The sequence below is a fragment of the Candidatus Palauibacter soopunensis genome, assembly GCF_947581735.1.
Taxonomy (GTDB): domain Bacteria; phylum Gemmatimonadota; class Gemmatimonadetes; order Palauibacterales; family Palauibacteraceae; genus Palauibacter; species Palauibacter soopunensis.
In genome coordinates this window covers 1-57,671 of sequence record NZ_CANPVT010000029.1, presented here as the reverse complement: position 1 = coordinate 57,671, position 57,671 = coordinate 1, and the positions used below count along the sequence as shown (strand labels likewise).

Below are 57,671 nucleotides of genomic sequence, written 5' to 3'. Positions count from 1 at the left end.
AGACGGCGAGCCCGATCCTTCCCTTGTCCCCTTCCGGCAGGCCCTCGGTGACCTCCCGCCAGGAATCCCCGCCGTCCGTCGACTTGTAGATGCCGCTCCCGGGCCCGCCGCCCGCGAACCCCCACGCGCGACGCCGCCGCTGGTAGGCGGCCGCGTAGATGACGGACGGATCCGCGGGGTTGAGGGCGAGGTCCACGAACCCCGTGTCGTCGTCGATGTGGAGGACCTTCGTCCACGTCTCGCCGCGGTCGGTCGTCCGGTACACGCCACGCTCGGCGTTGGGGCCGAACAGATGCCCCAGTGCCGCCACCCACACGATGTCCGGATCGGTGGGATGGACGGCGATGCGCCCGATGTGCCGGGTCTCCTCCAGCCCCGTGAGCCGCCACGTCTTGCCGCCGTCGGAGGAGTGATAGACGCCCTGCCCCCACGGCGTACTGTTACGGTTGTTCGGTTCCCCCGTCCCGACCCACACTTCCAATGGGTCCGACGGTGCGAGCGCGATGTCCCCGATCGAGAGGTTCGCCGCGTCGTCGAAAATCGGCTCCCAGGTCGTTCCGTGGTTGACGCTCTTCCACACGCCGCCGGAAGCCGCCCCGACGTAGATGTGCGACTGCGTGCCGGGCACGACCTCGAGATCGGCGATGCGGCCGCCGGAGATCGCGGGTCCGATCAGGCGCCAGGTGAGTCCTGCCGCGATTCGTTCGGAAGACTGGGCCTCCATGCGAGGGGGCGCCGCCGCGAGGGCCAGGTTCAGCACCGCCGCGAGGGCCGCGTTCAGCGCCGCCGCCGTCAGCAGCGCGCGGGCGGAGACCCGGCACAGGACGGCCGGAGTACGGTCGGGAACCGGAATCATGGTTCAGCTCACTTTCTTCTTCTTGAGGCCGTCCTTCTGCTCCAGCCAGGGGACGCCGGTGGTGATCCATTCCGGGGCCGGCTCCCCCTTCAGATAGTGCGCGAACCACTGGAGGATACGGCTCTGGTAGTCGCGCTGGTTCGGCTCCCGCGCGAGCCCGTGGTTCTCCCCCTCGTAGACGAGCATCACCATGTGTTTCCCCGCGCGCCGGGCCGCGTTGTAGAACTCGACGCCCTGGTTGAACTCCACGGCGCCGTCCTCCGTCCCGAACTCCATGAGGAGGGGCGTATTGAGATTCTGAATGTGATGGAGCGGAGAGTTGTTGAAGTAGGAGTCCCAGTCCTCCCACCACGGCACCTGCATGCGGCCCTGGCTGATCTCGAAGATGCGGGCGTCGGTCCCCCCGGAGTTCCAGTAGAAGGAGAGGTACATGCTCATCAGATTCGTGAGCGGCGCGCCCGCCACTGCGGCCGCGAAGAGATCGTCCTGGGTGACGAAGAACGTCGTCTGATATCCGCCCCACGAATGGCCGATGAGTCCGACGCGGTCGGCGTCGATCATCCCGGTCTCTACCGCCGCCGCCACCGCCGGGCGCAGCGTCTCCACGTTCGACTGCCCCGGCCGCCGGTCGCGATAGACGATGTCCGGCTGGAAGACGAAATATCCTTCCTGGCTCCAGATCTGGATGTTGTAGTAGCGCGTCGGATCCGGAACGACGTACCGGTGGAGACTCTGTGAGAGCAGTTCGTAGTGGTACACGATCATGGGATACGTCCGATCCGGATCATAGTCGGCCGGATAGACGAGCGCGCCCTGGAGAGGGCGTCCCCATTCGTTTTCATAGTCGATGAGTTGCGTGCGGCCCCAGGCATAGTCCTCCTGGAAGGGGTTCGTGCGGGTGACCTGCCGCGCTTCGTCCAGGTCCGGTCCCGCGACGAAGTAGTCGGGCGAGTCGTCGAACCGTTCGCGGCGGAAGGCGTACACGTCGGCATCCTCCGCCTTGAGCAGGCCGCCCGCGAAGCTGGCGTCCGCCCAGATCAGCGGCTCCGGCGTCTCTCCTCGGCGGGCCCGGGAGAACCCGGCCTTCTTGGTCCATTCGGCGTACGTCGAGTAGTAGAGAGGTTCATCCGGCGCGAAGGCGTCGGCGTCCCGGTCGACCCGCACCACCCGGTGCCGGACCGAGCCCTCCGTCCCATTCGTGAGCCGCCTCCCGCCCGACCCATCCGGGTTCACCTCCCACACGTCGAAGCGGTCGTTCACGAGCAGCGCCGCGTCGTCGTCCAGCCAGCCGACGAACCCGAATGGCGGCATCTGCTCGCGGGTCGGCGTCCGGTCGAGGTCCACGAACGTCCCGTCGAGCCCGGACGTCACGTTGCGGGTCTCGCCGGTGGTCAAGTCGTGGGTCCAGTAGTCCTCTCCTTCGAACCAGGCCACGTAGCGTCCGCCGGGGCTGGAACCGCCCCCCACATTGATCCGCTCCCGAACCAGTTCGCGGCGCCCCGTTCGTGCATCGACGGCGTAGAGGTCGTGGAACTGCTGGCGGAACATCGCGTCGACGTCGTACGGCGTCTCGTCGCGGGCCAGCACGTGGCGTCCGCCCTGCGCGATCTCGACCTGGTCCGCGTGGTCGCCTCCCAGGAGGAGGAAACCGCCGTCGGCCAGATTCCAGGCGCCGAGATCGTGTTCCCGTCGCAGTCGGTCCTCGCGCACGCGCTGCTGGGGGATCGGATCGACATCGAGCGAATGCCAGACCTCGACGCCGGGGCTCTCGTCATCGTCGCGTTCGGGTCCGTTTTCGTCTTCGGCCGCCTCGCCGTCTTCCCCTTCGCCCTCCCCTTCCGCGTCTTCGGCCGCGGTCTCGACCGGGATCCGCTCCTGGAGACCGAGGAAGATGGTGGAACCGTCGTCGGACCAGGAGGGGACCCGGTGTTCGACGATCCGGGTGCCCCCGGGGAGTTCCGAGGGCTCCCGCGGGTCGAGCGCGAACGCCCGGGGGCTGCCGGAGTCCAGATCGCGCCACGCCAGCGCCACATGGGCGGTGTCCTCGTGCAGCTCGTCTTCGAACGTCTTGAGGACGGCGAGGTCAGGGGCATCATCGCGCCACGACAGCTCGCGGTACGTCGCCTCGTCCGCGTCGAGCGACCGGATGCGACCCGAATCCGGGTCGTAGAGCCGGACTCCGTTACCGATCCGATCCTCGGCGTCGACGGTCATGGCCAGCAGGCTCCCGTCCTCCTGCCAGGCGAATTCCGCAACGTTGCCGAAGCTCATCGACCCGCCCCCGGTCAGATCCCGAACCAGGACGTCGGCGCCGTCGCTCTCGCTCTCTTCGGGGCCGTAGCGGCGAAGCGCCAGGTATCTTCCGTCATCGGAGAAGGAGAACGACTGCATCGCCTCGGTCTCCTCCCGTTCGCCCGTCCGCAGGTCGAGGAGACCGACGCCGTTGCGGACGGGATCCCCCCTCTCGCCGAGCCGTTCCCGCTCGTCCGGGGAGACGCCGATGGCGTGCGCGAGCCAGTTTCCGTCCGCGCTGAACTCGGGGCGCGAGCCTTCCGCGACGATGACGACGGAGTCGGAGTCCGTCCGGTGGACGCGAAGCTCCGAAGTCTCGTCCACGCGACGGACGACGACGGCGAGCCAGAGTCCATCCGGCGAAAGCGATGCCTGCCCCAGGCTCTCCCACCGGTCGTAGTCGTCCGCGCCGAGCGTCGGTTTGTCCTGCGCGGCCGCCCCGCCCGGCACCAGGCCGGCAGCGGCACCGAGCGCGACGGCAAAGATGATCGTGATGCCTAGGGGAATGTTCCTCATCTCCAGATCTCCTGATTTGCGGGCGCCGCCCCCGCGGAGCGTCCGGCGGGCGGGCGGGGATCCGCGACCCCGCAACATGCACCGGAAACGGCGGTCCCGGGCAAGGGTATGCGGCCAATCGGAACCCGGGAAGCGGCGGCGAAGGTCGGTTGCCGAGCTCACGGACATCAAGGCTGCGTGACGAGTTCGGCCGCGCGTGTCCAGATGGCGTCGAACATGGGCTCGGTGAGCGTGCCCGTGAAGGTGTTCTGCTGGCTCGGGTGATAGGACCCGATCAGCAGGCGGCGCCCGATCTCGACTTCGACCCCGTGGCCGAATCGGGGCGCCGGCCGCGGGACCGCTTCGCCGCGTTCGCGGAAGGTCCTCAGTAGCGCGGAGAACGAGAACCCGCCCAGCGCGACGATGATGGGCGCATCGGCGAAGAAGTCCAGTTCGCGTTCGAGGTAGCCCCGGCACCGTTCGCGCTCCCCGGCGGTCGGCTTGTTTCCGGGCGGGGCGCAGCGCACGGCGGCGGTCACCCAGGCACCCCGGAGCACCAGCCCATCGTGCCGGCCGGTCGAGTCGGGCTGCGAGGCGAACCCGGCGCGGTGCAGGGCGCGGTAGAGCCAGTCGCCCGACCGGTCGCCGGTGAACATGCGCCCGGTCCGGTTGGCACCGTGCGCGGCCGGGGCGAGTCCGACGATGAGGAGGCGCGCGGCCGGATCGCCGAAGCCCGGCACCGGACGACCCCAGTACGTGTCGTCGCGGAAGGCGGCCCGGCGTTCCCGCGCCACCTGCTCGCGCCACGCGACGAGCCGCGGACACTTCCGGCAGGCCGTGACCTCCCGCTCGATCGCGGCGAGGGCCGGATCCGTCAAGCGCCGCCCGGCCGCGGACGGCCGTACTTCAGCCGGTAGAGCGCCGCCTCGAGCCGCTGCGACCAGCGGACCGGGGCCGGGAAGCTGGCCCGGTGCAGCGTGGGCACCTTCACGGAGCGGACGCCGGCCAGGTTCGCCGACGCGATGTCCGTGAAGTACTGATCTCCCACCATCAGCGCCGCCGCCGGGCGGTCCGCGACGCCCAGCTCCTCGAGCGCGGCCCGCACGAGCCGGCGGCTCGGCTTGCGGATCGGTCGCAAGGCTCCGGGGGTCCCGTCGCCAGCGGACGAAGCCGCTGCCGCGCCGGGGCCGCGCCACGACTCGCGCGGTCCGCGGCGGACCCGGAATGCCGCCCCCGCCCCGGTCTCGTATCCGAGCATGACCGGGATCGCGGGGAAGATCTGCCCCAACTCGGCGAAGCGCGCCTCCTGGCAGTTGGAGACGATCGCGTGCCGCAGCCCGGGCGCCTGGAGCAGATCCTCGAACCGGGCCGCGAGCGCGGGGTCCACCCGCCCCGCGTGGTGCGCCATCAGCGTCCCATCCACGTCCCACAGGACGGCCTCGACGCCCAGGTCGCGCAGGCGCCCGACGCTCAGGCTCTTCACCGAATCGAGATGGAGCGTCGGCCGGATCTCTCGCGAGAGTCCCGCGAGCCGCGGGATGAGCCGCCGCGCCGTCTGCATCCAGGTCGCCTTCATCGGAGCGCCCTCAGCGGGCGTCCCGCGCCATCGGCGGCGTCAGTTCGCCCCCAGGATGGGATCCTTCTCTCCGATCATTTCCCAGCGGGTGAGGACGATGGGAATGACCCCGATGTCGTAGAAGGCATCGAAGAACCGCTTCACGCTGAACTCTCCGCCCTCCTCGATGGCGTACTCCGAAAGCAGTTCCTCGATCTGGATCTTCCCGGTCACGTAGCTCGTCCCGTACCCCGGCTGCCGCAGGTAGAGGCTCTGCTCGCCGCGCACGAGGGCGCCGTCCGGCAGCCACCCACGCGGCGTCCATTTCATCGCGTGCGCCACCGCCTCCTCCATGTCGAACACGTCGCCGTGCAGGTAGAGGCCGCTCAGCGCCCGCGCCGCCCGCTGCGCCAGCATGATCCAGGTGAGTTCGCGCGACCGGGGCGAGCCTTCGAGCAGCCCGAGGTGCATGAACATCTCCTCCACGCCCGTGGCGAGTCCCTCCGACCGGGAGTCGAAGATGTTGTAGAGGGACGGCGTGGCCCGGATCGGGCTCGCGTGCGGGTCGACACGCATTTGCGCCAGTTCGATCCAGTGGTGCATGTGCGGCCGGAAGGAGTCCGGATCGCGGTAGTTCACCTCGGAGAAGAAGTTCCGGATCTCGCCGGATTCGGCGGGGGTGAAGCTCCCGTTCACGGCGCGCAGGGCCGGCTCCATCCACTCCGCGGTCGTCTGTACCTCCTCCTCTTCGAGGAAGCGCATGTAGCGGTCGACGGACTCGTTCAGCCTCCGGTCGTATTCCTCGGCCGAGCCGATGCGCTCGAGTTCGGGCAAGTACCGGTTGCGGTTTTCCTCGAGCCGCATCGAGGCGTGGGCGCGCGCGAGTTCCCGCCGCATGATCGTGACCTGTTCCTCCCACGAATACGGGACGAGATGCACGTTCTGCATGTACCACGTGTAGTTCTCCCGTCCCACGCCCGAGGGTCCGGTGCGGGAGGGCGCCTCCTCCTCCAGCCACGCGATGAACGCCTCCGAGGCGGCGCGCGCGTCGGCGATGGACCCGTCGAGCGCGGCGCTCGTCCCGGCCACCTCCGCCGCAAGGTCGTCGAGGTCCCGCACCTGGCCCCGAAAGGCCCGGGGGCCGGCAAGCCAGAGGTCGCGCGCGTTCGAGTTCGCGACGTTATCGCGCGCCTGCTCCAGGAGCGCCGGGATCGCGCCGATGCGACCCGCGAGTTCGGCGGCATCCGCCTCCGAGAGCGGATAGTCGTACGTCCAGAGGTCGATCCAGCCGTGGATGACCGGCCCCTCGTGGGCCGGCACGTCGCTCTCCGCCGCGAAGATCGTCACGTAGAAGGCGGGGTCGCGCGCCCAGGGGCGGCGCACGCGGTGATCGAAGTCGAGCCCGTTCATCTCGGCGCGGACCAAGTGCCAGTCGATCTGTTCCGGCACGGACCAGCCCTCCGGGGCGCCGCTGCCCAGCCGCGCCTGCCACTGCGGGAGTTCCTGCTGCTGGCGCGCCATCGCCGCCGCCGAGTAGTCGGGCACGCCGTCCATGAACTCGGGGCGCTCGAAGGCCCGCCACTCGTCGAACAACGCGACGAGTTCGGTGTGCGAGCCGGGACCCGCCATTGCGACCGAATCCTCCGGATCCGGCGCGACTTGCACGAGAAGGAAGACGAGGGCGAGAACCGCGATTCCCGTGAGGATGAAGGATGGACGGAGTCGGCTGCGAGCCATGGTGCCTCCTGGAGGGTGTAACCCGCGGATCGTTTGACGCATAATGATACCTAGTGTGGCGTTTGGGACATCCGCGAGCTACAGGGGGTGTCCAGGCGCCGCGTGCTGCAGGGTGCTCCGACGATGGAGACGATGGAATGATGATCACGAGAACTTCGACTTCGTGCCTCGCGCCGGCGGTCCTCGCCATCCTTGCCTCGGCCGGCTCGGCCTCGGCCCAGGAACCGCCGGACACGGTCGTCGTGATCCCGGAACTCGATGTCGTGGTGGGGTCGCGGGCCGGTGTCGCGGACCCGGCCACGCTTCCCGTTCCCGTGGACATCTACGGCGCCGAGGAAATCGCGCGCATGGGAGAGATCGACCTTGCGGAGGTGCTCGGCCGCATCGCGCCCTCCTTCAATTCCACACGGTTGTCCGCTGGCGATGGCGCAGCGCTCCACGTCGCCACGTTGCGCGGCATGAACGGCGACCAGGTGCTCGTCCTGGTCAACGGCAAGCGGCGGCACGGCGTCGCATTCGCGAAGGTGCTCGCGGCGGCTGGGCAGGGGACGACGGGCACGGATTTGCGTGCCATTCCGGTCCACGCCATCAAACGGATCGAAGTCCTGCGCGAAGGTGCCGCGTCGCAATATGGTTCGGATGCCATCGCCGGCGTGATCAACATCGTGCTCAAGGACGACGCGAGCGGGGTCAGCGCAGCCACCTTCCTCGGTCGAACATCGCGCGGTGACGGAATGAGGCTGTTCACTTCGGCCAACGCCGGAGTTCCGCTCGGAGACGGCTTCTTCAACATCACGATGGAGGTCGCGCGGCAGGAGGTCACGAACCGGGCGGGCATGGCCCCCACCTGTTTCGGTCCCGATCCGTCCTACGGCCCCTGTGCGGATGGCGGGAAGGTCATCCAGCTGCAACGAAACGGGGAACCCGACTACAGAGGCGCCGCGTTCATGGCCAATGCCGCGGTCCCCGTCGGCGAATCGGCCGAGTTCTATGCCTTCGGAGGATACTCCGGGCGCGAGGCGGTCTCCGACGGCCTGTACCGCAAGGCGGACTGGGTGCCTCGCTCGGTCAGCTACGTCTATCCGGATGGCTTCTTCCCCGTCGAGGAATCGGACCTCATGGACAAGTCCGCCGTGGCGGGACTGCGCGGCGACATGGGCGAGTGGTCGGGAGATCTAAGCCTCGGGTTCGGACACGGCCGGTTCGCCTTCGGCGCCGAGAATTCGATCAACCCGTCCTACGCGGCCGAGTTCCTCGCCGGGAATCCCGGGGCCGACGGAGCCTCCATCGCGGCCAACGCCGGACCGCGGAACACGTTCAGTGGCGGGCTCAACGTCAGACAGTGGACGCTGAACGCCGACGCGACGCGGGAGATCGAGGTGGGTGCGACCCCGGCGTTTCTGGCGGTCGGCGGAGCGTTCCGGAGGGATTCGTACTGGATGGAAGCCGGCGACCGCGCCTCGTGGGCGTGTGGACCGAGCGATACGCCCGGCAGCTTTCCGGCGGCCCATCACCAGAACGATGGGACGGTCTACGCAAGCTGCGGGATACAGGGCTATCCCGGCTACAGCCCGACTTCCGCCAGGCTGAGCGAACAGGATCGCAACAGCGTCGGAGCGTACGCGGACATGGAGTTGCGCTCGCCGAGCGGGCGCACGCTGGGTGGCGCCCTCCGTTTCGAGCACTACACCGACGCCGGAAGTTCGCTGACCGGCAAGCTGGCCGGCCGCGTGGAGCTCGGCGAATCCGGCGCCGCGCTCCGCGCCGCGGTTTCCACCGGTTTTCGGGCACCGCGACTCCCGCAGCGGGGCTTCAACACCATCGGTTTCGTGGGCGGCAGCGAGGGTCTGGTGAGCGCCGGCTTCCTGCCCGAGGGCGATCCGATCGCGTGCTCCGACTTCGGCGCCTGTTCGCTGGGCCACGAGACATCGCTCAGCTTTACGGGCGGACTCGTGTATTCCAACGACGCCGGGCTGCTGGTGACGGCGGACTACTACCGCGTCGCGGTCAGCGACGCGATCGCCCTGACCCGGAGCCTCGACCCCAGCCAGGGGCTGCGGCCCGGCGCGCAGTTCCAGGGTCGACCGGTGGACGCCGTGGCGTTCTGGACCAACGCGATCGACACACGCACGCAGGGATTCGACGTGGCGGCGACCTGGCGCTTCCGCGGCATGGACTGGGGGGCCGCGGACCTGTCGGCCAGCCTGCACCGGAACAGCACGAAGATCACCGCCAACCGCAACGAAGACTTCATCGGAGACACCCAGCGGACCCTGATCGAGGATGCCCAGCCCGGAAGCCGGATCGGCGTCAGCGCCGATGTCCGTCTCGCGCAGGGTCTCGGGGCGCGATTCGGCTTGAACCACATCGGCTCCGTCACGACCCCGTTCATCTTCGAGGAGAATGTCACGATCGACGCGGCGGCCATCGCCGACCTGGAGGTCAGCTTCCGGGTGGGCGACCGCATCCGGGTGGGCGTCGGGGCCAACAACCTGTTCGACCGCCTGCCGAACCGGCTCCCGGATGACGCCGTGGCGCAACTCTGGACGATGGAGTACCCCTCGGAGTCGCCCTACGGCGTGGCGGGACGCATCTGGTACGTGCGGGTGAACCTGGCCGGGAACTGAGCACGACCGGGCGGGCGCAGGGAGAATGACCCCGGCTGGACTCGAACCAGCGGCCTCGGGATTAGGAATCCCGCGCTCTATCCGCCTGAGCTACGGGGCCGTGCCGGCAAACTAGCGGGGGGGGCGGAGGGCGGCCAAGATTGCCGTCCCATGGAACCTGCAGACACACTCATCCTCGGCCCGCTCGTCGTCACGATGGGCGCCGAGGAACGGATTCTCGATACGGGCGCCGTCGCGGTTCGAGACGGCGAGATCGTCGCCGTCGGGACCCGGGAGGAGCTCGAGGGCTGCGAGGCCGCCGAAACCATCGACGCGACCGGGCGCCTCCTCATGCCCGGGCTCGTGAACGCACATACGCACCTGGGCGATTCCCTCTTCCGCGGCCTGGTGGAGGAGTTGCCGCTCGAAGCGTGGCTGGAGCGTCTCTGGATTTCCGAGCGCGAGTTCGTCAGCCGCGAGAGCGTCGAACTGGGGGCGCGGCTGTCGATCGTGGAGATGATCCGGAGCGGGACGACGTGCGCGCTCGACATGTTCTGGTTCCCGGAAGCGGCCGCCGACGCGGCGGTCGGGGCGGGCTTTCGGCTCGTGACCGGCCCGATCTTCTTCGATTTCGATGGGCCGGACGGAGTCTCCGTCGAGGAACGGGTCGCCACGGGCGAACGCTGGCTGGAGCGCTACGCGCAGGAGCCGCTCGTCACGCCGTGCGTGCAGCCGCACAACCAGCTCACGGTGTCGCCGGAGGGGCTCCGGGCGGCGCGCGATCTCGCCGACCGGGCCGGGGCTCTCTTCCACACGCACTGCTCGGAGACGGCGACGGAGGTGCGGCAAACCGTCGAACGCTTCGGGCGGACGCCGGCCGCGCACTTCCACGAACTTGGCATCCTCGACGAGCGTACGGTGCTTGCGCACTGCGTTCACCTGTCGGACGACGACTTCGCCCGCATCCGTCGCGCGGGGGCGGCGGTCCTGCACAACCCGCTCTCCAACCTCAAACTCGGCTCCGGCATCGCGCCGGTCGCGCGCATGCTGGAGGAGGACATTCCCGTGGCCCTCGGCACGGACGGCCCGGTGAGTTCGAACGACCTCGACATGTGGACGGCGATGCGTTTCGCCGGGTTGCTGCAGCGGGGGGCGCACATGGATCCGGTGCTCACGCCCGCGCGCGACATCGTCCGCATGGCGACGACCATCGGGGCGGAGGCGCTGGGATTGGGAGACCGCGTGGGACGGCTCGCGGAAGGCTACCGGGCCGACCTCATCCTCATCGACCTCGACCGCCCGCACCTGACGCCGATGTACGACGTGTACGGGCATCTCGTCTACACGGTGGGCCGCGACGACATCCGCTCGGTGATGGTCGACGGCCGCTGGGTGATGCGCGACCGCGGGCTGGAGACGATCGACGAGGCGGCCGTCCTCGCCGACATGACCGACCTGGCCTCAGTGATCGATCGGCACGCGGCGGCGCTAGACCGGGCCTGAGGCGAGACTCAGACGGAGAACACCAGGTTCAAGGGTCGTTATTCGGGCGCACGGCGGGGAGGATGCGATCCTGCAGCGCGGTCCAGCTGAAGAGTTCGGGCTGCTCGTGGAGCGTCCAGCCGTTGAAGACGGAGATGAGGTCATGTTCGGGTACGACGTGGAGGAATTGCCCGCCGTATCCGTTCCCCGCGAACACCCGCGTCTCCCCGTTCTCGTGCACCGGCACCCACCACTGGTATCCGTAACCGGTGTCGGGCCGGTCGTTGTCGGGGGCCACGTCGGGCACGACCGGTGAGGTCGAGGTCTCGACCCATTGCCGGGAGACGACCTGCCGGCCGTCCCACTCCCCGCCGCGAAGCATGAGGTATCCGACGCGGGCGAGGTCGTGGGTGGAGAGGTAGAGGCCGCCCTCGCTGTCGACTTCGCCGTCGGGGGTGAGCTTCCAGTAGTACTCATCGATCCCGATGGGACGGAAGAGGCGTTCCTCGGCCCAGGCATCCAGACGCTGTCCCGTGGTTTCGCGCACGATCTTCCCCAGCAGGACGCTCACGCCGTCGTTGTAGTCGAAACGGGTGCCCGGGTCCGTCCCCACGGGACGTCCCACGACGTAGTCGATCCACGCGTCGCTCGCCTCCAGTACGACGGTGGGGTGGGTGCCGTCGTCGTACGTCTGGCCGGGCACCGCCCAGTCGATGCCGCTCCGCATGGTGAGGAAGTCCTCCAGCGAGGCGGCGGCACGCCGCGGATCGCCGAGGTCGACGCCATACGCCTCGAGGTACGGCCAGGCCGGCGCTTCGACAGCCGGGATGTGGCCTTCGTCCAGGGCGATCCCGAACGCGGCCGAGGTCACGCTCTTGGTCACGGACTGGAGCGAGTGCAGGTCGGTGTCCCGGTAGTACGGGTGCCACGACGGGTGATCGTAGTTGTACTGATGGTCCGCCGTGTCCTCCTGCGCGGTGAGGAGTTCGGCGTACCGCGCGCCATGGTCCAAGCGGCGGTCCGCGATCACGCGCCCGTTGCGGATGAGGAGAAACTGGTCGATGAGACCGTACCGTCCGGCATCGATGTCGGCGATCAGCGAATCGATCGCGGCCGGATCGACGCCCTCGGCCTCCGCCGTCGAAACGGGCCACGTCTCGCTTGGCCAGCCGGGCCGCTCCGCCGGTGGCGCACAGGCGGCGAGGACAAAGTACGTCGCAAGCGGGACCACTCGGCCGGTCAGTTTCATTCGCGGGCCCTTGCGTTCGGTGTCAGCGGAGGGCGGCGGCGACGTTGCCGCCATCCACGGTGAGGATCGCGCCGGTCGTCGCGCGCGCGAGTGCCAGCGAGACGAATGCCCGGGCGACATCATCGGCCCGGACCTCGCGGCCGAGAAGGTTGCCGCGCATGTAGGCATCTTCGCTCACTCCACGCGCCTCCGAGCGCGCCGAGATCATCTCTTCGGTGAGCACGCCGCTGCGGATGCGGTCGGCGTTCACCCCGTTCGACCGGATGCCCTCCCACCCGTGTTCGATGGCGTACTGGCGCACGAGTCCGAGAGTCGCCGCCTTCGGCAATCCGTAGGGGCCGAAGTCCGGGCCCGGGTTGACGGCCTGCTTCGAGACGTTGAAGAGGAGGCAGCCGCCCGTCCCCTGGGCACGCATCGTGCGCACGGCCGCGCGCGTGACGCGCTGGTGGGCGAAGAAGTTCAGCTCGAAGCTCTCCCGCAGCACGTCGTCCGTCACGTCCGCCATGGGACCGCGCCAGGCCGCCCCGGCGTTCGAGACGAGGATGTCGACGCCTCCGAAGCGGGCGGCGACGGTGTCGAATGCGCGGTCGACGGACGCGTCGTCCGTCACGTCGCATGGGACGGCGAGCCCCGCTCCGGCCCCGCCGGCGGCGTCGAGCGAGGGGCCCGGGAGGTCGAAGAGGGCGACCTCGGCGCCGGCGGCCCGGAACGCGGCGGCCGTGGCCCGGCCGATCGCGCCCGCGCCGCCCGTGACGACCACGACGTGACGGGCCAGCGTCTTCTCCTTCGCGCCGGCCAGCTTCGCCTGTTCGAGCGACCAGTATTCGATGTCGAAGAGCTCCGCCTCGGTGATGCTCTCGAAGCGGTCCATGCTCTCCGCATCCGCGATGACGTCGACCGTGGTCTCGGCGAGGTCGGCCGCGGCCGCCGCGGCCCGCGCGTCGCGGCCGCTGGCGAACAGCCCCACACCCGGCACGAGGACCACGCGCGGACTCGGGTCGAGCATGCGCTTCGCCCCGCCGTAGCGCGGGTTGTGGCGCCCGAAATACGCCGTGTAGGCCTCCCGGTAGGCATCCACCGCGGCTCGCGCCTTTCCGTTCCAGGCGGTGAGGTCGCCGGCGGGTGGCGCGGGGAGCACGACGGGCAGCGGTTTCGTGCGGATCGCGTGGTCGGGCGTGACCGTGCCCACCTGACTGTAGCGCGACAGTTCGTCGCCGCCGACGTAGGCGAGAATGGCCGGGCTGGCCCGGTGTTCGAGGATGAAGCGCTCGAACTCCGCGCCGTCGCCCTCCCGCCGGTTCGCCAGCATGCCGCGGATGGCGGGCGCGATCTCGCTCGCGGAAGCGACCGCGCGAGACTTCGGGACGGCGAACACGGTCCTGCGCCCGCGTTCGATGCGCGTCTCGGCGAGGCTGACGAACTCGATCATGAGTTCGTACGCCTCGTGCGCCGTGTCCCCGAAGGTGAACAGCCCATGCTTGAGGAGGACGAGTCCCTCCGCCTCCGGGTGGGCGTCCGCCGCCGCTTTCGCGGCCTTCGCCAGGTCGAAGCCGGGCATGATGTAGGGGACGATCGCGGCGCGGTCGCCGTAAACGTCGCGGCAGATCTCCTCCCCATCCGGCTGGTCGGTGAGAACGAGCGCGGCATTGGCGTGCGTGTGGTCGATGAACGTCCGTGGCACCCACGCGTGCAGGAGCGTCTCCACCGAAGGGTTCGGCGCCTTCGAGTCGAGCAGATTGCGGCGCTGCAGGTTCACCATGTCCTCGTCGGACAGGGCGTCGATCTCCGCCAACCCCAACAGCGGATCAAGTTGCACCGCGGGGAGGCCGGGCGGCTCGATCGTCCCCATGTCCCACCCGCTCCCCTTCACGTACAGCACGTCGAGTTCCGCCCCGGTGACGTCGCGTGCCACGGACTTGACCGAGGTGTTCCCGCCCCCGTGCAGCACGAGTCGCGGTTCGGACCCGAGGAGCCGCGTCGTGTAGACCCTCAGCGCGAGATCCTCTCCCACGCCTTCGGCGGCGTACCGCTCGACGAGCTCCCCAGCCTCGCCGTCGTTCCACGCGCTCTTCATCTCATGCTCCCCGTCATCGAAAGACTCCACCGCCGCCGTCACCGCCAGAGACGGTACGGACCTCCCCGGAACTCGTCCAGCAGCGTAGGATGGTGCGGTCCCGGCGCCGAGCCGGGTGGTTCGCCGGAGATCCGATGATCTGGCCCCGAAGCGCCCTCGTCGCAGTCGTGCTCGCCGCGCCGCTCACGGCTCTCCCCGCCGCGGCGCAGGCGCCGCCGGCCGGGTTGGAGGCGGAAGCCGGCGTGGCGTCCCTGCCCCGCCCCACGCTGGTCGCGCGGACCGTCACGACCCCCATTCGGCTGGACGGGATTCTCGACGAGCCCGCGTGGCGGGCGGAGCCGGCCACCGGCTTCATCCAGGCCGAGCCGGACGAGGGTCTCCCCGCGACCCAGCACACGCACGTCTGGGTCGCGTACGGCGATGGCAACCTGTACGTGGCCGCCCGCCTGCACGACGCGCGGCCCGACAGGATCGTCGTCAACGACATCCGCAAGGACTTCGACGAGCGCGCGCAGGACGTGTTCGCCGTCATCCTCGACACCTTTCACGACCGGCGGAACGGCTACGTGTTCATGACGAACGCCGCCGGGGCCCGCGCCGACCGGCAGATCGCGAACGAAGGCCGCGAGGTCAACGCGAGCTGGGACGCCATCTGGCGCGTGGAGACCCGCCGGGACGAGGAAGGCTGGACCGTGGAGATGGAGATCCCCTTCCGGTCGATTCGCTCCGCCTCCGCGGGGGACGTGTGGGGGATCAACTTCAGCCGCCGCATCCGGCGCAACAACGAGATCGCTTTCTGGTCTCCGGTGCCGCGAGCCTACGCACTCACCCGCCTCTCGCTCGCCGGCACCCTCACCGGCCTGCCGGGCACCCGCAGCGCGGGACGCGATCTGCGCTTCACGCCCTACGCGCTCGCCAACACCGTCCGCGGCACGGGACGCGCCGCGTTCGACCGGGAACTGCAGGGCGGTCTCGACCTCAAGTGGGGGATGACGCGCGGGCTGGCGCTCGACCTCACGGTGAACCCGGACTTCGCGCAGGTGGAGGCGGACGAGCAGCGCGTGAACCTCACCCAGTTCAGCCTCTTCTTCCCGGAGAAACGGGAGTTCTTCCTCGAAAATTCGGGACTCTTCTACGTCGGCGACGCGGCGCGGAACACGCGCACCAACCTCCAGCCCCGCTACGACGAGGACCTCCTTCCCTTCTTCAGCCGGCGCATCGGACTCACGGAGGACGGGAGGACGCAGCCCATTCACGGCGGTGCGCGGGTCACGGGCAACGCGGCCGGCTTCCAGGTCGGCGCGATGACGATGCGGACGGGCGACGTCGACGGGACGGCCGGCAGCGACTGGGGCGTCTTCCGGGCACGCCGGAACCTGTTCCGATCATCGGACGTCGGCGGGCTGTTCATGTTCCGCCGCGCGACCGACGGAGGCCGTGACGACTTCAATCGCGTCTACGGCGCGGATACATACATCCGCTTCCCGGGAGAGGTCGACCTCAGCGTCTACTATCTCGCCTCGGATGCCCGGGGCCCGGCGGCGGAGGATGGGACCCTGTTCCCGACGACGAGGGATCGGGGCGGCTACACGGTCCGCACGTCGCTGAACCGCGAGGGCAACTTCCATCACATCAAGTTCGGCTTCATGGAGATGTCGCCGGACTTCCGTAACGACCTCGGCTTCCTCCGCCGGACGGGGTTTCGGAAGTACTTCATCGACTGGGGCATCCGGCCCCGCTTCCGGTTCATGCGCCGCCTCGGAGTGCGGGAGGTCCACCCGCACATCGTCTGGAACTACTACGACGACCTGGATAACCGGATGCTCGCCAAGTGGCTGCACACGGGCATCACGTTCTTCATGAACAACGGGGGGAACGTCCAGATCCAGGTGGACCCCACGTTCGAGCGCATCGACCGGCCGTTCCGGCTCGACCGCCGCATCGATCCCATCCCGCCGGGATCCTACAGCTGGGCCCCGTGGTCGCTGACGGGAGGGACGGACGCGAGCCGCATGTTCTCGTTCCGCTGGCGGGGCACGCTGGGGGAGCTGTGGAGCGGGACGCAGAAGTCGCTCTCGCTGACGATGAACTTCAAGCCGTCGTACCACTTTCGGGCCTCGGTCGGGATGTCGCGGACGGACGCGACGCTGGACCTCCCGGACGCGAGCTTCGTGCGGACGCTGTGGACGGTGCGGACGAACTATTCCTTCAATCCGGACATGTTCGTCGACGCGCTGATCCAGTACGACCCGGCGTACGACGTCTTCAACTCGAACGTGCGCTTCAACCTCATCCACGCACCGCTGAGCGACCTCTACCTGGTCTGGAACGAACAGCGGATCACAACCGGCGACGGCACTCCACCCGGCCGCAGCCTGACGCTCAAGCTGACCCGCATGCTCTCCTTCTGAGCCGCCCCGGGGCTACCCGCCGGCGGTGGTGACGGCCGCTTTCCTGTCCGGGTGGACGGGGGAGGTTTCCCACTCGTACTCCTCGTCCAGGACCCAGCGGTAGTACCAGTCCAGTTCGACGTTCGCCTTGAACAGGCGCTGCTGCAGTTCGACCCAGCCGTGTCCCTGCTCGGGCGCCACGTAGAGATGGGTCGGGACGCCGTTGTGCTTCAGTCCCTGGTACAGTTCGACGGACTGCGGCATCGGCACGCGCTCGTCGTTCTCCCCGACGAGGACTAGGGTCGGCGTCACGACCCTGTGGAGATCGAAGAGCGGCGAGTCCGCCATGTACTGTTCGATCGGGGCGTCCTCGGACCAGGGCGTGCCGCCGAACCACGGTGTGCGGTAGATGCGGACGTCGGATTGCGCGTACATCGACATCCAGTTCACGGCCCCCGCGCCCGAGGACGCGGCTTTGAAGCGGTCCGTGTACGTGATGATCTTGTTCGTCATGTGGCCGCCGGCGCTCCAGCCCATCTTGGCCATGCGGTCGCCGTCCACGAGTCCGCGGTCGACGAGATAGTCCACGCCGGCCATCACGTCCTTGTGGGCCTGGTCGAAGTAGTTGCCGATCATGTTGCGCAGGAAGTCGTCTCCGTACCCGGTGGACCCGCGATAGTTGGGCTTGAAGACGAACCATCCGCGGGCGGCGAGCACGGTCTCATAGTTGCTCGAGCGCGCGAAGCGGAACTTGTCGGAAGACGGCGGGCCGCCATGCGTCTGCACGACGAGCGGGTACCGCTCGCCCTCCCGATAGTCGATGGGATAGAAGATGAGACCTTCCACCTCGACGCCGTCCTCGCCGGCGTACTGCACGGCTTCGATGCGTGGCAGGAGGAACTCTTCGGCGAGGTAGTCGAAGAGGTGCGTGACCTGCAGTGGCCCGGACCCGGCCGACACCCACAGGTCCCCCGCGTTGGTCGCGCTGCTGACGGAATAGAGGTGCGTGCCGGATGAGGGGTGGTAGTCCCAGGCGCCGACCGAGTGATCTCCTTCGCTGACGGCTTCGGCGCGCGCCGCATCCGAGGCGTCGGCGGGCACGGAGTAGATCTGCTGGCGAACGCCCGTATTGGCGCGGAAGTAGATCGAGCGGCCGTCGCGCGACCACACGGCGGCGTTCACGTCGAAGCTTCCGCCGGGCACCACGGAGACCGGGTCGCCGCCATCGGTCGGGACGACGAAGAGGCGCTGGTTGAAGTAGAAGTCGCTCAGTTCGTCGTTCGTGTTCGCGACGAAGAGCGCGTGGCGGTTGTCCGGCGAGAGCGATGCGCCGACCTCTCCCACGTGATTGTCGGTGATCCGGCGGGCGCCCGTTCCGTCCGGGCCCATCACCCACAGTTCCGAGTTGAGCAGGTCGTCGTAGAGGGCGGTCGGCGCCAACTGCACGAGGAGGAGCGTACCGTCGCGCGAGGTCGAGTACCCTCGGACCATCAGGCCGGCCTCCGTCACGCGCTCCGCCGCGCCACCTTCGCTCGAAACGCGCCACAGTCCGGTCGGGCGCTTGTCCTCTTCATAGCGAAACACGTTGTCGTTGACCGCTTCGCGCGCCTTCTCGGCCTCCGACTTCTCGTCGACCGCCATGAAGTAGATCCAGGCGCCATCGCCGGACCACGAGATCGAACCCACGGGCGTCGGGTGTTCGCTCACGGCGCCGGCCTCGCCGCCGCGGGTCGGCATCACGAACACCTGGCTGTGCTCCGTGTCGTGCCGGTTCGCGACGAAGGCGATGCGCGAGCCGTCGGGCGACCAGCGCGGGCTCGATTCGCCGCCCTCGCCGTTCGTCATGCGCGTCGTGCGGGAGCCGTCCATCGCGACGCGCCAGATGTGGGAGACCGTGCCGTTGGCTTCCCAATCGGTGTCCGTCCTCACGTACAGCACCTCCGATCCGTCGGGCGATATCCGGGGATCGGCGAGACCGGGGATGTCGATCAGGTCCACGATCGTCATGGCGCGGCGCTGGCCGGAGAGGGGAGCGGCGGAGACGAGAACGGCGAGGATTCCGAGTCCGAGGATGCGGCGAGACATGGCTGACTCCTGCGGTTGGCGGTGGCCCGTCGCGGTACATCGATGTTGGTAGAGTCGTCCCCGGGTGACAAGAGCCCGACCGCACTCCGAAGGCACCGAACGCAGCGGGGCCTCGGCCGCGGGCTGCTACGTCGTGGCGTCGACGAGGGCGGCGAGGTGTTCGTCCGTTAGACCGTCCATCTCGAACATCGACACGCCGGCCGCGCCCGCCTCCCGCGCGGTCACGACCGCCTCCGCGAGCGCGGCGGGATCGAGCGCGGGCAGGTAGAGTCCGGCGTTCAGCGGCCGTGCGCCTCGCGCACCCGCGGTGGAGGCCGCCGCCTCGAGCGCCGCGATGCCCTCGCGCACCCCGTCGCCGATCCAGGGGATCTCCTCCAGATAGAAGCTCTGGTAGAGCATCGGAAAGAAGCGGTCGAGGGGCCACCGGTCCCAGTCCTGGCGGACCAGCGTGCGGGCGATGGAAGGGGTCGGGAACACGGCGGCGGTGATGGGCTTCCCGTGCTCGTGGGCGGCCTCGACGAGTCCGCGCACGGCGCCCGTCACGGAGTCCCACCGGAAGCGGCGCCAGGCCTCGTCTGCGGGCGGGTCGGGTATCTCCAGCGGATCCCTCCCGTCCAGGGCGAGAAACTGTTCACGGCAGACATCACAGTAGCAGAAGTCGAACTCCGGGTGCTCGACATCCTGTACGAGGTCATACGTCTCCCAGAGCGCGCGGGGGAGGATGACGTCGCAGTGGCGCACGTAGTCGAGGTGGACGCCGTCCACGGCCGGGTGGGCGGCGAGGTCCGCGATGCGTCCGCGCAGGTATTCGCGCACGGGGCTGCGCGAAGGGCAGACCCACTTGTAGTACCCGACGTAGGGGGGGTGATCGAGCGAACTCTCCAGGTTGCGGCTCACCGTGAACCACTCCGGGTGGTTCTCCTGCACCCAGGCGTCGCCGTTGCGGTTCATCGTCCAGAACCAGCGGTGATACTCGAGTCCCTCCGCGCGGGCCGCTCCCGAGACGAGATCGACATCGCCGCCGCCCACGAGGACCGCGTGGAAGCCGGCCTCGCGCAGTCTGCCGAACCGCTCGCGCCAGGCGGCGGCGTCCCGGTCGCGGTTCCCGTGCACCCACGTCCACAGCGTGAACGGCGCTTCCGGCTCCGGCGGGAACGCGCAGGCGGGGAGCGCCGCTCCGAGCGCCGCGGCGCCGCCGGCGGCCCGGACGAACTCTCTGCGCCTCACGGGGAGACCTCCCTGTCGGCGACGAAGCGCACCACGCCCCACTTCTCCGGCATGTGCATGTCGATCTCACCCTGCGGCGACCAGACCCAGTTGTCTTCGGGATGGTCGCTCCAGTCCACGGGTTCGCGCCGCTTCCGGTACTGCCCGTCCACGACCACGAGCGGCCACTCCACGCGCGAGAAGTTCACGCGCCACACGTCGCCGGGCCGCGGGGGCGGGACCGCGGCGTCCGCGGGTGCGCCGGGGGGGCGCAGCGCCGACAAGGGAATCGCGATCTCGACCGACCAGCCAGTGTCTTCGTCGGAGGGATCGTTCAGCGTGCCCTCGAGACGCACCGCGGTGCTCAGGCCTTCGATGTCCCAGGCGATGTCGGCCCTTCCTTTTTGCCGGTAGGGCTTGTCGAGGAAGAGATCGAACTCGGTCCCGAGCGCGTTGATCTCGAGTTCGTAGTAGGCGAGACCGTCGCCGTCCGGGTCGATGAAGACCTCGAAGTTGTGTTCCCGGTAGAGGATCGCGTCGCGGTCGGCCAGCGTCGCCCAGAGGTGAGGTTCCTCGAGTTCGGCGCCCACGTAGAGGAAGCGTTCATCCCACACGATCTTCGCGCGCGTCCCGAGGTGGGGATCGCGCCAGCCTTCGCCTCGAATGTCGACGAAGGGCTCCGTCCACGGCGCGGCGCGCCAGGCGTCGTCGTCCAGCGATCCGTCGATTGCGGGCGGGGAGACGGCGGGCGGGGCGTGGTATTCGCGCACTGCGGCCGGCATTTGGGCCGCCGAAGGCGCGACCGCCGGAGTCCCCGGCGCGGCGAACGCGGTCAGGAGAACGAGCGACAGATGGGCGGGCGGCACCGGCTATCCCCGTAGCGAGGGGAAGACCTGGAAGATCCCGCTCGTCGCCGGAGTGTCGACCGCGAGGTTCCCTTCCGCATCCAGAAGCCAGACGTTCACGCGGTACCATCCCTGGAAGGCAAACGACGTGAGTCTCAGCGTTTCCGTCACCGATTCTCCCGGATCGAGTTCGACCATGCGCTCGACGACGTCCGCCTTCGTGGCCGCGGGACCGCAGTGCAGCCGCGGATTGTAGACGGCTTCGAACGCGACCTCGAGGTTCGTCACGCCCACCGCCTTGGTTCCGCAGGAGTCCTTGAAGATCGGAGCATCGGAGACGTTCCGCGTCGTGACCGCGATCGATCCCGAGGGTCCGTATTCGTGCCGGTCTACGCAAACCTCGAGGCCGTGCTGCGCCGCGCACAACGAGGCGGCCGGTCCGGCCACGTCTTCTCCGCAGGAAAGGGAGAGGACGGCGGCCACCATGGACGCGAGGATGCTGCGCGACATCTTCGATCTCCGGAGGTTCACGGGCTCGGCCTTCAGTTGTTGGCTCCCGGGAAAATGACAAAGACGCCGCTCGTCGCCGGGGTGTCGAACGCGAGGGCCCCCTCCGGCGTCAGAAGCCATACCGTCACGCGAAAGAAATCCTGCGGAGAGTAACCCAGCCGCAGCGTCTCGCGCGTCGATGCTCCGGGTTCGAGCCTCACCATGCGCTCGACGATCACGGTTCGTGTGACCGCCGGGCCGCAGTGCCGCTCCGGATTGTACTGCGGCCTGAAATCCTCCTCGGAATCCGGGTCGGGTGCCGTGCTCGTGCCGCATGCATCCTTGAAGATCGGAAGGTCGGACACGTTGCGCGTGGTGATGACGACGGACTCGTTGGATCGGTATTCGGGTCGGTCCACGCACACCTCGGCGCCGTGCCGTATGTCGCACAGGCTACCCCGGGGCCCGGTCGCCTCCCCGCCGCACGACAGCGCAGGCGCCATCGTCGCTATCAGTACCGCCAAGCCTCGAAACTTCATGGATCTCCCACGCTTCGGATGACGCGAAATTTAGCGTCGCGTCCCCTGAATTCGCGAGCTTTCGGCGGAGGTTTCGAGATGGGTGAAGTGTTGCCCGCCGGGGCATCGCATCGGACTGTACGCGTTGCCGGGAGAGACCCCCCGGGGTCGCTTGGAGCTTCGCACAAGTCACGTGGAGCGGAACGGATGAAGGGAAGCCACAGGTGTTCCAGCCGGTTGGGCAGTCTGGTCCTGCTCGGCGCGGGACTCGGCGCCGGGCCTTTCGCGCTGGCCGCGCAGTCCGGTACGGCGGACGGAGAATGGCGCTACTGGGCCGGAGATGCCGGGTCCACGCGCTACGCGCCGCTCGACCAGATCAACGCCTCGAATGTCGGGGACCTGGAGATCGCGTGGCGCTGGCAGGCGCGCAACTTCGGTCCGAGCCCCGAGGGCTACTACCGCGTGACCCCGCTGTACGCGAACGGGACCCTCTATGCGACGGCGGGATTCCGGCGGGCGGCGGTGGCGATCGATCCGGAGACGGGGGAGACGCTCTGGATGTATCGGCTCGACGAGGGCGAACGCGGCCGGAACGCGCCGCGCGGCAACTCCGGGCGCGGCGTCGGTTACTGGACGGATGGCATCGAAGAACGGGTGCTTCTCATCACTCCCGCCTATCACATGGTCTCGCTGGACGCGAAAACCGGCCTTCCCGACCCGGCGTTCGGCGAGGACGGGATCGTGGATCTCAAGCTGGGACTCGGGCGGGAACTGGATCTGGTAAACGACCGCATCGGCTCGAGTTCTCCCCCCGTCGTCGTCGGGGATGTGATCGTCGTCGGGGCCGCGCTGCCGCAGGGGGGACGTCCTCCGACCAAGGAGATGCCACCGGGGCACGTACGGGGGTTTGACGCGCGGACGGGCGAGCAGCTGTGGACCTTCCACACGATCCCCCAGCCGGGCGATCCCGGCCACGAGACGTGGGAAGACGGATCCTGGGACTACACCGGCAACGCCGCCGTCTGGACGCCGTTCACCGCCGATCTCGACCTGGGCTACGTCTATCTGCCGGTGGAGGCGGGGACGGGCGACTACTACGGGGGCCATCGCCCCGGCGACAACCTCTACTCGCAGAGCCTCGTGTGCGTGGACGCGAGCACGGGCGAGGTCGTGTGGTACTTCCAGACCGTGCATCACGGAATCTGGGACTTCGATCCGCCGGCGGCGCCCGTTCTGATGGACATCACGGTGGACGGGCGGGAGATCGGGGCCGTGGCGCAGGTGACGAAGCAGGCCTTCACCTACGTGTTCGACCGCGTGACCGGCGAGCCCGTGTGGCCCATCGAGGAACGGCCCGTGCCCGCCGGCGACGTGCCGGGGGAATGGTATGCGCCCACGCAGCCCTTTCCGACGCTCCCCGAGCCGTTCGACATGCAGGGTGCGACCGAGGACGACCTGATCGACCTCACGCCGGAACTGAAGGCGGAGGCGCTCGAGATCGCGAAGAACCTCACGCTCGGCGAGTTGTTCACGCCGCCGACCGTACTCGTCGAGGGGGGGAACCAGGGAACGCTCATCACGCCCGGCAGCCTTGGCGGGGCGAACTGGCCCGGAGCGGCGTACGACCCGGAGACGCAGCGGCTCTTCGTGGGGTCCGCGACGCGCGGCTCCGTGATCGGGCTGGTGAACGATCCCGAATCGTCCAACATGCGCTACATCGCGGGACGTCCTCGTGGCGTCGGCGGCCCGCAGGGCCTGCCGATCCTGAAGCCGCCGTGGGGACGGATCACGGCGCTCGACATGAAGACGGGCCGGAAGGTGTGGCAAGTCGCGAACGACCACACACCGTCGTTCGTGGAAGAACACCCGGCGCTCGAAGGCGTCGACGTCCCGCGCACGGGTCGGCCCAGCAGGGCGGGCCTCCTCGCGACGAGCACGCTGCTCTTCGCGGGAACGGGCGGGGGGACGATGTCGGCGGACCTCACCGGTCTGCTGCGCGCACACGACAAGGAGACCGGCGAGATCCTGGCCGAAATCGAACTGCCGTCGCACCAGACCGGCGTCCCGATGACGTACATGCACGACGGACAGCAGTACATCGTCGCCGCCGTCGCGGGGCGCGGCGTGTCCGGGGAACTCGTCGCTCTGCGGCTGCCGGGCTAGCGCGCGGGTCCGGCAGCCGACCACCCGCGGAAAACCACCGTGCCAGTGCCTTCCGTCGTCCGGGGAACGCCCTTTCACGAACGAACCGGTCCGCTCTGCCTGACCGGCAACTGGCGGCGCTGGGCCGGGCATCTCTCGGCGAGTTCGTACGAGCCGACCCACGAGCACGAGTACCAGGCCATCCGCTCGGCGTGTGCGCTCATCGATGTCTCGCCGCTCTACAAGTACCGGCTCTCGGGGCCGGGCGCGGCCACGCTCGCGAACCGCGTCGTCACCCGCGATGTGGACCGGCAGGACGTGGGTCAGGTGTACTACACGCCCTGGTGCGACGCGGCCGGGAAGGTGCGGGACGACGGCACCCTGCACCGGCTCGGCGCGTCCGATTTCCGCCTTACGTCCGCCGAGCCGACGCTGAGGTGGCTGCACGAGAACGCCCGCGGACTCGACGTGGACATCGAGGAGGAGACGGAACAGGTGGCCGCGCTCGCGCTCCAGGGGCCCCGCTCGCGCGACCTTCTCGGACGCGTCACCGACGGGGACGTGGCGGGACTCCGTTATTTCCGCGTGATGTCGGCGCGGATCGCCGGGATCGCCGCGGACATCTCGCGCACCGGCTACACCGGCGACCTCGGCTACGAGATCTGGGTGGGCGCCGCGGACGCGATCCCGCTGTGGGACGCCCTCACGGCGGCCGGTGAGCCGTTCGGCTTGGCGCCGGCGGGCATGCTCGCGCTGGACATGGCGCGCCTCGAGGCCGGCCTGCTCCTGGTCGATGTCGATTTCATCCCGGCCCACCGTGCAATCATCGAGGACCGGAAGTCCTCTCCGTACGAACTCGGCCTCGGCTGGACCGTGGCGCTCGAGGCGTCGAACTTCGTCGGCCGGGCGGCCCTCCGCGCCGAACGGGCCCGCCCTGCCGCCTGGCGCTTTCGCGGGATCGCCCTCGACTGGGGGTCGCTTGAAGCGGCGTACGCGACCGCGGGCCTCCCCCCGCAACTCCCCGGCACGACCCTGCGCGACAGCGTGCCGCTGTACGCGGGCGGGCGACAGGTCGGATACGCCACCAGCCGGGGCTGGTCGCCGACCCTCAAGACCTACCTGGGACTGGCGCACCTCGAAGCGGAGTCCGCGGCCGTCGGAACCGAACTCGAGATCGAGGTGACCGTCGAGCACCGGCGGCGCCGGGCCCGGGCCACCGTGGCGAAGACCCCGTTCTTCGACCCGGAGCGGAAGCGGGCGATCCCGTGACGACCGCCAATACGTACGACGCGATCATCATCGGGGGCGGCCACAACGGCCTCATCAACGCCGCCTACCTCGCCCGGGCGGGACTTCGCGTGGTCGTCCTCGAACGCCGGCACCTAGTGGGCGGAGCCGCGGTGACGGAAGAGATCTTCCCGGGCTTCAAGTATTCTGTCGCTTCCTACGTCGTGAGCCTGCTGAGGCCCGAGATCATCCGCGACCTGCAACTCGCGCGGCACGGGCTGGAGATCCTCCCCCTCGAGAGCACGGTCACGCCGCTCCCGAACGGCGACTACCTCGGACGCTGGGCCGACCACGACCAGACGCGACGCGACCTCTATCGTCATTCCCCGAAGGACGCCGAGGCGTACGACGATTTTGCGACGCTCATGTACCAGCTCGCGTGGGCCGTGAAGCCTCTCCTCGGCGTCGTGCCGCCCGACCCGCTCTCTCCCGGGCTGCGCGATCTGAAGACGCTGCTCATGCTGGGACGGCACGCGCGCGGCCTCGACGAACAACAGTTCCACGCGCTTTTCAAGCTGGGGACGATGAGCGCGGCGGATTATCTGGATGAGTGGTTCGAGTCGGATGTGCTCAAGGCGACGATGTCCGCGAGCGGGATCATCGGGACCTTCCTCGGCCCTCGGTCTCCAGGGACGGCGTACGTCCTCCTCCACCACTACATGGGGGAGATCGACGGAGTGTTCCGGGCGTGGGGATTCGCCAGGGGCGGGAACGGGATGGTCAGCGAGTCCATTGCCTCCTCGGCCAGATCCCATGGGGCGGAGATCCGGACCGGGGCCACGGTCGAGCGTGTGCTCACGAGGAACGGGCGGGCTCTCGGGGTCGTCCTCGACGACGGCGAGGAACTCACGGCGAAGACGGTCGTGTCGGGGGTCGATCCGAAGCGCACCTTCCTCGGCCTGCTCGACCCGGAAGAGCTGCCGGACGATCTCGTGGAGGCGATCCGGCGCTTCCGGATCCGCGGCTCCTCGGGGAAGGTCAACCTCTCGCTCTCGGAGGCGCCGCACTTCTCCTGCCTGCCGGGCGGGGGGCCGCACCTGCGGGGCGCCTTCTCCATCAGTCCGAGCATGGACTACCTGGAGTGCGCCTACGACGACGCGAAGTACGGAGGATTTTCGCGGCGGCCGTACATGGACATCGTGATTCCGTCCATGATCGACCCCGGGATGGCCCCGCCGGGACGGCACGTGATGTCGATCTTCGTCCAGTATGCCGCCTTCGACATCGAGGGCGGCTGGGACGACGCGAAGCGGGAGGCGTTCGGGGACGCGGTCGTCGACACGCTCTCGGAGTACGTCCCGAACCTCCGGGACGCCATCCTCCACCGGCAGGTGCTCACGCCGCTGGACATGCAGGAGCAACTGGGGCTCACCGAGGGCAACATCTTCCACGGCGAGCTGACGCCGCAGCAGCTCTTCTTCTTCCGTCCGTCGCCCGCCTGGGCCGATTACCGAACGCCCGTGCGCGGCTTCTACCAGTGCGGCTCGGGCACGCATCCGGGAGGCGGGGTGTGCGGCGCCTCGGGGCGGCTCGCCGCGATGGAGATCCTCCGGGACCTGCGGCGGCGGCCGCGGGGCGGGTGGGCGGACCGGGGACGCCGGGCGTGAGGTCTCGGGCCTGCGACGTCGTCGTCATCGGGGCGGGGCACAACGGGCTCGTCGCGGCCGCGTATCTGGCGCGGGCCGGGCTCCGGGTGGTCGTCGTCGAACGGGGCGAGACCGCGGGAGGGTGCGCCGCGACGGAGGAGGTGTGGCCCGGGTATCGCGTGGACACCGGCGCGCACAGCCTGACCGGGATCGATCCGCGCGTCATGAGAGAGCTGGACCTGGCAGGAGCGGGCCTCGAGGTCCTGTCCCCGGATCCCTGTGTCGTCTCGCCGCAGCCGGCGGGAGACGCCCTCGTCCTGGAGGCGGACTCGGGGCGGACAGCGGATCTGATTCGGCCCTTTTCGGCGCGGGACGCCGCTCGCTGGCCGGATTTCGTGGACGCGATGTCGCGGGCCGGGCGCGCGCTCGGCGTCCTGTACCGCACTCTTCCTCCGCGACTCGCGGGCGCGGACCGTGGCGATCTTTGGGAGCTGCTCCGACTCGGCGCCAAGATGAACCGCCTGGGACGGCGGGATGCTCTCGAACTGATGCGGCTCATCCCGATGACGGTGGAGGAACTGCTCTACGAGTGGTTCGAGAGCGATGCGCTCAAGGGCGCGCTCGCGGCGGATGGCGTGCGGGGGATCTGCCAGGGGCCGCTGGCCTCGGGTACCGGCTACATGTTCCTCCACCACCTGGTGGGCGCGGGCGGTGTCGTGCGGCGAAGGCGGCAGGTGCGCCGCGGGATGGGCGCGCTGGGCGCCGCTCTTCAGCGCGCCGCCGTCGCGGCGGGCGCGGAGATTCGCCTCGGCCACGAGGCGGCCTCGATCCGCGTCGAAGATGGGCGCGCGACCGGCATCATCCTCGCCGGGGGCGGCGAGATCACGGCATCCCGCGTCATCTCGTCCGCCGATCCCGGCCGCACGCTGCTCGGCCTCGTCGACCCCGGCGAACTGGCCCCCGAGGTCGTGCGCGCGCTGGACAACATCAAGTACAGGGGCGTCGTCGCGAAGGTGCACCTCGCGCTGGGCGAGCCTCCGCGCCTGCGCCCCGGCGGCGACGCGGCCCGGGCCGCCCTGCTTGCCGGCGCCGCCATCACGGTCGCGCCGAGCATCCACTACATCGAGCGCGCATACGACGATGCGAAGTACGGCCATCCCTCGAAACGGCCAGTCCTCGATGCCGTCCTCACGACGGCGCTCGATCCGTCGCTCGCGCCGGAAGGGCGTCACCTCCTGTCCGTAGCGGCCCAGTACGCTCCCTTCCGACTCGCCGACGGCTCATGGAATGACGAGCGCCGTGAGGCGCTGGGGGACACAGTCATCGCGACGCTGGCGGAGCACATCCCCAACCTCGAGGCGGCGATCCTGCACCGGCACGTGCTGACGCCGGCCGATCTCGCCGACCGCTTCGCGCTTCCGGAGGGGAACATCCACCACGGCGAGATGACGCTCGACCAGGTCTTCTTCGGACGCCCGGTCGCGGGCTGGGCCCGATACCGGACCCCGATCGAGGGCCTCTACCTGTGCGGGGCCGGCACCCACCCCGGCGGCGGACTCAACGGCCGCCCCGGCGCCCTCGCCGCCGCCCGCATCCTCCGCGACAGGAAGCGACGGAAAGACTAGTCCAGGTCGATCCCCCGGCTGATGCGGAACACGTGACCGTCGGGATGGCGTACGTGCATCTCGCGCACGCCCCACGGCATGTCCGTGGGCGGCCACGTGACTTCGAGGCCCTGCTCCACGCACCGCCGGTGCACTGCGTCGACGTCGTCCACCCAGACCGACATCCAGACGCCCTTGTCGGCTCCGTCGTCGCCGTCCGGGCCGAACGTCCTCGCGACGGTGCTCCGGCCTCGGCCGCCCTGACCGTTCTGGCACAGGAAGATCTGGCACTCCCCGGCGGTGACGCCGCCGAAGTCCGGCGGATCACCCCAATCCCAGCTCTTCTTCCAGCCCAGCCGCTCGAACCACGCGAAGCTCTCCTGGAGGTCCGAGACGTTCAGGATCGGCGTCAGCCCCTTGGCGATCCAGGCCATCGCCGCTACCCGAGGAGGTCGGCGACCGCCTCGCGTTCGGCGCGAAGCTCGGCCTCGGTGATGTCCATGCGCTCGCGGCTGAAGTCGCTCAGGTCGAGGCCGTCCACCACGGAGTAGTCGCCGTCCTGGCACGTCACCGGCTGCGAGTACACCACGCCCTCGGCCACGCCGTACCGCCCATCCGCGTGCACCGCCATGCTCGTCCAGTCCCCTTCCGGCGTGCCGTGTACCCACGTCCGCACGTGGTCGATCGCGGCCGAGGCCGCGGACGCCGCGGACGAGGCGCCGCGCGCCTGGATGATCTCCGCTCCCCGCTTCTGGACCTTCGGGATGAAGGTGTCCCGGTACCAGGTCTCGTCCACGAGATCGGTCGCCGGGGCGTCCCCCACCGTGCATTGGCTGATGTCGGGGTACTGCGTGGCCGAGTGGTTGCCCCAGATCGTCATGCGCCGAATCTCCGTCGCGTGCCCACCCGTCTTCTCGGCGAGCTGGCTGATCGCGCGGTTGTGGTCGAGGCGCGTCATGGCCGCGAACTGCCGGCGGTCGAGCCTCGGCGCGTTCGCCGCGGCTATCAGGCAGTTCGTGTTCGCCGGGTTTCCGACCACGAGGACGCGCACGTCGGGCGACGCGCGGTCGCTCAGCGCGCGACCCTGCGGGCCGAAGATCCTCCCGTTGTCGGCCAGGAGATCGCCGCGTTCCATCCCCGGCCCTCGCGGCTTGGCGCCCACGAGCAGCGCGTAGTCGACGCCCTCGAACCCTTCGTTCACATCCGCGGTCCCGACGACCCCGTGGAGGAGCGGAAAGGCGCAGTCGTTGAGTTCCATCTCGACGCCGCGCAGCGCGTCGAGCGCGGGCGGAATCTCCAGCAGTTGAAGCGTGACGGGCCGGTCCCGCCCGAGCATGTCCCCGGCCGCGATCCTGAAGGCGAGGGCGTATCCGATATTTCCGGCGGCCCCCGTGATGGCGACCCGCGCTGGTGCAGTCATGTGATCTCCGCGCGTTGTGTGTGAATGTCGTGTGCGAACGTCGGTGAATGAGCGGCGGTGGGTGTCCGTGGAATCCCGTCCCCGGCGCCGATACGCCCGGGAAGCGCCAAACTCACAGGAGCGACTCCTCAAGTCCAGCGCGGATCCGGGCGGGCGCGACGGAAGCGGCGCGGCGCGGTCTCGCGCCGGGGCTCACGGCGTGGCAACTTCGGCGCTTCTCGAAACAGGGGGCGGTTCCGATCCGCGACAACGCTCACATGACTCGCCTGATGGCGGTGCTGCTCGGGTTCTGCGCGATCCTGCTCGGCTTGCTCGTGGTGGCGGTCGCAACCGGGGCGGGCCGCGCCACGCCGCTCCCCCATCCGGAGTACGCCCCGATGCAGGTGGGGATCGATGCGGGCGAACTCGGCGCCCCGACGTGGGCGGCGCATGTCGCCGGCATCGCCATGCTCGGGACCATGTGGGTCACGATGCTGATCGGGTTCCGGGACGGACACTGGATCCGGCGGGCGGTCAACGCCTGGATGGTCGGTTACGTCCTCCTCTTCGTGATTCTCATGTGGACCTTCGACGCGTACGCCGCCGGCGTTACAACGATGGTCCTCGGTTTCGCCGCTCCGACTTCCCTGCTGGTGTACGGGCTCACGCTCGCGCCGTGGATCCCGCTTCTCGCCATCACGTGGGCCTTCGAGAACGCCTACTTCGGCCCCCGGGAGCAGGCCCGCTTCGACGAGATCGTCGCGCAACAAGGCGAGAGGCGGGCGTCATCCCACGACGCCCGCGGCGATTCCCACGACACCGGCGGCGGCGAGGGATAGCGATCCGTGGAGGCGAATCGCGCCCTGATCACGCTGCTCGCCGTGGTCGCATATCTCGCGCTCTGCGTCGGCGTGGGACTCTGGTCGCTCAGGCGCACGAAGTCGGCGAGCGATTTCTTCGTGGCCGGCCGAACTCTGGGAATGTTCGTCACCGCGTTCGCGATCTTCTCGAGCACGATGAGCGGGTTCGGGTTCGTAGGCGGTCCCGGCCTCATGTATTCGATGGGAACGAGTTCGATCTGGATTCTCGGCACGATCGTCATCTCCAACATCATCGTCCTCAACCTGGTGGCGAAACGCCTCCGTCTCGTGGCGGAGCTTCGGGAATGCGTATCGCTGCCGGACGTGGCCGCGGCCCGGTACGGCTCGGAGTCGGTGCGGGCTTCCGTGGCCGTCGTGATCCTGCTCGGCGTGCTGGGCTACCTCGCGACGCAGATCCTCGCGATGTCGATCGTGCTGCAGGGCGTGCTGGCGGAGGCCGGAGTGCTCGAGAACCCGAGCCTGGCGCTCTGCGTCGCCATTTCCTGCTCGGTCCTCATCTTCTACTCGGTGACCGGCGGCATCGTGGCCTCCGTCTACACCGACGTGATCCAGGGCGCCATCATGGTCGTCGCATCCGCCCTCGTTTTCGTCACCGTGCTCGGGACGTTCGACGGCGGGATGAGCGAGATCAGCCGGATCGTGGCGGCCGACGACCGCGCGGCGAGCGGGCCGTGGGGAACGATCGGCCTCATGGGCGGGCTCGCCTGGTTCTTCGTGTTCGGCATCGGCGTGGCGGGGCAGCCGCACATCATCACCAAGTTCATGATGCTGCGGCGCATGAAGGAACTGCGCTACGTGATACCGGTCGGCGTCCTCGCGTACAGCTTCGCGGCGCTGCTCTGGATCGGGATCGGCTTCGCCATGCGGGCCCTGGTCATTACGGGCGGGCACCCCGCGCTCGCGACGCCGGACGCGGCTTCACCCGAGTTTCTGCAGGCGTTCACGCACCCGCTGCTCGCCGGCGTCGTCTTCGCGGCGCTGCTCGCCGCGATCATGTCCACCGCGGACGCATTCCTGAACATCGGGACCGCCGCCATCATGCACGACCTGCCCAACGCGATTCGCGGCCGGTCGCTGGGCAACGAACTCGCGTGGGCGCGCGCCATCACGGTCCTGCTGGCGATCTCCGCCGCGCTGGTGGCGCTCTATTCCGGCGACCTCGTGGCGCTGCTCGGCGTGTTCGGCTGGGGCACGTTCGCGGCGGGTCTCGTCCCCGTCATCGCGATTGGACTCAACTGGAAACGGGCCAACGTCCTCGCCGCCAACGTCGCCATCGCCAGCAGCCTGCTCATCAACTTCGGGCTCCGGTCCGGTTTCGGGTTCGGCGCCGTGCGTCTTCCGTACGGCGTCGATCACGGCGCCGCGGCGCTCCTCGTCTCCCTAGTCCTCTTCCTCTCCATCTCCTTCCTCACGAAACCCGACCCCATCGATCGGGACATCGAACGCGTGATGGAACTCTGATCCCGCAGCCTGATCCGCGAGGAGGGCCGGGGCGCGTTGAGTCGGCGGTTTGCACATGGCGCGAAACGAGACCATAATCTGGACACATCGCTGGACATATTGATGGACAAAAATCGACACATAATCTCTGCTGCATAGGCAGGAAGGCGGGATGACGGACGAGCGTCGGTACGAACGGAGTCACCCGTGGATCAGTTTTCGCGCGGGTCCGGAGCGAGCCACGCCCCAGTTGTGGTCCCTGCTCGGACAGGTGGCGGCTCGCTGCGAGCAGGTCGCCCGGGCGGTGCTGCCTCCCGCCGCGGCAGCCGAGATGCACAAGCTCTACCTCATCAAGGGTGCCCGCGCGACGACGGCCATCGAGGGGAACACGCTTACCGAAGAACAGGTTCGGGACAGACTCGACGGACAACTCGAACTTCCAATCTCGCAGGAGTACCTGGGTCAGGAAGTCGACAACGTCCTTCGTGCCTGCGAAGACATTTTTCGGCGGATCACCGTCGGCGAACCTCCACGCCTCACTCCAGACTGGATCCGGGAGGCGAACCGCCTCGTCCTCGCGGGGTTGGAGGAGCACCTGGAAGAAGGAGTCGTTCCGGGAGAGGTGCCCACGTTCTCCGTTGGGGTCGCAAGATATTCGGGTGCGCCGCGGGAAGACTGCCTGTTTCTCCTCGAACGGCTGTGTGAATGGCTGGAGGGCGACGTAGTCTGGCCGGACCTCGAGGAGCACCTGGGCAGTGCGATCGCAGTGGCGGTTCTGCGAGCGGTTTTCGCACACCTGTACATCGCCTGGATCCATCCCTTCGGCGATGGGAACGGTCGTACGGCGCGGCTCACCGAGTTCCTCATCCTGGCTCGCGCGGGGGTCCCCTCCCCCGCCACACATCTCCTGAGCAACCACTACAATCTCACTCGCGCGGAATACTACCGGCAGCTCGATCGTTCGAGCCGCGCCAACGCGGGCCGCGGGGATGCACTCGGGTTCGTCGTCTATTCGCTTCAGGGGTTTCTGGACGGCCTCGAGGAACAGTGTCGTTACATGGAAGGGGTCCAGTCATGGCTGGCATGGGAACACTACGTGTACTGGACGTTCGGACAGCGACGTCGCTCACCCGCCATGAACCGGCGCCGGGAAGTGGTCCTCGCTCTGGGACGGCACGCAGAGCCGGCGAGGAAGCGCGACATTCCCGACCTCGCTCCAGGCTTGGCGCGTCTCTATTCCACCAAGACCACAAAGACGCTCACGCGGGACCTGAACTGGCTCATGGCCAATGATCTGCTCGAGAGGGACGGGGGCGAATACCGCGCGCCCGTCCGCATGATGCAGCAGTTCCTCCCCGTCCGGGCGTAGCTCCGCGAGGTTTCATGAACAGGAACGACGGATCGTCAGGCCGAAAGATCTGGGTTCTCCTGGCTGCGGTGGCGGCCCTGATCGTTGTATCGGCACCCCTCTCGATACCGCGTGGCGCGGTGGCCTCGGGACAGGAGGCGCCGGAGGAGAGCTTCGCGATCGTGGATGTGACGCTGTTCGACGGCGAAACCTTCAGGCGACAACACGATGTCTGGGTCGAGGATGGCCGAATCCGACGCGTCGGCTCGGGCCTCGAACTGCCGGACGATCTGCCCCGCGTCGATGGCCGCGGACATACGCTGCTCCCCGGCTTCATCGACGGCCACGTCCACACGTTCGGCGGGACGCTGGGTGACGCACTGCGCTTCGGCGTGACCTCAGTGCTCGACCAGTTCACGGACTCCGGCCTCCTGGCGGGAGCGAGAACGGCCCGAGATGACATCGCGCGGACGGCCGAAGCCGATCTCTTCTCCGCCGGCATGCTGGCGACGGCGCCCGGCGGTCACGGCACACAGTTCGGGCTGCGCGTGGAGCCGCTCACGGGACCGGAGGGCGCCGCCGCCTGGGTGCGGGCGCGGAAGGAGGAGGGTTCCGACTGGATCAAGATCGTTTCCGAGGATGGAAGCGCCTACCGCGGCGAGATCCCCTCTCTGGAGCGCGAGACGATTGCGGCGCTCATCGCCGCCGCTCACGACGAGGGGCTGCTGGCCGTCGTCCACGTCAGCGACCTTGAAGCGGCGCTGGAGGCGGTCTCGCTCGGGGCCGATGGCCTGGTCCACACCTGGTTTGACGCCGCGATCTCCGAGGAGGACGCTCGCAGCTTCGCCCGGACGGGCGTTTTCGTCGTCCCCACCCTTTCCGTGATCATGGGACTGTTCGGGGACTCCACCGGTCTGCGCGTCCTCGACGAGACGGACGAATCGCTGGTCTCGCCGATGCAACGGCAGACCCTGAGCAACCGGTTCGAGATGCCCGAGGGACCGGACTCCGAGGTCGCGCTGGAGAACGTGCGGCGGCTCCATGCGGCGGGCGTGCGGATCGTCGCGGGCACGGACGCGCCGAACCCCGGGACGGCGACCGGCCTCTCGATGCACGGAGAGCTTCGCCTCCTCGCGCGGGCCGGCCTGGAGAGCCATGAGGTGCTCGCCGCGGCTACGTCCGTTGCCGCGGATGCATTCGCCGTCCCCGAGCGCGGCCGCGTTGCCGAGGGCACCATCGCCGATCTTCTGCTCGTGCGGGGCGACGTGGGGGAGGACGTGACGCGCACCGCCGACATCGTCACGATCTGGAAGGACGGCTATCCGGTGGTGCGTGAAACCGCCGGGACAGCCTTGTCGCCGGCGATCGCACCGGCTCCGGATGGGCCGGTCGTCGTCGACTTCGAGGACGGACTCGACTCCGGTTTCGGGTTCGGCTGGCAGGTGACGACGGACGCGATGAACGGGGGCGCTTCCACGGCGGATCTCGCCGTGGAGGAGGGGGCGCTCGTCGTGCGCGGCGAGACCCGGACAGGGTTCGCCTTCCCGTGGGCGGGCGCGATCTGGTTCCTCGGCGACCAACCGATGCAGGCGGTCGATTTCTCCGGCCGCAGCGTCCTGCGCTTCCGCACCCGCGGAGACGGACGCAGCTACACCGTGATGCTGTTCGGCGCGGGGGCGGCGGCCACCGTGCCGCCCACGGTCCCCTTCGTCGCCGGCTCGGAGTGGGCCGTCGTCGAGATCCCGCTCGAGAACTTCGCCACCGCGGACCCGTCGATCATCGCCGGCCTCGCCTTCGTGGCCCAGGCCCCGCTCGGATCGTTCGCCTTCGAACTGGACGATCTGGAGATCCGCTAACGTCGGTCGGTCAGCGGACGCCGACCTGGCCGGCGACGGCGGCGGTGAGCCTGTCCGGGTCGTAACCGAGGCCGTCCTTGAACACGATGCGGACGTTGCGGATGTCGGAGGGCCGGAGTTCGATGTCGCCCTCGATCACGACCAGGTCGGCGAGCTTGCCCGGTGCGACGGTCCCCAGTTCGCTGTCGAGGCCGAGAATTTCCGCTCCGTTCGCGCTCACGATCCGTACGGCATCGGCCGTTGCAAAGCCCGCTTCGACGAGAATCTCGAAGTTCCGCTGGTCGCCGTAGCCGGGTAGGGCGCCCCAGGCCGGGTCCACTCCCGCCGCCAGCACGCCTCCCGCCTCCACGAACGCGAGTTCGAAGTCGAGCATGTTCTCGAACAGGTCGATCATCCACGGCATCTCCGTCGTCCGGAAGATCGATCGCCGCTCCATCTCCGCCTCCACGACATGATCCGGAAGCGCCTCCAGGTCGCGCGCCGTGAGGTCGGGCACGAGCGGCGTGGCCTGCTCGGCGACGGCCACCGTCGAGGTCATGGCGACGCCGGCGGCGACCATCTCGGAGATCGTCTCGGCCACGCGGGGGTCGTCCATGTCCAGTTCGGCGATGCTTCGCTGGTAGTTGGGGCTGCACCGGTCCGGTTCACGCGTGGTGTCGTACTCGGAGTTGGCCCACAGGCCGTGCTCGAGGTTGTCGATCCCCATCGCCGTCGCCTCGCGGAAGCCCACCGAGCACAGGTGCGCCGTCACCTTCATGCCCTGGAGGTGCGCCTCGTCGATGATCGTGGCGAGCGCCTCGCGCGTGATCTGCGTGTAGGCCTTGATCCACTCCGCCCCCTCCGCGGCCCAGTAGCGCACGTACCGGCGCGCCGCCTCCTCGTCGCGGATCGCGTACATCCCGAGATCCCGGAGCCGCTCGTCGGGACCCGGGCTGATGACATAAGGGGCGGTGATGAGGAGGCGGGGGCCCGGCGTCTCTCCGCGCTCGATGGATCCCTTGAGCGAGAGATCCTGGTACGGGGCGACGCTCCCCGTTGTCCGCACCGTGGTGACCCCGGCCCCGAGATAGAGGCGCGGACCGGAGTACTGCATCTGCGAGGCGCGCGGCGTGGACTGGTAGTAGAACATGTGGTTGTGGAGGCCGACCATCCCCGGCATGACCGAGTGGCCTTCCAGGTCCAGCCGCTCGGCACCCGGGGGTATCTCGACCTCGCCGGCCCCGCCGACGCTCTCGATCCGGTTTCCGCGGATGACGATAGTCTGTCCCGAGCGTGCAGGTCCGCCGGTGCCGTCGAACAGGAGCACGTTTTCGAGCGCCACGACCGGCGCGGAGACGCGGAGATAGGATCGGACCTCGTCGGAGAGCGCGTCGCGGTCCTGCGCCGCGGTCTGGCCGAGGCCGAACAGGGGCGCCGCGAGCGCCGACAGGAATCCGCGACGAAGCCATGCGCCGCGAAGAGACGCTCCTTCGGGCATGATGTTCTCCTTGTGCCGAGTCGTGATCTTCCTCAGCGTAGATGCGGCCGCGGAGGCCGGAAAGACCCGCGTCCCCTCGAGAACCTTCCTGACCACAGGAGCTTCACCGTGCGCGCTGCCAGAGCCCCGCTGGTCCTTGGCTGGATGTTGGTCGCTGCGACTTCCCTCCCCGCGCAGGAACGGTGGCTGGCGATCGAGGGAGGCACGGTTTTCGACGGCACGGGCGCCGTTCACGAGAACGCGACCGTGCTCGTCCGGGGAGACCGGGTCGAGCGGATCGGGCCGGCCGGACAGGTCGAGATCCCCGACGGGGCCCAGCGGATAGATGCGTCCGGCAAGTTCCTCACGCCGGGGTTCATCGACCTCCACTTCCATTACTCGCCGGGCCCGCATGCCTCGATCGACGGGACGGGGACCGACGCGAACCCGGAACTGCCACTCCTCTTCCTGGCCAACGGCGTCACCACGCAGCGGGAGATGGGGCAGTGGATCGCGGACAACGAAGCCTGGCTCGATGCGGTGGGGGCGATGGGGCTGCCGGCGCCACGGCTTCTCTATTCCGGGCCGATCCTCGACGGGAGGGACACGGCCTATCCCACGATCTCCCGCGTCCTGCTGGACGAGATGGACGCGCGGGTGGCGGCAAACGAACTGATGGATCGCGGGGCGACGTCGCTGAAGGTGTACTTCCGGCTCTCGCTTGCGCAGGTCGCCGCCATCATCGAGGAGGCCGACCGCCGCAACGTGCCGGTCCACGGCCACCTCGAGATCGTCGACCCCGTGGCCGCGATCCGGCTGGGGATGGATGGAATCGAACACACGAGGTCCGTGGGCCGGGCGCTCGTCTCGCCGAAGCGGGCGGAGGAGTTCCGGCAGGCGGTGCTGCGCGAGAGCATCCATCGGGGCGAGGGAGGATTCGCGCTGTGGGCGGCGCTGGATCCCGCCGGACCGCGCGCCGACGCGCTCATCGAACTCATGCTGGAACGCAACGTGAACCTGGACGGCACGCTGGCCGTCTTCGAGCCGGAGTTCAGCGAGGAAGGCCGCGAGGTGCAGTGGGCGGCGATGCGGAACATGGCCGCGTTCACCGTGCGCTACGCGAAGGCCGGCGGACCCGTCACGATGGGCTCGCACGGCCTGGTGGCCAACGCACCCCCGGGGCTCGCCTACCAGCGCGAGATGGAAACCCACGTGGAAGCGGGCATGACGCCGGCGGAGACGCTGATCGCCGCGACACGGATGGGCGCGGAGGCGCTGCGGCTGCCCGACAGGGGTACGCTGGCGCACGGCATGCTGGCCGACATCGTGCTGTTCGACGCCAGTCCGCTCGAGGACATCGCCAATGCCCGCCGCGTGCACGCCGTGATCCTCGGCGGCGAGGTGCTCGACCGCGACCGACTGCTCGCCACCGCGGACGGTCTCGTCCCCTGATCTAGCAGCTAGCCTCCACCGCGTGCGGGGCCTTCGATGTGAACGGTCACGATGTCCGCGTCGTGGTATTTCTGGTGCCTCACGGACGTGGCCAGGTGCTGCAGAATGCGGAGCGAGATTTCGTGCTCCTGCACTTCCGCCGTGCCGTGGCTGGCCAGAACGGCGATCTGGTCCTCGATGTTCCCCGCGCCGCCAGCCGAGATGAACTCCAGTTCGGCCCCGGTCCCCCACTTGCGGGCCATGACGCGCAGCCGCCGATCTCCTGCGTCTTCCCCTTCCTTCGCCGCCTCCAGCAGGAGCAGCAGCGTCTCCTCCGCCGCCTGCAGCAGCCGGTCGCTCATCTCCATCTGCCACTTGCGCCGGATGGAGAACTTGTCGAGGAAGTTCCGGATGGCAGGGAGCGCCTCCACATTCAGCGTCGTCTCGACGCGCAGGGGCCGGGAGCCCGTGAGCTCGAGCAGCGCCGTGAGGAGGATCGCGACGAGACCCCCCGCGGTCATCCCGTTCTCGAGCAGCGGCGCCAGCCCCGGGCTCAGGTACTCGTTGAAGAGCGCGCCCTCCTGGAACGCGACGCCGGCCCAGAACGACACGCCGACGATCGCCGCCTTCCGATAGTCGATGCCGTCCTGGATGACGACCCGCGCCCCGATGACGAACAGGATCGCAATCAGAACGAACCCGTAGGCGGCGATGACCGGGTCCGGGATGGCGAGAACGATCGCCGCGATCTTCGGCAGGAACGCCAGCGCGCAGAAGGTCAGGCCGATGAACACGCCCACGCGGCGCGCCGCGACGCCCGTGATCTCCGCCAGCGAGATGCTCGACGAATAAGTCGTGTTGGGGACGGTGCTCAGCAGCCCCGACAGCAGGTTGCCGAGGCCATCGGCGGCGACCGCGCCCTGCACCGCTCCGAAGTCGGTGGCTCGGCTGCGCCGCCAGGACACGCGCTGAATGGCCACGGCGTCGCCCACGGTCTCGATCGCGCCGATCAGCGTCACGAACACGAACGTCGGCAGCAGCGCCCAGAAGGCGGGGCCGAGGCTGAAGCCGAAGCCGGGCCAGCCGCCCGCCGGGAGACCGACCCACCCCGCGGCCGCCACGCGCTCGAAGTCGTAGATGCCGAACGACACGGCCGCCACGCACCCGACGAAGATGCCGATCACCGGACCCCACAGCCGCATGACGCCGCTGCCCCGGAGCACGATGAGCAGCGTCGCGAGCACGGTCGCGCCCGCCGTCACCGGCGCCGCCAGCGGAGGTGAGCCCTCCGGCACCTGGCGCAGAAGATCGAACAGCAGGGGCATGATCGTGACGGCGATCAGCATGATCACGGTCCCCGCCACCACCGGCGTGATGATCCGCCTGAGGAACGCGAGGTGTCGCGAGAGTACGAACTGGAACAGGGAGGAGGCGATGACCAGCGACGCGAGGAGGGCGGGACCGCCTTGGACGAGCGCCGTCACGGAGGCCGCGATGAACGCACCCGATGTCCCCATGAGGAGGACGTACCCCGCCCCGATGCGCCCGATGCGCGCGGCCTGCACGGCCGTGGTCACGCCGCTCACGATCAGGACCGCGAAGCTCCCCCACGACAGGTAGTCCTCGGAGCCGCCGGCCGCCCGCACCACGATCGCCACCGTGATGACGATCGCTGCGATGGTGAGCACGACGTACTGGAGCGCGAGACCGATGGCGATCCGGTACGGCGGCGTCTCGTCGGGCTCGTACTGGATCGCGTTGTTGAAGTCGCGGGGTTCTGACGCCATCGGTCACATCCATCGTTGAGGAACGGAGATGCCGAACGCACGCGCAAAGCGGGCGACCGGGGTCGAACCGGCGACCTTCAGCTTGGAAGGCTGACGCTCTGCCAACTGAGCTACGCCCGCGAGGCCGTCGAATCTGGCGACGGGGCCGGCCGGCGGGCAAGTTTCGGGGCCGCACGGGACGAGGAATCCAGGAGGAAGATCGAGTGAGCGTTCGACATGTCTCGGAGTTCGGGCTGACGCCGGTCGCCGCCGGGTCGGGCACCGAAACGCAGGTCCTCATCGGGCCGGACCAGGGGCCGAACTTCGCGCTCCGGCGCTTCGTCATGCAGCCCGGCGGCGGGATGCCCCTGCACACGAACGCGGTCGAGCACGAGCAATACGTGCTCCGGGGCCAGGCCCGGGTGTCGATCGGGGACGAAACGCACGAAGTGAAGGCCGGGGATGTCGTCTACATTCCGGCGGGGACGCCGCACTCCTACGATGCCGTGGGGGATGAGCCGTTCGAGTTCCTGTGCGCGGTCCCGAACCAGCCCGACAGAATCGAACTCGTCGACTGCTGAGAACGGGCCTCGCCCGGCCGAGCACCTCCGTCCAGCCCGTGGTCAGGCCGTGAGGACGATCCTCCCGACGACGCCTCCCTCCTCGAGGTCGCGCAGGCTCGCTTCGGCCTCATCCATGGGCCGCGTCGCGTAGGGGATCGGATCGACCCGCCCCGAGCGAACGAGTTCCATCAACTCCTCCATCTCGGCGAGGCTCCCGAGGTCGGAGCCCTGGACCGCGAGATCCTTGAGGACGAGCAGGGGGACGGGGACGGAGAGTGAGCCCCCGAGCAGACCCACGACCACGAGGGTGCCGCTCTTGGCGACCGTCCGGAAGCCGAGCGCCGTGGACGCCGAGGAGCCGGCGAAGTCGACGACCGCGGCGCAGCCGCCATTGGTGAGTTTTTTCAACTGTCGGGACGCATCGTCCTCGCGGCCGTCCACGACGTGCGCCGCCCCGGCCCGCCGCGCCGCTTCGAGCTTCGCGTCGTCGACTTCGACGACGATGAGATCGGCGTCGAAGAGCGCCTTCGCGAGCTGGATGCCGGCGAAGCCGACGCCGCCGGCCCCGATGATGACGAGCTTGTCCTCGAGCCATCGTTCCGCCTTGCGGAGCGCGCTGTAGGCGGTGAGGCCCGAGCAGGCGTAGGTGCAGGCCAGCTCGGGTGGGACGTCCCCGAAGTCGAACATGTAGCGCGGATGCGGGACGATGACGTGGTCCGCGAAGCCGCCGTCGACGTGCGTGCCGAGGGCGCGTGGGCGGTTGCAGAGGTGCTCGCGGGCGCTGTCGCAGAAATCGCAGGCGCCACACCCGATCCAGGGGAAGACGACGCGCGCATCGCCGATGTCGACGCCCTCCGCGTCCGGCCCGGCCCCGGCGACCTCGCCGACGATCTCGTGGCCGAGCGTGAAGGGCAGTTCGCGCACCGCCCGTACATCCAGCTTCCGACCGCCGCCCATCTCGAAGTAGCCCTGCCACAGGTGCAGGTCGCTGTGGCAGACGCCGCACGCGTGGATGCGGACGAGCACCTCGCTGCCCGCCGGTTCGGGCGTCGGCCGCTCGGCCAGTCCGAGCGGCTCACCGTACTCGCGGAACTGGTAGCTCTTCATCGCCTCCCTCAGTGCGGTGTCAGGATTTTCGCGAACGCGTTCACGACGTCCTGCATCTGGTCGGCCCCCGCGAGCAGCACCTGGTGCTTGATCCAGATCGTCGAGCGGCAGAGTGCCTCGCACACGGGCAGCCCCCGCTGGAGTGGCGTGCCGTAGCCGGGGTGCGCCGGGATCCCCTCGGCCCGGAGCGCCTCGATCACGCGGTGCTTGTCGAGCGGGTCCGGTGCCATCCGGGATTCGTCGAGCCGGACCATGAAGATGTGGCAGCCGTGCGCGGTGATGCGCGCGTCCGGATCCGGTGTCCGAAGGCCCTCGATCTCCGCGAGGCGCGTCGCGAGCGCGTCCATGGCCTGCTGGCGAATCGCCTGCTCGGCAGGCAGGCGTTCCAGGCCGGAGAGAAGGAGGACCGCCTGGAACTCGGTCATGCGGAGGTTGAGACCGACCGCCCCGTGCTCGTGCGGCGAACCGCCGGGGTCGCGTCCACAGTCGTGCCACGACCACGCCCGCCGATAGAGCGGTTCGTCGTCCGTGAGGACCAGCCCGCCCTCGCCCGCGGTGAGGTTCTTGCTCGATTGAAAGCTGAACGCGCCCGCATCGCCCAGCGTGCCCACGGGACGGCCCCGCCAGCTCGCGAGCCACGCCTGCGCGGCATCCTCGACGACCCGGAGGCCCCGTCGGGCGGCGATGTCGTTCACGCGATCCATGTCCGCCGGGCGTCCGCCGATATGGACGGGCAGGATCGCCGTGGTGCGCTCCGTGATTGCATCCTCGATCCGCTCCGGGTCCAGGTTGTGCGTCCCCGGCTCGACGTCGACGAATGCGGGAACGGCGCCCAGCGACCGGACGGCGTGGGCCGTCGCCACGAAGCTGTACGGGCTCGTGATGACTTCGTCGCCGGGCTGCACGCCGGCAGCGACGAGGGCGGTCTGAAGCGCCATCGTGCCGTTGCAGCAGGCGACGGCGTAGCGGGCGCCGTGCAGCGCGGCGAAGCGGGCCTCGAGCTCCGGGACGGCCCCGCCACCCAGTCCCCATCGGCCGGACTCGAGCACCTCGGTCAAGGCGCGCCGCTCCGCTGCCCCGGAGCGTGGCCACGCGGGCCAGGGCGCCGTGCGGACCGGGGTGCCGCCGTCGATCGCCAGCCGGCCGGTCACGCCCTACGAAACGGCGCGCGGCCGGCTCCGAGTGATGATCGCCGGGACGCCCGAATCCCGCGCGAGCTGGTTGAACGCGTCGAGCATCTCGCCGAGCACGCGCGAGAGCGCGGCCTCTTCCACCACCCACTCGGCCTCCAGATCGCCCCAGCGCTCCAGCACTCCGGCGCGAGGGGGCAGATCGGAGCCGTCGACCTCACCCATGAGCGCCGTCAACTGCATGTTCAGCAGCCCCTCGTAGGCGACCATGTCCTGCTGCGCCGCCCGCCGCTTCTGGAACAGCCGATCCTCCAGCACCGTGATGGAATCCGCGAGTGCGGCGCCCGCCGCTCCGAGCGCCTCCGCACCGGAGAGGCCGGCGTCGGACGCCTGGCCAACGACCGCGTTGACCTGCGCGCGCACGTCCCGGATGTCGTTCAGCCCGACGTGGAGGTCCACGATCGCCCCGAACACCGACTCCAGGAAGCGCCCGCTGGCCACGAAATCCGTCTCCGAAGCCGGTATCCGCGGATCGCCGTACACCTCGAACGACTCGGTCTGCGCCGGCGCGTCGCCCACCGTCAGGCGGGCGCTGTACGTCCCCGGCATGACGCGATACCCCTGCGCATCCCCGAAGAAACTGTAGGACTCCGCAACTCGTGGCCCGCTCTCCACGCGGAGGTCCCAGAACACCCGATTGTGACCCGGTGCGGCGGGCGCGCGCGAACGCCGGACACCCGTGGCCGTCATCGCCGTATCCGTGGTGAACGTGCGGACCACCGCGCCCGCCGCATCGAGGATCTCCAGCACCAGCGAGATGTCCCCCGAAGCCTCGGCCGAGTCCGTCGTATCCTCGGCTCCCGGCTCGCCCGGCGCCCCGCCCACGACGTAGTCGATCGCGACGCCCGGCGCCTTGTTCTGTCCCGATGTCGTCGGGCCCACCGGACCGCCGAGTCCCGCGCTCACCCGGTACGCCGTCGACGGCGTGTACAGATGGTGCCCGTCTGCCGCCTCGGCGTCCGCCTGTTGCCGCAGCGGAGAGAGATCGTCCAGCACCCAGAAGCCGCGCCCCTGCGTCGCCACGGCGAGATCCCCCGCCTGCACCTGCAGGTCGGTGATCTGCGTGAGGGGCATGTTCAGGGCGAGGCTCCGCCACGACGCCCCGTCATCGAAGCTCGCGTACATCCCGAGTTCGGTCCCGGCGTAGAGCAGGCCGCGGCGACCGGGATCCTCGCGCACGACCCGCGCCCACGCGTCGGGCCGGTCGGCCCCGATCCCGGCGTCGATGCGTTCCCAGCTCTCGCCATAGTCCACGGTCTTGTAGATGTACGGCGCGAAGTCGTCGAACTTGTATCGGGCGAGCGTGATGTAGGCGCCACCCGGCTCGTGCGGCGACGGGTCGAGGGAATTCACCATCCCCTCGGGCATCCCATCCGGCGTGACGTCCGTCCACGTCTCCCCGTTGTCGCGCGTCACGTGGACGAGGCCGTCGTCCGCCCCCACCCAGATGGTCCCCGCCTCCAGCGCGGATTCGGCCATCGTCATAATCGTGTTGTAGACCTCGCCGCCCGCGGCCTCGTTCGTGAACGGCCCGCCCGCCGCGACGTGCTTCTCCGGCTCGTTCCGCGTGAGATCGGGGGAGATCTCCTCCCACGTCACCCCGCGGTCGCGCGACCGCAGCAGATGCTGCGCTCCGTGGTAGATCACCCTCGGATCGTGCGGCGACACGACGACCGGGCCGTTCCAGTTCCAGCGATAGCGCATGTCCTCGGCATCCATCCCGAGCTGGAACTGCGGGTACGCCTGCACGCTGCGCGCGGAGCCGAGTTCCGTGTCCAGCTCCGTGATGATCCCCTGGATCGATGTCGCGTAGAGGTAGCGCGGGTTGTCGGGATCGAAGGCGACCCAGGCCGATTCCCCGCCCCCCGCGTCGATCCAGTCCTTCCAGCCGAGGCCGCCGGAGTGCGTCGCCCAGCCCAGCATGCCCACGCTCGTGTTGTCCTGCTGTCCCCCGTACATCCGGTACGGGAACTGGTTGTCCACCGCGAGCCGGTAGATCTGCGCCGTGGGCTGGTTCTCCTGCGTCGACCAGGTCTCGCCCCCGTTGAACGTGACCGTTCCACCGCCGTCGTTGGCGGAGAGCATGACCTGGCTGTCGAACGGGTTGATCCACAGGTCGTGGTGGTCGACGTGCGGCGTCTGGATCGTCTCCCAGGTCCGCCCGCCGTCAATCGACTTGAGGAAGGGCGAGTTCATCACGTAGACGGTCTCGCGGTCCTGCGGGTCGGCGTAGATCTCGATGTAGTACCAGGCCCGGCCCCGAAGCTGGCGCTCGGAACTCACCAGCGACCAGCTATTCCCGCCGTCGTCCGAGCGGTAGACGCCATCCGCTTCCTCGTCCGCCTCGATCAGCGCCCACACGCGATCGGGGTCGGCCGGAGACACGTCGATCGCCGTCTTTCCCATGAGATCGGGCAGGCCCGCATTGAGCTCCTCCCACGTGTCCCCGCCATCCGTCGACTTCCAGAAACCGGAGCCGGGACCGCCGCTGCGGATGTACCACGGCTCGCGGTCGTGGTCCCACATGGAGGCGTAGAGGATGCGCGGGTTCGTGCGGTCCATCGCGAGGTCCGAGGTTCCGGTATTCTCGTCCACGTGGAGGACAAGTTCCCAGTTCTCTCCTCCGTCCGCCGAGCGGTAGATCCCCCGCTCCCGTGACGGCGCGAAGGGCGACCCCTGAGCGGCGACGTAGACGAGGTCCGGATCCTCGGGATGCACCCGGATGCGGGAGATCACGCGGGTGGGGGCGAGGCCCATGTGCGTCCACGTGCGGCCTGCGTCCGTGGAGCGGTAGACCCCGTCGCCGTGCGAGGTCGTGACGCCGCGGATCGAGTGCTCGCCCATCCCGACGTACACGACGTTGGGATCGGACTCCGAGACGGCCACCGCGCCCACGGACGAGGTGCCCACGAAACCGTCCGTCACCGGATGCCAGCTGATGCCGGCATCGGAGGTCTTCCACACCCCGCCGCCGGCCGTCCCCATGTAGTACGTGAGTCTGTCATCGGGGACTCCGGCCGCGGCGACCGACCGACCGCCACGGAACGGGCCCACATTGCGCCACCTCATCGACTGGTAGAGCGCGGTCTCGCTGTCCACATCGCTGGCCGTTTCCTGGATCGGCGCTGTGGCGCGTACTTCCGCCGCTGGCGCCGCAAGTATCAGCGCCACGAGCAAACTGCGTGCGCGTCGCGAGAGGACTGGGAGAGGGATTCTCAAGTCGATCGACCACATGGGAGCGGACCTCCGAAGTTGGCATGTCGGCACCCGGGCCGACCCGTTTCATATTGGGCGCGAAGAATACACCGCGGCCCGACGCCGCCGACAGAAGAGAGGGTTCATGCACATGCTCCTGAAGCGGTTCGCCGGACGCCTCACCCTCACGCTCTCGATGGTGGTGCTGGAGTCCGCGGGCTGGCTGCTCTTCCCGCTCGTCATCGGCCGGGCCATCGACGGCGTCCTCTCGGGCTCGCCCCGGGGCCTGTACGAACTCGCGGGACTCGGGATCGGGACGATCTTCATCGCGATCGGCCGTCGGGTCGTCGACAGCCGCGCGTACGCCGGCATCTATGTCCGGCTGGGCGAGGAAATGGTCGCTTCCGCCGCGGAGCGCAGCACCTCGACCCGGACGGCGCGGCTCGGAATGCTCCGGGAGATCGTCGAGTTCTTCGAACCCTCCCTCCCCCAACTCATCACGAGCACCATCGGGCTCACCGGCACCATCGTGATCCTCTCGAAGCTGAACGTTCACGTGTTTCTGGGATGTGTCGCCGTCGCCGTCGCCACGGGCATCCTGTACGCGCTCACGGGAAAGCTGACGACGCGCTACAACGAGGGGCTCAACGATGAGCACGAGCGACAGGTCGATGCCGTCGACAGCGGCGATCCCGTCCGCCTCGGCGAGCACCTGCGCGCCATGACGCGGTGGAATATCCGGCTCTCCGACCTCGAGGCCGGCACCTTCGGCATCAATTGGGTGTTCATGATGGGCCTGCTGGTGTTCGCGGTCGGCATCTCGGCGGAGCGCACCGTCGAGTACGGCGCCGTGTTCGCCATCGTCATGTACGTCTTCCAGTTCGTGGAATCGCTGATGGCCCTCCCCTTCTACTACCAGCAGTGGTTGCGGCTGCGGGAGATATCGGGCCGGCTCGCACGCGTCGGCGCCGAGGCCGGCGCCCCCGCGTAGCCGGGAAGTTCAGTCGCGGCGAATGGCCTGGCCGGGGAAGGCGGTCTCGATGAGTTCGGCGTCGCGGACGACGAAGGTGCCTGCGACAAGCACGTGCTCTATCCCGGAGGACGGCTGCGTGGGCGACTGGAAGGTCGCGTTGTCGATGACCGTGGCGGGGTCGAACACGGCGATGTCGGCATCCGCCCCGACCCGGATCCGGCCCTTGTCCGCCATCTGCGGCACATAGGCGTCGAGCCGCTGCGCCGGCATCAGCGTCATCTTCCGGATCGCGTCCATGAGCGTGAGGAGACCTTCCTCGCGCACGTAGCGGCCGAGAACGCGGGCAAAGGTCCCCGCCCCGCGCGGATGTCCCTGGCCGTTGACGAAGGGAACCCCATCGCTCGCCACCATCACCAGCGGATGGGCGAGGGCCAGTTCGAACATCTCCTGGGGAATGATGTGGGCGATGATCCGGCCGCCGGCCTCCCGCCGCTCGTTGAACGTCTCCTCCGTCAGCCGTTCGCCCGTCGCATCCCACTCGATGTCGCCGAAGTCGCCCCCGAGCCGTTCCCGCCAGCCCGGGTCGAAGATCGCGGCCCGGATGTCGGTGGAGGCCGCGGTGTAGGGATAGACCTCGGTCGTCACGTCCAGCCCGCTCGCCTGCGCCCCCTCGATCATGCTCAGGAGCGTCGGTACCTGTCCGAGGCCGCTCGATCCGATGTGCACGATGTGGACCCCGCCCCCCGTCGACGCCGCGTTCGCGATCATCTCGTGCACGGCCTCGATGGAGCTTCCGGGCTCGACGAGTCCCGCGTAGCGGATGTGGACGAAGCTCGTCACGCCTTCTTCCGCCGCGAGCTGGAACAGGCGGTGGATCTCTTCGCGCCGGGCCCCGGGCGTGTACTGGATGCCAAAGCCGAGGCCGAGCGCCCCGCGTCCCAGTTCGTCGCGCAGCCGGCCCTCCATCACCGCGACCTGCTCGAGGTCGGCCGCGAGCCGGACCGCTTCCTCCCGCCCCCCCAGGGCGAGTCGGCGCGCGGCCCCGTGCGAGGCCGTGGCGCCGTAGTGGATCGCGGCCATCCCTTCCCGGCTCGCATACCACTCCTCCACGTCGCCGGTGCCGCCCTCCAGTTCGAGCGCGGTCGTGACCCCGTCCTGCGCCTGCAACTGGCTGGAGAAGAGGTCCTGGCCGTGGGCGTGGAGGTCGATGAACCCCGGCGCGACGACGAGACCGGACACGTCGACCACCGTCTCGCCGTCCAGCGGGGACTCGGAAATCGCGGCGATCGTCCCGCCGCGGATCCCGACGTGGCGTACCGCGTCGAGACCGGACTCGGGGTCCATCACGCGCCCGCCCGCGAGCACGAGGTCGTAGCTCTGGGCCTCGGCCCGGACATCCGTCGAGGCCAGCGCGGCGGCAACGGCGATCAGCGTTCGAAATCTCATCGTGAGGATCCGTTTCATCCGAGCAAGGACGGAAGCACGCGAGCGACCCACAGGCCCAGGAAGGTGCCCACGGCGTTACCCAGCGACCCGATCAGGACGGCCGGGAGCACGAGATCGCCGCGCCCGAGGCTGCGCGCCAGCGCGAGCGCGGAGGTGCCGCCGCCCACGTTGGCCTGCGACGCCACGGCCGCGATGTCCACATCCAGCCGCAGGAGTCGGGCAGCGCCGAAGGTGATGAACCCGTGCACTACGATGATCGTGAAGGTGAAGACGAGGAGCGCCAGACCGAGGGGGCCGATGTCGGCGAGCGCCCGCACGTCGCAGTGGGCTCCGATCACGCACAGGAAGAGGTAGACGGAAAAAAGGCCCAGTGTGCGGCTGCCGGCGAGATCCGTGATGGCCCGGAACTGGGCGAGGATGAGCGCGATCACCGTGAGGATCAGGATGTCGGGGATCGGGAACCCCACGGCGGCGGTCCAGGCCTCCAGCCGCTGCGAGGCCCACAGCGTCCCGAAACCGATCGCGAGGACGAGGGCGAGATCGACCGGGTGCACGCGCTCGGTGTCCTCGTCGACTCCGAGGTCCGGGGCCCGATCGGCGGAACCCGGCGCCGCGTCGGCCGGCCCGCCCCATCTCCAGCCGGACTTCGGCCAGTGGGGCCGCAGCCAGCGGGGAATCGCGATCGTCGCGGCCATCCACACCGTCGTCATGATCGAGTCGACGGCCGACGCGCCGCCGAACAGCACGCCCTCGCGCATGACGTCGTATCTGAGCGCGACCGCGTTGAAGTTCACGCTGCCGCCCGTGTAGGTGCCTGTGAACATTCCGCCCAGCGGCCCGAACAGGGGACCGATCCGCTCCGGCCCGTCCACGAGGGCCATGCCGGCGATCACGCCGGCCACGGTCCCCAGCGACCCGATGAGAAAGAGCGTGATGATCGGCAGCCCGGCGCGGAGGATGTCGCGCAGGTTGACCTTCAGCAGGAGCCACACGATCGCGAGCGGGGCGACGGTGCGGAAGATCGCGTCATAGGCCGGGACCGGATCCACCTCGGTCGAGGAGGTCGGAAGCAGGCCGAAGTTCGCGATGATCGCGGTGAAGATGATGACCATCAACGCGGTGCCGCCGTGCCGCAGGAAGCTCCGGCGCACGAGCCACTCCGTCCCCGCGATGACGAGGCACAGGACGGCGACGATATAGAGCGTCTGTGCGGTCACGCCGGAACTCGATCAATCACCGGCATAGAGCGACTCCGCCTTCACCGCGGAGGTCGTGATCCCCTTGATGAAGGCGGAGGAAAACCCGCGGTGCTCCATCTCGTTGAGGCCGGCGATCGTGCAGCCTCGTGGCGTCGTCACGCTGTCGATCTCGCGCTCGGGATGACGGCCCTGATCCCTGACGAGAGCCGCGGCTCCGAGCGCGGTCTGGGCCGCCATCCGGAGCGCCTCGTCGGGGTGGAAGCCGATCTCGATGCCGCCCTGGCAGGCGGCGCGCACCGCCCGCAGGAAGAACGCCACGCCGCAGGCGCAGAGGGCGGTGGCGGGGACCATGTGTTCCTCCTCGACGACGAGCGTGGCCCCGACGGCCCGGAACAACTCCGCCACCCGGTCGAGTGCGCCGACATGGGCGCGCTCCGCCGCGAGGCACGTCATCGACTCGCGCAGCGCGACCGCCGTGTTGGGCATGGCGCGCACGATCGCCACGTCCGGGCCCACGTGCCGGCGAATCGCCGCGATCGATGCCCCGGAGACGACGGACACGAGGAGATGGCGCCCGGCGTCCACATGCGGGGCGATTTCCATCAGTACCGAGTCGAGAGCCTGCGGCTGGACCGCGACGATCACCGTGTCGCAGGCGGCGACGGCGCCCGGGTTGTCGGACGACACCCGAAACCCCCGTTCCGCGAGATCCGCGACCCGCTCCGTGTGGCGGCGCGTGACGTGGACCTCCGCCGGAGCGTGCGAGCCCGCGGCCACGAGCCCCTCGGCGATGGCGCGCCCGATATTCCCCGCGCCCAGGATGGCGACGCCGGCGGACGATTTCGATTGGCGCATATCCAGGCCTATTCGCGTGTTACGGAAGTGAGATCCGCGCGGGACCGGCAACGGCCGGGGCCGGCGCGAGGCGCATTGTCGCCCGAGGGCCGCACGACCCGCAAGGCGTTGCCGTCCGAGCGGCGCGCCGGTGTCGCCGGACCCGGGCGGCGCTGCGACATTGCACGTATCCCCCGCAGGAACGGAGGACGGAAGATGGATCGTCGGATGGTTGAATACGAAGCGAAAAAACAGACACCGCTCGTGGCGTACATTCTCCTCGTCGTGTTCGGCGTGGTTGGCGCCCACAACTTCTATCTCGGACGACGCGGACAGGCGCTGGCCCAACGTCGAGATCCTCGTCCGCGCCGACTCCGCCTACGCCCGCGAGGAGATCATGGCCTTCTTGGAGCGAGAGAACATCCACTACGTCCTCGGCGTCGCGAGGAACGACCGGCTTCGCCGACGGGTCGCCCCGGAACTCCTCGCCGCCAAGGTCGAGTCGGAAGGCCGCGGCCGTCCGGCCCGCCTCTACGCCGAGTTCGACCACGCCACCCGGACCAGCTGGTCCCGCTTCCGCCGCGTCGTCGCCAAGTGCGAACACATCCCCGGCAAGTCCAACCCCCGCTTCGTCGTCACCTCGCTCCCGAAGACGATCTCGCCCAGGACCCTCTACGAGCGCGTCTACTGCCCCAGGGGCCACGCCGAGAACGCCATCAAGGAGCAGCAGCTCGACCTGTTCGCCGCGCGCACCTCCGCCGGCCCCATCGCCGCCAACCAGCTCAGGCTCCTCTTCTCCGCCTTCGCCTCCATCCTCATGGCGCGCTTCCGAGCCGCCCTCGCACACACGCGCCTCGCCCAGGCCACCGCGGGATCCCTGCGCCTCAAGCTCCTCAGGATCGGCGCCCGCGTCTCCGTCTCCACACGACGCATCGCCGTCGCCATGGACGCACACCACCCCTTCCAGGCCGAGTTCGCCCGCGCATACGCCCGCGCCCCCACGTAGCACGTAGCACCCTACCCCCCGACCGCCTCCCGACCCGCCCGGAGCTCCGGGCCGACGCACCGGTGTCTCCACTGCTCATCCGGCGCCGCCGCGAACGCCTTCGACCGCTTCCCGATCCCGGAAAAAGCCCGCGATCGAACCCCGCAGGACTGTCCGAGTACCCCAAACCGCACCCATTATCCCGACGACTATCCCCGAACCGCGCCTACGACGGCGCTCCGGGCAGCGTGTGAGAAATCCGGGCTAGGGCGGCAGGAGAAGTGGTTTTCCTCGGACCGCCCCTGCGTGGGCAAGACGCACCTCGCCATTAGCTTGGCGATCACGGCGACCGAGAGCGGACGGAAGGATCTACTTCGGCACCCTGACCGACCTCGTCAACTCGCCGGAGGAGGCCAAAACCGCTGGCAGACCTGACCGCCGCCTGAAAGATCCTAACCCATCCGGCGCTGCTCGTCGTCGACGAGATCGGCTACCTGCCTCGGCGACGAGGTCATGGCCGCCGCCCTGCTCGACCGGCTGCTCCACAGCCATATCGTGAACATCCGGGGCAACAGCTACCGAATGCGCCGCCACGCCGAACTCTCGAAGGCGATCCATCCACGGGCGAGCCAAATAGATGCCGAAGTACCGGCGTCCGGAGAAGGTCCGTCATGACGGCTGCGCTCCCGCTCCGCTGCCCTGCTCCGGTCGCTCCGCTCCCTTCGCGGAGCAGTATTCGGACCCTGACATTTTCGAAGCCCATTGACATGTCGGATCGCTTGGCCGAGGGGATGGACACTTTCTGAAAGCAGATCAAGGCAATCCGGGACAGGGCGAGGGGGCAGTTACTCGACATCGTCCTAGAACTCGGGACCAGTCTCGGTCGTTCCGAGGAGAGAATTGAGGGTCGAATCTCCGCGCTGGAAAAGCGTGTGGAGACGCTGCAGCCATGAAGCGATGAGTACTCTTGGGTGCATCGTGATCGGATCGTTCCTTCTCGTGTTGTGCAGAGAGCACGAGGAGATCGGGACAGCCATTTCCGTCCACCGAAGCTTGGAGAAAGTACAGGGGGAATCTCGGTTCCTTCGGGGCCATGTGTTGGTTTCCCCCGCTCTTCAGGCGACTTGACGGTATCTTCGACCTGTGCCGCCCGCTATGAGAGGGCATCTGGGCGGGCGTTGGTGATCTCGGTTCTGACTGGCTACGGGTTGTTTCTACTGGGCAGCTGGGCAGCGTTGTCGTGAGGGCCAACTGGTGATCCTATGCGACCATCCCGCTACCAGAGCGAGTCCAGCCTGATTCGAGGCCCCGAATCATGGTCCCCGGATCGCTTGAAGACGGATCGCGATCCCCCCGGCGCGCGCACCAACCGGGGCCCGCTCAGGCTCCGTTGAACTCAGCAGCCGTGCAAACGGATTCGGCAAGATAGCGAGCCCAGCGGTCCATCACCTGGCGCCGGCGCGCGAAGAGGGTGCCTCTGGCGTAGGCCGCCTCCACCTTGTCGCGCACGACATGGGCCAAGGCCGCCTCCGCCACCTCTCTGGCCACGCCCGTGTCGCCGCACCAGACCCTGAACGACGTGCGGAACCCATGGGGCACGGCCGGAACGCCGTTCTCTCTCAGCAGCTTCGAGAGTGTGCTTGCCGAGAGTACCCGGTTGGTCGGGGATGAGAAGACCAGTCCATCCCCTCCCGAATGGCGGCGAGCTTCACCGAGGATCTCGACCGCCCTCGAAGTCAGCGGCACCCTGTGTGCACGTCCGGACTTCATGCGTTCGTCCGGCACCGTCCACGTCTCCGCCCCGAGGTCCATTTCCTTCCACATGGCGTGGCGGACCTCGCCCGACCGCGCCGCCGTCAGCACCAGAAACTCGAAAGCGAGCTTGGTCGCCGGCCACGCCCGCGAAGCGCAGATCGCCTCCAGCGCCGCTCCCACCTCGGCGTGGGGAAGCGCCCGGAAGTGCCGGCGGCCCTTCCCGTGCCGCGGGAGCGCCGAACCGATCGCGTCGCCGGCCGGATTGCTCTCGCGGTAGCCCTGGGCCACCGCCCACTTCATGATCGCGCCGATCCGCTGGCGCACCCTCCGGGCCGTCTCCGGCTTGCTCGACCAGATCGGCAGCAGGACATCCATCACGTCCGCCGTCGTGATCTCGTCCACTCCCTTCGCGCCCAACCTCGGCATCGCGTAGTCGCGAAGACTCGCCCTCCACTGGCCCTCGCTCTTCCCGCCGGGACGCCAGGACTGGCGGTGGATGGCGATCACCGTCTCGGCCGCTTCCTCGAACTTCGGCGAGGCGCGCCGGGCCAACCTCGGATCTTCGCCGGCGCGGGCGGTCCTGCGGTGCTCGAAGGCCTTCTGGCGGGCTTCGGCGAGCGTGACGTAGGGGTATCCGCCCAAGCCCAGATCCACCCGCTTTCCGCCGACGGTGCCGCGCCAAATCCACTGCTTGCTCCCCGAGGGGAGCACCCGTAGGATCAGGCCGTGCTGGTCCCCGTACTTGTCGGCGCCGGTTCGGCCGCTGTGGACTACGTTTCGGACGAACAGGCCGGTGAGGCCGTTGGCTGGTTTCGGTGTTTTCGCGGTCATTTCTTCGCTCGGAGTCGGACATGGCGTCCCACGGTACGTCCCACACTCGGTTCAAGAATACCCGGAACATCGCGGGACGTCAAGGGACGGCAGATGGTCCGTAACATTCTTTGGGGGAGGGAATTAAGGCACATTGCGGGACCGGCATAAATTGCACGGGATCGGCGGGGAGGCGGACACCCCCTCCGTTAAAGGTAGGGCGTAAGCCCACGTGGGTTCGAACCGAGCGACCGGAGGGAGCGAGCTCGAAATGTCCAGGTCTTGGAAGTTCTTTTGCGGGATCATCGTAGGCGTGGTGCTTTATTTGGTTTGGAACGGCCTGCAACCTGAGCATTGGAGCGAGTCCATCCCCCAGGAGTGCGCCGAGCAGGGGTTGAACACGGAGATCACGGTCGGCGATGGCCGGATCCAGTCTTGGGAGTGCGTGGCTCCCTGACCTGGACGGACCCGGACTTACCTCCACGCGAGTCGGGGGCGCCCCGCCTTCGTTCGAGCGAGCGCGCCACGGCCTCACGACCCTCCCGGTGGGCCGCCGACGCGACACGCTGTTGTTCGGCTCCCCATGTCAGGCCTTCGGGGTCACTGTATTATCTCCCCCCAACACGGGGTGAGGGGCGGAACGAAGTCGATTCCACGATTCCATGACGGGATCCTTCCGTCCCGAGACCGAACGAGAATGGCGGGAGGAGCATCCGCTTGATCCACACCGGTGCAACGAGGCGTGTCGTCATCACGGGCGTCGGGATGGTCACGCCCATCGGTCTCGATGTGGACTCCACCTGGGACGCGCTGCTCGGGGGCGTGAGCGGCGCGGGTCCGATCACCCTCTTTGACGCCTCCGACCAGGCCGTCCGCTTCGCCTGTGAGGTGAAGGACTTCGACCCGCTGCAGTATCTGGATCGGAAGGGAGCGCGCCGCGCGGACCGGTTCCTGCAGCTCGCCATTGCCGCGGGCTCCCAGGCCATGGAACAGGCCGGTTTTGGTGACGGGCTTGCCCACCTGCCTCCGGATCGGACGGGCGTCGTCGTCGGGGTCGCGGTCGGCGGGCTCCCGCTGCTGGAAGCGCAGCACCGGAAGCTCCTGTCGAAGGGACCGCGCTTCGTCTCCCCTCTGCTCATCCCGATGTTCATCCCGGACATGACGGTCGGACTCCTGTCCATCGTGTACGGGGCGCGCGGCCCGAACTACGCGACCGTGTCGGCCTGCGCTTCGAGCGGCCACTCGCTCGGACTCGCCTTCCGCTCGATCCGGAGGGGAGAGACGGATGTGATGATCGCCGGGGGCACGGAGTCCGCCATTACGCCGCTCGCGGTCGCCGGCTTCGCGTCGATGGGGTCGATGTCCACGCGCAACGACGACCCGGAGAAGGCTTGCCGCCCCTTCGACGCCCGGCGAGACGGTTTCGTGCTGGGGGAGGGCTCGGGGATGCTGATTCTCGAGGAACTGGAGCACGCGAGGGAGCGCGGCGCCCGGATTCTGGGGGAGATTGTCGGTTTCGGGCAGAGCGCGGACGCGTATCACATGACGGCTCCCGCTCCGGATGGCGTCGGCGCCCGGCTGGCCATGCAGCAGGCGATCGAAGACGCCGGCCTCGCGGTCGAGGACATCGGCTACATCAACGCGAACGGGACCGCGACGCCGGTCGGGGACGCCGCCGAGACGAAGGCGATCAAGGAAGTGCTGGGCGAACACGCGCGATCCACGGTCGTGGGCGCGACGAAGTCGATGACGGGTCACCCGCTGGGGGCTGCCGGGGCCATCGAGGCCGTGATCTCCATGCTGGTCTGCAGGCACAGCGTGATCCCTCCGACGATCAACTTTGAGGAGGCGGATCCGGAGTGCGATCTCGACTACGCCCACGGCGGCCCCATCAGGCGCCCCGTCCCGGTCGCCCTGTCGAACTCGTTTGCCTTCGGAGGGCACAACGCCTGTCTGGCAATCCGCCGCTGGAACGACGATCGGACGACGGTACGCGACTAATCGGTGCCGAAGATGCGGCCGTGGAGTTGGACGTTGTGCTCCGCGATGAGCTTCGGAACCTCGATGGCGTTCACGACGAGCCAGGTAAAGCTGCCGACGCCCCAGAGGATGGCGATCGCGTAGAAGGTCCACGCGCGCCGCACGAACGCATCGAAGCCGCCCGACACATCCCCCATCTCGGCCGACGCGAAACCCACGAAGAGCCAGAGCATGGCGCCGGCCATGACGACGGAGAACAGAAGCTGGGCCAGCATTTACCATCCCGTGCGGATCTGTTGTAACCATTGAAGTTACGGGATTCAGGCGTCGATTTCCCGCCGTTCGGTTCCCGCCGAGTCGATTTCAGCCCCGCGCCCTCCGGCGGCTCCGGATCGCCTGCCTGAGTTGGGCCTCGTCGGGCTGCTGATAACAGCGCAGCACCGTCTTGGCCGCCTTCCAGCCTCCGAGTTCGCAGAGCACCTTCAGCGGCAGGTCCATCAGGTCGCTGGCGAACTTCCGCCGCAGCGAATGCCAGCCTCTCCCTCGCTTCGGCTCCAGTCCCGCGAGCCGCTCCGCCCGCTTCCACCAGAAGCGGGTCTGCGGGAAGCCCACGCACTCCGAGGGATTCCGGGTCGCGGGCAACACCGGCGCGTCCGCGATCCCGTCGCTCATCGCCCGCGCCTCCTCCAAGGCGGCCAACGCCTCTTCGGTCAAGGGCGTCGTGTGCTCGTAGCCCGTCTTCTCGTGCTGCGCCCGCCAGCGAACGGTCTCGCCCTCGAAGTCCACATCGGACCACAGCAGATTGCGAACCGCGCCGATCCGGTGCCCGGTTTCGTGCGCGAGCACGAGCGCGGCGTGGAAGCGCCAGTCCAACCCCCGCGAGACCCCGAGCAGCGCCTGATACTCCTCTTCGGTGAGAACAACCCGGGTGGGGTTCTTCTCGACGGGCTTCCGGAGACCCTTCAGCGGGTTCCGGTCCAGCAGCAGGCGGCCGTGCTCGTCCCTCGACCTCGCGGCCCAGTTGAGCACCGCCATCAGGAACGTCAGGTCCGCTTCGATCATCCGGTTGCCCACGGGCTTGCCACTGGGGCCGACCTTGCCCGCGCGGCGCTCCCGGATGAATCGGTCCCAATCGCGCTGGGACAGGGTCTCCGGCCTTCGGTCCCTGCCGAAGAACTTGAGGAACATCGCCATCGCGGCTCTGTCCCGCTGCCAGGACTTCCGCCTCTTGGTGGGCGTCACCTCCTCACCGTAGATGTCAAAGAGCATCTCCAGGGTGAGCGGCTCCGGCTCGGCTTCCGCCTTGCCGTTCAGGTCCGGGGCGGCGAACCCGGCCGCGAACTCGTCCGCCTGCCGTTTCGCCCTCGCCCAATCGCGGTGCCCCAGCGACCGGGTGAGCCTTCGGCCGTTCTCGCGCCACTCCACCTGGAACAGGCCGGTTTTCGGGTCTGGAAACACCCTGACCCTGTTCCGGCCCCACTCGCCGGCGCCGTAGCTCCGGCGGCTTCGTTTCGTGCGTGCCATCGTTCGATTCCTCTCGTTCGATGGACTGCACGATC

At 68.9% G+C, this 57,671-nt stretch carries 42 protein-coding genes and 2 tRNA genes (1 of these 44 running past the window's edge); 17 read left to right on the top strand and 27 right to left on the bottom strand.

What is annotated here, in order from left to right:
• The 5 genes from RN901_RS09265 to RN901_RS09245 form a co-directional block, all read right to left on the bottom strand.
• A protein-coding gene (locus tag RN901_RS09265; RefSeq protein WP_310757990.1) for a hypothetical protein crosses the window boundary here: on the bottom strand, window positions 1-856 show its beginning. Its footprint begins 2,369 nt before the window's first position; 856 of the gene's 3,225 nt are visible here — the first part of the coding sequence; it begins with the start codon at window positions 854-856; the stop codon falls past the left edge of the window.
• Window positions 857-859: 3 nt separating this feature from the next.
• A complete protein-coding gene (locus RN901_RS09260; protein WP_310757989.1) occupies window positions 860-3,664 on the bottom strand; it encodes a prolyl oligopeptidase family serine peptidase in 2,805 nt (934 codons plus the stop codon).
• A 167-nt stretch (window positions 3,665-3,831) separates the two neighbouring features.
• Complete coding sequence (locus tag RN901_RS09255; RefSeq protein ID WP_310757988.1) at window positions 3,832-4,521, bottom strand: uracil-DNA glycosylase; 690 nt, start codon at window positions 4,519-4,521, stop codon at window positions 3,832-3,834.
• Complete coding sequence (locus RN901_RS09250) at window positions 4,518-5,219, bottom strand: HAD hydrolase-like protein (RefSeq protein ID WP_310757987.1); 702 nt, start codon at window positions 5,217-5,219, stop codon at window positions 4,518-4,520. The genes RN901_RS09255 and RN901_RS09250 overlap by 4 nt, the downstream gene beginning before the upstream one ends.
• Before the next feature lie 39 nt (window positions 5,220-5,258).
• Window positions 5,259-6,935, bottom strand: a complete 1,677-nt coding sequence (locus RN901_RS09245; RefSeq protein ID WP_310757986.1) for a DUF885 family protein — start codon at window positions 6,933-6,935, stop codon at window positions 5,259-5,261.
• 137 nt (window positions 6,936-7,072) lie between these two features.
• Here RN901_RS09245 and RN901_RS09240 point away from each other — a divergent pair, with 137 nt between their 5' ends.
• Window positions 7,073-9,562, top strand: a complete 2,490-nt coding sequence (locus RN901_RS09240; protein WP_310757985.1) for a TonB-dependent receptor — start codon at window positions 7,073-7,075, stop codon at window positions 9,560-9,562.
• A 26-nt stretch (window positions 9,563-9,588) separates the two neighbouring features.
• On the opposite strand, the gene RN901_RS09235 is transcribed toward RN901_RS09240, so the two are convergent.
• A tRNA-Arg gene (locus RN901_RS09235) sits at window positions 9,589-9,662 on the bottom strand.
• A gap of 50 nt (window positions 9,663-9,712) precedes the next feature.
• Here RN901_RS09235 and RN901_RS09230 point away from each other — a divergent pair.
• Window positions 9,713-11,044 carry an amidohydrolase gene (locus RN901_RS09230; RefSeq protein WP_310757984.1) on the top strand — a complete coding sequence of 444 codons (1,332 nt, stop codon included), beginning with the start codon at window positions 9,713-9,715 and terminating at the stop codon, window positions 11,042-11,044.
• A gap of 28 nt (window positions 11,045-11,072) precedes the next feature.
• On the opposite strand, the gene RN901_RS09225 is transcribed toward RN901_RS09230, so the two are convergent.
• Window positions 11,073-12,272 carry a serine hydrolase gene (locus RN901_RS09225; RefSeq protein WP_310757983.1) on the bottom strand — a complete coding sequence of 400 codons (1,200 nt, stop codon included), beginning with the start codon at window positions 12,270-12,272 and terminating at the stop codon, window positions 11,073-11,075.
• Between the two features lie 22 nt (window positions 12,273-12,294).
• Window positions 12,295-14,346, bottom strand: coding sequence for a bifunctional aldolase/short-chain dehydrogenase (locus RN901_RS09220; RefSeq protein WP_310757982.1), 2,052 nt, complete (start codon window positions 14,344-14,346; stop codon window positions 12,295-12,297).
• A 134-nt stretch (window positions 14,347-14,480) separates the two neighbouring features.
• Between RN901_RS09220 and RN901_RS09215 the strand changes: the two genes are divergently transcribed.
• Window positions 14,481-16,757, top strand: a complete 2,277-nt coding sequence (locus RN901_RS09215) for a DUF5916 domain-containing protein (protein WP_310757981.1) — start codon at window positions 14,481-14,483, stop codon at window positions 16,755-16,757.
• A 12-nt stretch (window positions 16,758-16,769) separates the two neighbouring features.
• On the opposite strand, the gene RN901_RS09210 is transcribed toward RN901_RS09215, so the two are convergent.
• The 5 genes from RN901_RS09210 to RN901_RS09190 all read right to left on the bottom strand — a co-directional run bounded on the left by RN901_RS09210 (window position 16,770) and on the right by RN901_RS09190 (window position 21,780).
• On the bottom strand, window positions 16,770-18,821 hold the full coding sequence (locus RN901_RS09210; protein WP_310757980.1) for a S9 family peptidase: 2,052 nt from the start codon (window positions 18,819-18,821) through the stop codon (window positions 16,770-16,772).
• 126 nt (window positions 18,822-18,947) lie between these two features.
• On the bottom strand, window positions 18,948-20,048 hold the full coding sequence (locus RN901_RS09205; RefSeq protein WP_310757979.1) for a hypothetical protein: 1,101 nt from the start codon (window positions 20,046-20,048) through the stop codon (window positions 18,948-18,950).
• Window positions 20,045-20,893 (bottom strand): carbohydrate-binding family 9-like protein, encoded by an 849-nt coding sequence (locus tag RN901_RS09200; protein WP_310757978.1) that lies wholly within the window; start codon window positions 20,891-20,893, stop codon window positions 20,045-20,047. The genes RN901_RS09205 and RN901_RS09200 overlap by 4 nt, the downstream gene beginning before the upstream one ends.
• Window positions 20,894-20,896: 3 nt before the next feature.
• Window positions 20,897-21,382, bottom strand: a complete 486-nt coding sequence (locus RN901_RS09195) for a hypothetical protein (RefSeq protein WP_310757977.1) — start codon at window positions 21,380-21,382, stop codon at window positions 20,897-20,899.
• A gap of 32 nt (window positions 21,383-21,414) precedes the next feature.
• The gene (locus RN901_RS09190; RefSeq protein WP_310757976.1) at window positions 21,415-21,780 is read right to left on the bottom strand and encodes a hypothetical protein; all 366 of its coding nucleotides are present in this window, start codon (window positions 21,778-21,780) and stop codon (window positions 21,415-21,417) included.
• A gap of 306 nt (window positions 21,781-22,086) precedes the next feature.
• On the opposite strand from RN901_RS09190, the gene RN901_RS09185 reads away from it, so the two are divergent.
• The 4 genes from RN901_RS09185 to RN901_RS09170 are packed head-to-tail and all read left to right on the top strand — an operon-like array spanning window position 22,087 to window position 28,519.
• On the top strand, window positions 22,087-24,042 hold the full coding sequence (locus tag RN901_RS09185) for a PQQ-binding-like beta-propeller repeat protein (RefSeq protein ID WP_310757975.1): 1,956 nt from the start codon (window positions 22,087-22,089) through the stop codon (window positions 24,040-24,042).
• 39 nt (window positions 24,043-24,081) lie between these two features.
• On the top strand, window positions 24,082-25,290 hold the full coding sequence (locus RN901_RS09180) for an aminomethyltransferase family protein (RefSeq protein ID WP_310757974.1): 1,209 nt from the start codon (window positions 24,082-24,084) through the stop codon (window positions 25,288-25,290).
• Window positions 25,287-26,915 (top strand): NAD(P)/FAD-dependent oxidoreductase, encoded by a 1,629-nt coding sequence (locus tag RN901_RS09175; RefSeq protein ID WP_310757973.1) that lies wholly within the window; start codon window positions 25,287-25,289, stop codon window positions 26,913-26,915. Before RN901_RS09180 ends, RN901_RS09175 begins: the two co-directional genes overlap by 4 nt.
• Entirely contained in the window at window positions 26,912-28,519 is a 1,608-nt protein-coding gene (locus tag RN901_RS09170) for an NAD(P)/FAD-dependent oxidoreductase (RefSeq protein WP_310757972.1), read from the top strand. Before RN901_RS09175 ends, RN901_RS09170 begins: the two co-directional genes overlap by 4 nt.
• On the opposite strand, the gene RN901_RS09165 is transcribed toward RN901_RS09170, so the two are convergent.
• Both RN901_RS09165 and RN901_RS09160 read right to left on the bottom strand, forming a co-directional pair.
• Window positions 28,516-28,932: a bleomycin resistance family protein gene (locus RN901_RS09165; RefSeq protein ID WP_310757971.1), complete on the bottom strand. Its 417-nt coding sequence runs from the start codon at window positions 28,930-28,932 to the stop codon at window positions 28,516-28,518. The two genes, RN901_RS09170 and RN901_RS09165, sit on opposite strands and share 4 nt — an antisense overlap.
• 5 nt (window positions 28,933-28,937) lie before the next feature.
• On the bottom strand, window positions 28,938-29,918 hold the full coding sequence (locus RN901_RS09160; protein ID WP_310757970.1) for a malate dehydrogenase: 981 nt from the start codon (window positions 29,916-29,918) through the stop codon (window positions 28,938-28,940).
• 257 nt (window positions 29,919-30,175) lie between these two features.
• On the opposite strand from RN901_RS09160, the gene RN901_RS09155 reads away from it, so the two are divergent.
• The 4 genes from RN901_RS09155 to RN901_RS09140 all read left to right on the top strand — a co-directional run bounded on the left by RN901_RS09155 (window position 30,176) and on the right by RN901_RS09140 (window position 35,422).
• Entirely contained in the window at window positions 30,176-30,736 is a 561-nt protein-coding gene (locus tag RN901_RS09155; protein WP_310757969.1) for a hypothetical protein, read from the top strand.
• Between the two features lie 6 nt (window positions 30,737-30,742).
• Window positions 30,743-32,239 carry a hypothetical protein gene (locus RN901_RS09150; RefSeq protein ID WP_310757968.1) on the top strand — a complete coding sequence of 499 codons (1,497 nt, stop codon included), beginning with the start codon at window positions 30,743-30,745 and terminating at the stop codon, window positions 32,237-32,239.
• A 151-nt stretch (window positions 32,240-32,390) separates the two neighbouring features.
• Window positions 32,391-33,587, top strand: coding sequence for a Fic family protein (locus RN901_RS09145; RefSeq protein WP_310757967.1), 1,197 nt, complete (start codon window positions 32,391-32,393; stop codon window positions 33,585-33,587).
• Window positions 33,588-33,601: 14 nt separating this feature from the next.
• The gene (locus tag RN901_RS09140; RefSeq protein WP_310757966.1) at window positions 33,602-35,422 is read left to right on the top strand and encodes a CIA30 family protein; all 1,821 of its coding nucleotides are present in this window, start codon (window positions 33,602-33,604) and stop codon (window positions 35,420-35,422) included.
• Between the two features lie 10 nt (window positions 35,423-35,432).
• Here RN901_RS09140 and RN901_RS09135 read toward each other — a convergent pair whose 3' ends face one another.
• On the bottom strand, window positions 35,433-36,899 hold the full coding sequence (locus RN901_RS09135) for an amidohydrolase family protein (protein ID WP_310757965.1): 1,467 nt from the start codon (window positions 36,897-36,899) through the stop codon (window positions 35,433-35,435).
• Window positions 36,900-37,007: 108 nt separating this feature from the next.
• On the opposite strand from RN901_RS09135, the gene RN901_RS09130 reads away from it, so the two are divergent.
• Window positions 37,008-38,330, top strand: coding sequence for an amidohydrolase family protein (locus RN901_RS09130; protein WP_310757964.1), 1,323 nt, complete (start codon window positions 37,008-37,010; stop codon window positions 38,328-38,330).
• Window positions 38,331-38,338: 8 nt separating this feature from the next.
• On the opposite strand, the gene RN901_RS09125 is transcribed toward RN901_RS09130, so the two are convergent.
• Window positions 38,339-40,096, bottom strand: coding sequence for a solute carrier family 23 protein (locus RN901_RS09125; protein ID WP_310757963.1), 1,758 nt, complete (start codon window positions 40,094-40,096; stop codon window positions 38,339-38,341).
• A gap of 47 nt (window positions 40,097-40,143) precedes the next feature.
• Window positions 40,144-40,216 (bottom strand) — tRNA-Gly (locus tag RN901_RS09120).
• A gap of 83 nt (window positions 40,217-40,299) precedes the next feature.
• On the opposite strand from RN901_RS09120, the gene RN901_RS09115 reads away from it, so the two are divergent.
• Window positions 40,300-40,656: a cupin domain-containing protein gene (locus tag RN901_RS09115; protein ID WP_310757962.1), complete on the top strand. Its 357-nt coding sequence runs from the start codon at window positions 40,300-40,302 to the stop codon at window positions 40,654-40,656.
• 42 nt (window positions 40,657-40,698) lie between these two features.
• Here RN901_RS09115 and RN901_RS09110 read toward each other — a convergent pair whose 3' ends face one another.
• From RN901_RS09110 to RN901_RS09100, 3 genes are read right to left on the bottom strand one after another with little or no spacing between them, the layout of a single operon-like run.
• Window positions 40,699-41,745 carry an alcohol dehydrogenase gene (locus tag RN901_RS09110; protein ID WP_310757961.1) on the bottom strand — a complete coding sequence of 349 codons (1,047 nt, stop codon included), beginning with the start codon at window positions 41,743-41,745 and terminating at the stop codon, window positions 40,699-40,701.
• Window positions 41,746-41,753: 8 nt separating this feature from the next.
• A complete protein-coding gene (locus RN901_RS09105; RefSeq protein ID WP_310757960.1) occupies window positions 41,754-42,896 on the bottom strand; it encodes a DegT/DnrJ/EryC1/StrS family aminotransferase in 1,143 nt (380 codons plus the stop codon).
• Window positions 42,897-42,899: 3 nt separating this feature from the next.
• Entirely contained in the window at window positions 42,900-46,034 is a 3,135-nt protein-coding gene (locus RN901_RS09100) for a hypothetical protein (protein WP_310757959.1), read from the bottom strand.
• Window positions 46,035-46,275: 241 nt separating this feature from the next.
• Between RN901_RS09100 and RN901_RS09095 the strand changes: the two genes are divergently transcribed.
• Complete coding sequence (locus RN901_RS09095) at window positions 46,276-47,121, top strand: ABC transporter six-transmembrane domain-containing protein (protein WP_310757958.1); 846 nt, start codon at window positions 46,276-46,278, stop codon at window positions 47,119-47,121.
• Between the two features lie 9 nt (window positions 47,122-47,130).
• Here the strand turns inward: RN901_RS09095 and RN901_RS09090 are convergent, their stop codons facing one another.
• The 3 genes from RN901_RS09090 to proC are packed head-to-tail and all read right to left on the bottom strand — an operon-like array spanning window position 47,131 to window position 50,603.
• Window positions 47,131-48,549, bottom strand: coding sequence for an amidohydrolase family protein (locus tag RN901_RS09090; RefSeq protein ID WP_310757957.1), 1,419 nt, complete (start codon window positions 48,547-48,549; stop codon window positions 47,131-47,133).
• A gap of 14 nt (window positions 48,550-48,563) precedes the next feature.
• Window positions 48,564-49,766: a DUF819 family protein gene (locus tag RN901_RS09085; protein WP_310757956.1), complete on the bottom strand. Its 1,203-nt coding sequence runs from the start codon at window positions 49,764-49,766 to the stop codon at window positions 48,564-48,566.
• A gap of 12 nt (window positions 49,767-49,778) precedes the next feature.
• Window positions 49,779-50,603, bottom strand: coding sequence for a pyrroline-5-carboxylate reductase (gene proC / locus RN901_RS09080; RefSeq protein ID WP_310757955.1), 825 nt, complete (start codon window positions 50,601-50,603; stop codon window positions 49,779-49,781).
• Window positions 50,604-50,880: 277 nt separating this feature from the next.
• Between proC and RN901_RS09075 the strand changes: the two genes are divergently transcribed.
• Both RN901_RS09075 and RN901_RS14980 read left to right on the top strand, forming a co-directional pair.
• Complete coding sequence (locus RN901_RS09075; protein WP_310757954.1) at window positions 50,881-51,588, top strand: transposase; 708 nt, start codon at window positions 50,881-50,883, stop codon at window positions 51,586-51,588.
• Window positions 51,589-52,080: 492 nt separating this feature from the next.
• On the top strand, window positions 52,081-52,242 hold the full coding sequence (locus RN901_RS14980; protein WP_345782372.1) for an ATP-binding protein: 162 nt from the start codon (window positions 52,081-52,083) through the stop codon (window positions 52,240-52,242).
• A gap of 705 nt (window positions 52,243-52,947) precedes the next feature.
• Here the strand turns inward: RN901_RS14980 and RN901_RS09070 are convergent.
• The gene (locus tag RN901_RS09070; protein ID WP_310757953.1) at window positions 52,948-54,153 is read right to left on the bottom strand and encodes an integrase arm-type DNA-binding domain-containing protein; all 1,206 of its coding nucleotides are present in this window, start codon (window positions 54,151-54,153) and stop codon (window positions 52,948-52,950) included.
• A 696-nt stretch (window positions 54,154-54,849) separates the two neighbouring features.
• Between RN901_RS09070 and fabF the strand changes: the two genes are divergently transcribed.
• The gene (fabF, locus tag RN901_RS09065; protein WP_310757952.1) at window positions 54,850-56,133 is read left to right on the top strand and encodes a beta-ketoacyl-ACP synthase II; all 1,284 of its coding nucleotides are present in this window, start codon (window positions 54,850-54,852) and stop codon (window positions 56,131-56,133) included.
• Here the strand turns inward: fabF and RN901_RS09060 are convergent.
• Entirely contained in the window at window positions 56,130-56,387 is a 258-nt protein-coding gene (locus RN901_RS09060; RefSeq protein ID WP_310757951.1) for a hypothetical protein, read from the bottom strand. The genes fabF and RN901_RS09060 overlap by 4 nt on opposite strands.
• Before the next feature lie 88 nt (window positions 56,388-56,475).
• Window positions 56,476-57,636 carry a tyrosine-type recombinase/integrase gene (locus RN901_RS09055; protein WP_310757950.1) on the bottom strand — a complete coding sequence of 387 codons (1,161 nt, stop codon included), beginning with the start codon at window positions 57,634-57,636 and terminating at the stop codon, window positions 56,476-56,478.
• Window positions 57,637-57,671: the final 35 nt, after the last annotated feature.

What these genes read in the sequence shown, in the direction of transcription:
- RN901_RS09165 (WP_310757971.1), bottom strand. Translation starts at nt 28,932, where the DNA reads ATGGCCTGGATCGCCAAGGGGCTGACGCCGATCCTGAACGTCTCGGAC.
- RN901_RS09140 (WP_310757966.1), top strand. Translation starts at nt 33,602, where the DNA reads ATGAACAGGAACGACGGATCGTCAGGCCGAAAGATCTGGGTTCTCCTG.
- RN901_RS09160 (WP_310757970.1), bottom strand. Translation starts at nt 29,918, where the DNA reads ATGACTGCACCAGCGCGGGTCGCCATCACGGGGGCCGCCGGAAATATC.
- RN901_RS09135 (WP_310757965.1), bottom strand. Translation starts at nt 36,899, where the DNA reads ATGCCCGAAGGAGCGTCTCTTCGCGGCGCATGGCTTCGTCGCGGATTC.
- RN901_RS09095 (WP_310757958.1), top strand. Translation starts at nt 46,276, where the DNA reads ATGCACATGCTCCTGAAGCGGTTCGCCGGACGCCTCACCCTCACGCTC.
- RN901_RS09125 (WP_310757963.1), bottom strand. Translation starts at nt 40,096, where the DNA reads ATGGCGTCAGAACCCCGCGACTTCAACAACGCGATCCAGTACGAGCCC.
- proC (WP_310757955.1), bottom strand. Translation starts at nt 50,603, where the DNA reads ATGCGCCAATCGAAATCGTCCGCCGGCGTCGCCATCCTGGGCGCGGGG.
- RN901_RS09195 (WP_310757977.1), bottom strand. Translation starts at nt 21,382, where the DNA reads ATGTCGCGCAGCATCCTCGCGTCCATGGTGGCCGCCGTCCTCTCCCTT.
- RN901_RS09250 (WP_310757987.1), bottom strand. Translation starts at nt 5,219, where the DNA reads ATGAAGGCGACCTGGATGCAGACGGCGCGGCGGCTCATCCCGCGGCTC.
- RN901_RS09240 (WP_310757985.1), top strand. Translation starts at nt 7,073, where the DNA reads ATGATGATCACGAGAACTTCGACTTCGTGCCTCGCGCCGGCGGTCCTC.
- RN901_RS09215 (WP_310757981.1), top strand. Translation starts at nt 14,481, where the DNA reads ATGATCTGGCCCCGAAGCGCCCTCGTCGCAGTCGTGCTCGCCGCGCCG.
- RN901_RS09055 (WP_310757950.1), bottom strand. Translation starts at nt 57,636, where the DNA reads ATGGCACGCACGAAACGAAGCCGCCGGAGCTACGGCGCCGGCGAGTGG.
- RN901_RS09070 (WP_310757953.1), bottom strand. Translation starts at nt 54,153, where the DNA reads ATGACCGCGAAAACACCGAAACCAGCCAACGGCCTCACCGGCCTGTTC.
- RN901_RS09220 (WP_310757982.1), bottom strand. Translation starts at nt 14,346, where the DNA reads ATGAAGAGCGCGTGGAACGACGGCGAGGCTGGGGAGCTCGTCGAGCGG.
- RN901_RS09110 (WP_310757961.1), bottom strand. Translation starts at nt 41,745, where the DNA reads ATGAAGAGCTACCAGTTCCGCGAGTACGGTGAGCCGCTCGGACTGGCC.
- RN901_RS09260 (WP_310757989.1), bottom strand. Translation starts at nt 3,664, where the DNA reads ATGAGGAACATTCCCCTAGGCATCACGATCATCTTTGCCGTCGCGCTC.
- RN901_RS09225 (WP_310757983.1), bottom strand. Translation starts at nt 12,272, where the DNA reads ATGAAACTGACCGGCCGAGTGGTCCCGCTTGCGACGTACTTTGTCCTC.
- RN901_RS14980 (WP_345782372.1), top strand. Translation starts at nt 52,081, where the DNA reads ATGGCCGCCGCCCTGCTCGACCGGCTGCTCCACAGCCATATCGTGAAC.
- RN901_RS09185 (WP_310757975.1), top strand. Translation starts at nt 22,087, where the DNA reads ATGAAGGGAAGCCACAGGTGTTCCAGCCGGTTGGGCAGTCTGGTCCTG.
- RN901_RS09155 (WP_310757969.1), top strand. Translation starts at nt 30,176, where the DNA reads ATGACTCGCCTGATGGCGGTGCTGCTCGGGTTCTGCGCGATCCTGCTC.
- RN901_RS09090 (WP_310757957.1), bottom strand. Translation starts at nt 48,549, where the DNA reads ATGAGATTTCGAACGCTGATCGCCGTTGCCGCCGCGCTGGCCTCGACG.
- RN901_RS09230 (WP_310757984.1), top strand. Translation starts at nt 9,713, where the DNA reads ATGGAACCTGCAGACACACTCATCCTCGGCCCGCTCGTCGTCACGATG.
- RN901_RS09060 (WP_310757951.1), bottom strand. Translation starts at nt 56,387, where the DNA reads ATGCTGGCCCAGCTTCTGTTCTCCGTCGTCATGGCCGGCGCCATGCTC.
- RN901_RS09145 (WP_310757967.1), top strand. Translation starts at nt 32,391, where the DNA reads ATGACGGACGAGCGTCGGTACGAACGGAGTCACCCGTGGATCAGTTTT.
- RN901_RS09245 (WP_310757986.1), bottom strand. Translation starts at nt 6,935, where the DNA reads ATGGCTCGCAGCCGACTCCGTCCATCCTTCATCCTCACGGGAATCGCG.
- RN901_RS09210 (WP_310757980.1), bottom strand. Translation starts at nt 18,821, where the DNA reads ATGTCTCGCCGCATCCTCGGACTCGGAATCCTCGCCGTTCTCGTCTCC.